This is a genomic window from Cypionkella sp., assembly GCF_034376685.1.
Taxonomy (GTDB): Bacteria; Pseudomonadota; Alphaproteobacteria; order Rhodobacterales; family Rhodobacteraceae; genus Cypionkella.
Genome location: NZ_JAXMJJ010000019.1, coordinates 1 through 47670, shown reverse-complemented (window position 1 = coordinate 47670; position 47670 = coordinate 1). Strand labels below are relative to the sequence as shown.

Genomic DNA, 47670 nt, shown 5'->3' with positions numbered 1-47670 from the left:
GGCCGGCGAGGTCGGAGGCTGTCATGTCCTCGTGCGCCGCGACGGTGACCAGCGGGCGGCCGAGCCGCCAGGCCATGTGCTCGACGAAGCGCGTCTTGCCGCAGCCGGTCGGCCCCTTCAGAAGAAGGGGCAGACCGCGTGCATGGGCGGCTTCGAACAGGGCAACTTCCTGCGCCACGGGGCGGTAGTAGGGGACAGTGCGTTCGGGAGTCAGGGCGTTCACAGGACCTCTCCTTCCGGCAGCACCACCGGACCGGGGGCGATAACTTCGCGCCGGACCACGACTTGGGCGTAGATGAACAGGATCGCGCCCAGCACCACGGCAATCCCGGCCCCGAAGCGCATCATGTAGAAGAGGGAAAGCTGGTCCTGCACATCCATGTAGTAGTCGCCGACGATGCGCTGCATGTGGGTCTGGATCGTGCCGGCGAAGGTCAGGACGAAGGTCATGAACGCCATGCCCCCGGTCATCAGCCAGAAGGACACCATGTTCAGCACCTGATTATAGGGTGCGCGGCCGCGCAGCAGCGGCATGGCATAGCTGATGATCGCCAGGTTCATCGCGACATAGGCGCCGTAGAAGGCCAGGTGGCCGTGGGCCGCGGTGATCTGCGTGCCGTGGGTGTAGAAGTTCACGCCGTGGAAAGTGTGCAGAAAGCCCCAGACGCCCGCACCGAAGAAGGCCACGGTGGCCGAGCCCAGCGCCCAGAGAAGGGCCGCCTTGTTCGGATGGTTGCGACGACCCTTCCACACCATGATGAAGGCAAAGGACATCATCGCGAAGAACGGCACCACCTCGAAGGCCGAGAAGATGGAGCCGGTCCACTGCCAGTACTCCGGCAGACCGATCCAGTAGAAGTGGTGCCCCGTGCCAAGGATGCCAGAGAACAGTGCGGTGGCGACGATGACGTACAGCCATTTCTCCACCACCTCGCGGTCGACACCTGTAAGCTTCAGCATCAGGAAGGCCAGGATCGCGGCCATCACCAGCTCCCACGTGCCCTCGACCCAGAGGTGGACGACGAACCACCAGTACATCTTGTCGAGGCTGAGGTTGTCGGGGTTGATGAAGGCAAAGATCCACAGCAGTGACAACAGCCACAGCCCGGTCAACAACACGCCGGTGATTGCGGTCTTGCGGCCAGCGAGCACAGTCATCGAGATGTTGATCAGAAAGATCACCGCCGCGACAAGGATGCCGAATTTCACCCAGAGCGGCTGTTCGAGAAATTCTCGCCCGCCGTGGATGCCGACCAGATAGCTGCCAACTGCCCCCAAGGTGCCGACGACGAGGATGATCAGTTGCAGATAGGCCAGTTTCACCGACCAGATTTCGCGCTCGGATTCTTCTGGCACAAGGAAATAGGCCGCGCCAAAGAACCCCAGCAGCAGCCAGACGATCAGCGCATTGGTGTGGATCATGCGGATGATGTTGAACGGCAGGATTTCTGACAATGTGTTGGGCGAGACATAGATCCACCCCGCCAGCAGCCCGCCTGCGACCTGAATTCCGAACAGCCCCATTGCCACAATAAAATAGGCAAGGGCGACCCTTTGTGATTGATATTTCATGTCTTTCTCCTATCCCGCATCCGTTGGCGGCCAGCCTTGGGTGTCTGTCTGATCAGCCCAGCGGAGAAACTCTGCCAGAGCGCGCATTTCTTCGGGGGTGATCTTGAACAAAGGCATCTGGCGACGCCCTTCGATGCCGCTGGGTTGGGCGGCCATCCAGCCGTCCAGCGTCTCAAACGCGGCCTGCGGATCGTCCTGCACGCCCCAACGGGTCATCACATTGCCGAGTTCGGGGGCAAAATACGCGCCTTCGCCGTGCAACGTATGACAGTTGATGCAGCTGTGACGCTCCCAGACATGCTTGCCAAGGATCACCTCGGGCGACAGCGGCATGCCTGCGGTGGAGACATTCACCAGATAGCGGTGGGAATGGATGGTCATGGCAATGAACACGATGATGAAAAACAGCGATCCACCGTAAAATATGTTCCTGGCGCGTGACTTCGTGAGGATCTCTGACATGGGGTCGGTCCTGGCGATTGTTGCGGATCAGCCCGGTCTACGCGCTGCGCCGCCGCCAGACGTTGTTCCAGCACAACGACGCAGGGCAATGGCGGACACAGGGTGGCAGGACGGCCATTCGGTCGAGACGGAGGCAGGATGCGCGGCCCCAGACTGGACGATCCCGATATGCCGCTGCGCCTGCTGTTCGACCTTTGGCCCGACACGGCGCGGGTGTTCTTGTCCCATCGCATGATGTGCTTCGGTTGCCCGATCGCACCATTTCACACCGTGATTGATGCCTGTGCCGAATACGGGCTGGATGAAGCCATCTTTCGCGCCAATTTGCGTATGGCGGTGACTGGCTGACTGGGCAGGCCTAGTGGATCGCCGCTGCGATCTCTGCGAAACCGGGGTGATCGGTGGGGCTGCGGCCGGTGGCCAAGCTGATCATGACCAAGCGGTGCGGGTCAATCACCACGATGTGGCACCGGGTGCTTTCGATCAGCCGCAGCCTTTCCCAACTGCTCAGCACGCGGCTGACGGTGTGTAGCGTGGTGCCCGTCATGTCGGCGATGTTGCCGCGTGTCAGTGGAAAGCCGATCTCGACCCCGCCCCCAACTTTGCGCCCGGATTGGCCAATCATTCGCAGCAACGCACAGGCGATCCGCTGTTCCACCAACTTGGTGGATAATTCGACAATCCGGTTGCTCATTTCATCGGCGCGGGCACCAACTGCTCGAAACGTCGCGGCCGCAAACGCGGGATAGGCGGCGCAAAATACCGACCAGAGCGCATTCGGCCAAGACAGAAGCAAACAATCATTTGCGGCTATCGCCGTGGTCTGATGGGTGATCTGTCCAAGCGCCACCCCGATGCCAAACATTTGCCCGACCTGAATGTGGAGCACAATGATCTGGTCACCTTCGGCTGTCAGCCTCACAAATCGGATGTCGCCCGTCATTAGCAGCGAGAAACGGCGCACCGGCTGCCCCTCGTCAAAAATCACCGTCCCGCCAAGCAAACGTCGCGGCTCGGCCAGGGCCATAACATCTCGAAGCTGCTGCATGTGAAGACCGAGAAAGGGCGGCGTTTGGCCAAGCCTGGCAGCTTCATAGGTTTTCATGGAGTTTCCTGAGATTGTGCCAGCGCAACGTCAATCGCCCACCAGCTGTGGCAACGTCCGCTTGCTGTGTCAACGTCCGAAACCGCAAATCGTTGCGTGGCATTCGGCTTGGCCACCGATTGCAAATTGGCCCGATCGCCCGCGCGCTCTGATCAGGCCCGCCCAACCATGCTGAAAGGTATCAAACATGCAAAAATCCATCCGCGCGGCCTATGGCGGCCCCAGCCTGTTCAGTTATGGCTTCCGCCCGCTGTTTCTGGCAGCGGGCCTGTTCGCCGCATTGATCGTGCCGCTTTGGATGCTGGTCTGGTCGGGGGATATCACGCTGAGCGGGCCGTTTTCGCCGCTGGACTGGCATATCCACGAAATGCTGTTCGGTTATACCTCGGCGGTGATTGCCGGTTTCCTGTTCACCGCGATTCCAAACTGGACCGGGCGCATGCCAACCCGCGGCTGGCCGCTGATGGTGTTGACGGCACTGTGGCTGGCCGGGCGGTTGGCGGTGGCTGGTATGCTGGGGTTGGAGCCAGTGGCGGTGATGGCGGTGGATTGCGGCTTCATGCTGGCAATCGGTGCAATGGTTACTACCGAGATCGTGGCGGGGCGCAACTGGAGCAACCTGAAGGTGGTCGCCCCGGTTCTGCTGTATCTGGTTGCCAACATCACGTTTCATCTGGAGTCGATCGCGACGGGCGGCGCCGACATTGGGCGGCGGTTGGGGTTTGCGATGGTGGTGATCCTGATCCTGCTGATCGGCGGGCGGATCATCCCCAGCTTTACCCGCAACTGGCTGGTCAAGCGCAGCCCCGAACCGGGGCCACTGCCGGTGCCGTTCGGGCGGTTTGATGTGGCAAGCCTTGTGGTGATGTTGACGGCGCTGTTGGCGTGGGTCGTCTGGCCAGAGTCCCGCTATTCCGGGGTGGCGCTGATGCTGGCCGCAGCGGTGCAGGGCTTGCGCCTTCTGCGGTGGCGCGGGTGGCGCGTCTGGTCATCACCCTTGCTGCTGATGCTGCATCTTGCGTTTGGATTCATCCCGGTGGGATTGGCGGCGCTGAGCCTCGCGTCGCTTGGCCACCTGCCTGCCGCGATTGGGCTTCATCTGTTGGGAGTGGGCGGGTTTGGCGGCATGACTCTGGCCGTCATGATGCGGGCGTCGCTTGGCCACACCGGGCGCGCGTTGCAGGCGGGGCCTGCGCTGACATTGGCCTTTGTCAGTGTGGCCCTTGCGGCGGTTGTGCGGGTCGCAGCACCAACAATGATGGGGCTGTGGATCGCGGCGGTGCTCTGGGCGCTGGGCTTTGGCATCTTTGTCTGGCGCATGGCCCCGGTGCTCAGCTTGCCCAATCCGGCGCGGCGTCAGCCCAATGGTCGATGACAGGCCCGGCACGGCCCATCGGAGGGCAGGTCAGGCGGTTGCACCGCTGAGGATGACCAGCCGATGTGGGGCGGTCACGGTGATCTTGCGACGTTCTGACAGCACAATTCCGTCCCGCTCCCATCCGCTGAGCAGGCGGCTGACGGTGTGCAGCGTGGTGCCGGTCATGTCCGATATGTTCTGCCGGGTGATTGGCAAGGCGATCTCGATGCCGCCTTCGACCTTGCGGCCGGTCTGGGTGATCAGGCGCAGGATGGCGCAGGCCACGCGCTGTTCGACCTGCTGCGTGGCCATTTCGACGATACGGTTGTTCATCTCGCCCACACGTTCGCCAACGGTCTTGTAAGTCTCGGTGGCAAAGCCGTCATAACGCTCGACGAAGCCCGCCCACAGCCGGTTGGGCCAGGCCAGCGCCAGACATTCATCAGCCGTCATCGCCGTCGCCGGATAGGTGGTGCGCCCCAATGCAGCGCCGATGCCGAACAACTGTCCCGGTGCGATATGCAAGGCGATGATCTGGTCGCCGCCCGGTGTGGTGCGTATCACCCGGATATGTCCGTCCATCAGCAGAAAGAACCGCTCGACCGGCTGACCTTCGCTGAACACCGCAACCCCAGGATCAAAACGCATAGACGTAGCGGCATCAAGGATCTCGCGGATCTGCGGGCGAGCGAGTTTGCGAAACGGCGGCAGGTCGATCAGCAGGCTTTCATCAAGTTTTTTCAACCACAGCCTCCGATGTTGTCGCAGCACAACGAGCCGCGTGTGACCTTAGCCTAGAACCAAGGGAAGACCAATCGCTCCCGTTCCTCGAAAGGACGCCTCATGTTCCCGAAACTGATCGCCGCCAGCCTTGCTGCTTTTCTGCTGGCCCCTGCCGCCTTTGCCGAAAACTTTGAGGTGAAGATGCTGAACAAAGGCACCGAGGGTGCCATGGTGTTCGAACCTGCTTTCGTGAAAGCGGCTGTTGGTGACACTGTCACGTTCATCTCGACTGACAAGGGCCACAATGCCGAAGGCATCGCCGACATGCTGCCGGAAGGTGTCGAGGCGTTCAAAAGCAAAATGGGCGAAGACTATGTGCTGACCCTGACCGCAGAGGGGCTCTATGGCGTGAAATGCACGCCGCATTACACGATGGGCATGGTCGCGTTGATCCAGGCGGGTGCGCCGGTCAATCAAGAGGCCGTTGCGGCTGTGCTGCTGAAGGGTAAGGCGAAAACCCGGTTCGAGCCACTGGTCGCGCAGATCGTCCAGTAAGGTCGTGACACACATACAAAGGGCGGCCCCGGCAGCGGGGCCGCCCTTTGGTCATTGAGTGGTGTCATGCCGCCCCGTCCCGCACCAGCCGGAACCCCAGATAATCTGGCGGCACCCCGGCGGCGCATCCGCCAGAGCGCGCATCGCGGATGAAACCGATCACGAAGGCCCGGTGCTTGCCCTGCACCGCCCGCACGCCGCAATAGTCTGATTGTGTCGCGATGGTTGCCCCGTCTGGGCTGAGCGTGCCGTTTTGAAAGCAGGTTTCCGTCCATTCCCAGACGTTGCCAGCCATATCGGCCACCCCCAGAGTGTTCTCACCAAAATATCCGGACGGATGCGCCACCAGATCGGCCGCGCCGCGCAAAGCGACCTCGCGCTGATAACTTGCGATCCAGCGCCGCGATGGGTCCGCACCGTTGGCATCGTCAGCAAAACTGTCATCACTGCCGCGCTCGGCTGCCGCGCGCAGCCATTCGGCATCGGTCGGCAAGCGCCAGTGCTGTCCGGTGCGTACTGAGAACCATTCGGCATAGGCGGTCGCATCCGCGTGGTTGATGTTGGTCTGGGCAAAGCCTGCCTGTCCGCTGGACGCCACGAGCGGGCAGGCGTTCTCGGTCATGCAGCGGGCATAGTCTGCCGCGCTCACCTGGTATTTCATGATCTCCAGTGCACCCGCATCCAATGGATGTTTCGGGGCATCGACGACTTTGGTGCCCTGACGGAACTCGCCCGCCGGGCGATAGTGCTGTAGACCAGCGGCAATCTGCACGGTTTTGGGTAGCGCCACCGACGGGGGCGGATCGGGCCAGAGCAGGATCGCCGCTGCCAAAGCCGATCCTGCCAGCAACACAAGACCTGAACGATGTTTCATGATTGCCCCCATAGTCAAGAAAAGGCGGCCCCAAGGCTGGAGCCGCCCGTTGATCAATGCCGACCAGCTTTACGGGAGCGCGGTCCGCCCCTCATGCGCGACATCGTATTCGACCGGGGCCACCACCTGTTCCATCAGATCGTTGTTCCAGTCGCCGCCGACGATCACATGTGCCGTCGCCCCCAGATTGACCGCCTCGATCAGGTTGTGGTTGACGTAGGCATAGACGCCCGGTTGCAGGAAGGTATAGAGCGCCGCCCCCGCCGATCCGCCGCGGATGAACCAGGTCTCAAGATCGCGCTCGGGCAGGTTGTTGAACTTGCCACTTTCCCAGACCAGATCGCCATGCCCGCCGATCAGATGCGGACGGCTGTCACGGTTGGCCTGACTGTGCACGAACAGCACGGTTTCGCCCTGTTCCGCTGCCAGAGCCGTGTCGCCTGTAAGGGCACCCACCCGGCCATTGAACACCACATGCGAGGGGATCAGGCGATTCATCACCTCAAGCGTGTCGGCATAGCTTTCGCCAGCATCGGCGAAGCGCAGATAGGCACCATCCGGGCCGCGCGGAATGTAGAAGTCATTCTCGCCGATGTAGTAAACACGGTCATAGGCAACCGGAGCGCCCAGATGATCCTTCAGCCCGTCGCGCGGCAGGACCATGATACACCCCGACATGCCCGAAACCACATGCCAAGGGATCATGGGGCCGCCCGGCGCGCAGTGGTAGACAAACACGCCCGGACGCGTGGCCTTGAACCGCAGCACGGCCTTTTCGCCGGGATTGACCAGCGTCAGCGATCCGCCGCCCAAAGCGCCCGTCGCCGCGTGAAAGTCGATATTGTGCTGCATCATGTTTTCTGGCGGGTTGAACAGGGTCAGTTCCACATAATCGCCCTCATGCACCACCATCATCGGGCCGGGAACCGAGCCGTTGAAGGTCATTGCCTGCAACCAGGCGCCCTCATCGACCTGAATTTCCTTCTCGATGATCTTCATCTCGAATTCGACAATTTGCGGGCCGGTGGTTGCAATCTGCTCATGCGGATGCACGAAGGGCGGAGCCACCAGCTTCACCTTGCGGCGTGTCAGTGTCGACAGATCGACAGGGGCTGCCGCCGAAGTGTCCATCACCTCTTCCGCCGCCACGGAGGTCTTCGTCACATAGGGTGAGGCCGCAACCAATGCGGCGCCCAAGAGTGCAGATCGTCTGGTCAGCATCTGGTTTTCCTTTCGGGAATGGAGCGTTTTCCGAAATCTACCTTTCCTCCATGCTTCGTTCGTTGTGATGCAGCAATGTTCGCGGCAGTAGCTCGATGGCGTATCACCAAGCGCTCCACGACCAAGTGAGTGCAATCGGGTGATTTGTGCAGACCACATCTGCGCTGCCTGCGGCAAATCCTAACGAGGTAAGTTCGCACTCACTGCATTCATCACGAGTGCCCACTTTCGAAAGACCATATAGCGACACGGAACTTCCGTTATTGGCCGAGCGCAGCCCTGACAGGCATGAACTGCGCAATAAGCGGAGAGCCGTCTGACGGCAGCGCAGTTGCAGAGACCTTAAAAGAGCCGCCATTCGCGCGGTTAGCAGCGAAAAGGTCAACGGATCAGGCGTGAGGCTGGAGAGCAGACCATCGCGGCATCTTTGCACCAGTTTCGGCTAAGCGCAGCAACCCGACCTCATATCTGGCTCGTTGATGAGTTCTTCAATGACCACAACAAGTACCGGCCGCACTGCGCGATCGGTAACAAGGTCCCGATCCTGCTGACGAAACTAAGCGCATCACCAGCCCGTCACCCTGAGCATCGGGCCGGAAAACTCCACCATCCGGCGGTCCAAGGTTGGGGAGCAGAGCATCTGGGAAACTTTGACTTCGGGCCGTCCAACGTTGGGGTCGCATCACTTACTCAGCATTGGCCACAATACAAAAAACACCGCAAATCTTTCTGAATGAAACCTCCGCCTGTCTTACCGCAGGCGGCCGATCAGTAGCCGAAACAACAGTGGCCCGACCAAGATCACCAGCAGAATACGCGTCAGGTGATGTGCTATGACAAAGCCAAGATCGGCCCCTGCGACAATGGCCAGCATCGACATTTCTGCCTGCCCCCCGGGCGCAAAAGCAAGAAAACCCTCAACCGGCGGAGCAAGCCCCGACAGCGTGACAATTTCGGTAACGATCCCCGCCAGTATCGCAAGAATGGCCACAAACGCTGCACCACCTGCCACAGTGTTGCGCAGCTCTCTTAGCGTGACACCAACATAGCTGACACCGATACCCGTGCCGATCAAAAGCTGCGCTATCAAAAGCGCTTCTCGCGGCGGACGCTGGTGCAACAGACCGCCAAGCGACAATGCGGCGCTGACGATCAGGGGCCCAAGGATGGCTGCGCCGAAAAGCCCGATCCGCGCGCCGCCCTTCCAACCCACAAGCGCGGCTGCCACCATCAGCACTAGCTGAGTCGTGGGCAGGTCAGCCGCAGGCAAGCCGATGGGTTGCCCCAGACTCACCCCGTAGACATTGACCAGAACCACCGGAGCCACGACCATAATGACTAAAAGCCGGGTTACATGCACCAGGGACAACTGTCGTACATTTGCCCCTGCCTCCTGGCCAAAAATCGTCATATCTGCTGCGCCACCCGGCATCGCGGCATAGAACGCCGTCACCGTGTCAAAGCCGCAGACCTTGCGAAAGAACGGCACCCCAATCAGGCCGATCACTGCGATATACACCGGAATGATTGCCAACGAGGCCAGCATGGAAGGTAGTTTTGCCACCAATGCCGGTGTGACCGACGCGCCAATGGCGACACCCAGCACGGATCTGGCCGCAATCGAGACCTGACCAAACCCTTGCAGGGGCGCCCCTAGTAATGCCGCCATGAGGCAGGCAACCATCGGCCCGAACAAGAAAGGCAGCGGCAGCGCAAGCAGCACAAACAGGCCAACGCCAGAAAGTGCGATAGCGGCTGTCAGTGCTTGCTTTGGGAAGGCGGCGCGCCACATACATGTCAATCCAGATTAATGGTGGTTGTATGTGTCACCACAGGCGGATGGGCAAAGAAGGGTGCCGCCAGCGTGCGCCAGGCCTGAAAACCTTCCGAGCCGCGAAAGGTCACGGTGTGATACTCAAGGCTGCGCCATATGACCACCAGTCGATAGACTTGAGGTGTCTCAATCAGTCGGTGCAGCGACAGCCCCAAACAGCCCGCAGCGGCCAGAAAATGCGGTCGAGCCAGTGCCACTGCGGCTTCAAACCCGACAGTGTCGGTCACGGTGATCTCGGCCGTTTCAACGAGAGATGTAGACATGAAAGCTCTTTCTCTACTTTGGCGCATGACCGTGTTCGGCGTCGATTGTGCGCGTCTCGCCGCTGGCAAGCATGGTGCGGGTTGCGTCAATGGTTGCGTAGGTCCAGAAAATCCGCATCGGTTTGTCCGTGGCGTTGATGAAGCGGTGCGGGACGTTTGGCGGAATCCATGTGGTGTCAAAGGTGTCGAGATTGTGCTGCACACCATCAATCTCGGCAATCGCCTGACCTTCAATCACCATAACGCTTTCCTCGCAGTTGTGGAAATGCAGACCGATGGCCGCACCCGGATCGAAGGCGGTGATGCCGTTTATCAAGCTGGTCGAACCGCAACGCCGGGTCACCAGCGGCGTGGTGCGCGCACCACCACCCCGGTCGTTGGCTTTCAACTGGGCGGGGCGAAGAATTGCGGGTTCAGATCGGATAATGCTCATTTTGCGGGGCCGATCCAAATGGTTTTGATGTTGACGAATTCGCGGATGCCATAGACGCCCAACTCCCGCCCATAGCCCGAGCGCTTGATGCCGCCGAAAGGATAGCGCGGGTCCGAAGCTGTCATGCCGTTGATGAAGACCGCCCCGGCCTCAATTTGGCTGGCCAGTCGCCGCGCCCGAACGGCGTCACCTGTCCACAAGGCAGCACCAAGACCGTATTCGCTGTCATTGGCCATGGCCACAGCCTCATCGGCATCTCGCGCGCGGATAATGGCCGCAACAGGGCCGAAGGTTTCCTCGACAAAGGCCACCATGCCGGGCCTTACATGATCGAGCACGGTGGGGGGATAATAACAGCCCTCACGCTTCAGCGGCTGCCCGCCGAGCTTTAGCACCGCCCCTTGCGCGACTGATCGTTCGACCTGCCCATGCAGCGTCGCCAGGAGATTGGCCCGCGCCATCGGGCCAATTTTGGTGTCACGCTGCATCGGATCGCCGACCTTCAGAGCCGCAGCTTTTTGCACAAACAGTTGGACAAAACGGTCAGCCACGGCGTCTTCGACGATGAAGCGTTTCGCGTTTACACAAGACTGCCCGACATTGACGTAGCGCGCCTTTATAGCGGTTTCCGCCGCAGCCTCCAGATCGGCATCCGCCAGCACAAGGAACGGATCGGACCCACCCAGTTCCAGCACCTGCTTTTTCAGCGCCTTCCCGGCTTGGGCCGCCACAATCGACCCCACCTCGGTCGAGCCGGTCAGAGTGATCGCGGCGATCCGGTTATCTGCGATGATGCCTGCGACTTTGGCATTGTCGATCAGCAAGGTCGCGGTCAAGCCTGCCGGGGCTCCGGCTTTGTCCATTACCTCTTGCACAGCCAGCGCCGATTCCGGCACGTTGTTGGCGTGTTTCAGGATAGCACCATTGCCCGCGACCAGCGCAGGGGCGGCAAAGCGGAAATACTGCCAGAACGGATAGTTCCACGGCATGATCGCCAGCACCACGCCCAACGGTTCAAATGCAATCACGCTTTCAGTGGCGTTTGAGGCCACAGGCTCGTCCGCCAGATAGATCGGGCCATGTTCAGCGTAGAAATCGCAGTTGAACGCACATTTCTCAATCTCGGCTTCGGCCTCGACGATCGGTTTGCCCATTTCGCGGGTGATTATTTCGGCATAGCGGGCCTTATCCTGCCGCAAAACGACGGCGATCCGCATCAGCAGTTTCACCCGTTCTGCGATCGGCACGTTGCGCCATGATTTCTGCGCTGTCGCTGCTGCCGCCAGGGCCGTCTCAATGGCCGCGTCGTCTTGCAAGACAAAGCTGCGGATCGGTTCGCCCGTGGTCGGGTTGATCGAGGTGATTGTGGTCATGGCTCAGGCTCCGGTTGATCGGCGAAAAACGCTTGGGAGATGTGGCTTCCAACCGGACAGAAACTGTGCGCTGTGCGATGTGGACGCCGTTGAGGGGATGTATTCAAAGCCGATGGCACCCGCATAACCGGCCGCAGCGAGGGCAGACAGGATGCGGTCGAACGGCAAATTCCCCGTGCCCGGCTCGTGGCGGCCGGGATGGTCGGCGATGTGAACGTGGCCAAGGCGGGTCGGGTTGGCTGTTATCCAGCGCACCGGATCTTCGCCAAGCGTTGCGGCATGAAACGTGTCGAACAACAGGGAAAACGCATCTGCAAACTGGTCTTGCAGCTGTGATGCAAAGGCCAGCGAGCCAACGTGATATCCGGGAATGGTGATCGCTTCGACCAGAACGCGCGCACCTGTGCCTTGGCAATGCCTGATCGCCCACAACAGATTTCTGCGATAGGTCTCATCTGCCTGCTGCAAGCCGTCTTTTGGCACCCCCGCCATCGGATGCACGAAGGGGCAACCCACGCCAACGGCATAATCCAACGCCCGCTCAAACCCCCGGCGGAAGTCGTCCTCGCGTCCGTGCAGCGCTGCCAAGCCTTTTTCGCTTCGTGCAGGTTCGCCCATGCCGGACGTGACTTGCGAGAATGTCAGACCCAGATCGCCAAGCCGCGTCCGCATCTCTGCGGTAGGGATCGCCCAAGGCTCTGGGTGTTCAACGGCGGTAAAGCCGTCGCGTGCTGCAGCCGTCAGCCGGTCGGCAAACGGCAGATCGGTGTAGAGGTAGCCGATATGGGCGGACAGCCGGTTCATCAAGCCGCCTTGAACGGTGCGGCGGCTCCGGCGGGAAACACCACGCCCGCAGCTTTGCCTTCGGTAATAAGATCATCGACAACGTTTGCGGTCACCGGCACACCGTCGCGCCGCCGCTGCATTTCGCGGCGTTGTTCCGGCTCACCGGGCAGCATAATCTCGTCCACCCCGGCGGCCCGCGGCAGGTCTTTGATCCTTTCATAAAACGTATCCATCCGCGCGCCGAAATCGGTCAGCGACATGAACAAGTCTGGCTTGATGGCAAAAAACAGATGCCCGACATTCTGCGGTTCGGAATGGTCGAAGTAGAGGCTTTTGACATCGCCGCCAAAATTCGCCCCGGTCAGCACGCCTGACATCAGATCCATAAGCGTCCCAAGAACCGAGCCTTTCACCCCGCCGAATGGCAGGCAAACGCCCTCAAATGCCTTGGCAGCATCAGTGGTGGGGTTGCCCTCAAGGTCCAGCGCAAGTCCCTCGGGGATCGGGTCGCCCTTCATCGCCGCCAACCGGATCTTGCCGCGCGCGATGACGGTCATCGCCATGTCCATGACATAGGGCGGATGTTTACCACCGGGGATACCCGCGGCGATTGGACTGGCGCCAAGGAACGCCGTCCGTCCCCCCCACATCGCGATTGCAGGCGACGAGTTGGTGAAGATCATCGAGATAAAGCCGCGCTCGATCGCCCGCAGCGCATAGGAGGCCCCCATGCCAAAATGGGTCGACCGGTGCACACCGACCAAGCCGATCCCCATCTCGGCAGCAATGTCGCATGCCGCGTTCATTGCGACATGCGAGGGCACAAAGCCCATGCCGTTGTCACCATCAACATGCGCCACCGCCCCGGCAACCTTTGTCACCTTCACATCCGGCCTCGGGTTTACCAGCCCCTGCCGCAGCCGTTCCAGATACATCGGGATGCGGCTGATGCCGTGGCTGTCGACGCCGCGCAGGTTCGCTTTGACCAGATCGCCCGCAATGAGCTTGGCATCCTCATCGCTCATCCCGACGGTGCGGAACATTGCCACTGCATAATCGGTCAGATCCTGTGCGTGGAAGTAGCTCGTTTTGGCCATCTTTGGGCTCCAGCAGGTTGCATTGTCCAACCCGGCCACCACAGCGGCCGGCTACATCATCATTCACGGCTTCATCCGTGGAACGTCTGTCAGTGGCCCGAGGGCGCATCGTCAAACTTGATCTTCCGGGTGCGACGCCAATGTAGCACGGCTGGAACCACGACAATCAGCACGGACACGGTTATCAGCACCGCCGACAAGGGGGTTGAGACGAAGACCATCGGATCGCCTTGTCCTATCGCCAGCGCCCGACGCAGCTGCAGTTCGGCCATCGGTCCCAAGATCAGTCCGATCAGCACAGGCGCAATCGGAAAGTCATAGACCCGCATTGTGTAGCCCATCAGCCCGACACCAAACATCATCGCAAGATCAACCCAGGAATTCGACACCCCCCAAATACCCACCAGCGAGAAAATGAGGATGCCCGCGTATAGATAGGGCCGTGGGATGAACAGCAGCCGCACCCAAAGCCCCGCCAACGGCAAGTTCAGGATCAGCAGCATGAGGTTGCCGACGTACAGCGAGGCGATCAGCGACCAGACAAGATCACCCGAGTTGATGAACAGCATTGGTCCCGGCTGCAGACCGTAGTTCTGGAATGCTGCCAACAAGATAGCGGCGGTCGCAGAGGTTGGCAGACCCAATGTCAGCAGCGGCACCAGCACCCCGGCTGCGGCGGCATTATTTGCAGCCTCTGGTCCTGCCACGCCTTCAATCGCGCCATGACCGAATTCTTGGGGATGTTTGGTCAGCTTGCGCTCCAGGGTGTAGGATAGAAACGTCGGAATCTCGGCCCCGCCCGCAGGCAATGCGCCGATGGGGAATCCCAGGAATGTGCCACGCAGCCAAGGCTTCCACGACCGTTTCCAGTCGTCCTTGGTCATCCACATGCCGCCCGCCAAAGGGTTGAGGTTTGGCTTGTGCAGGCCAAAGCGGCTGGCAACATAAAGCGTCTCGCCGATGGCAAACAGTGACACCAGCACCACCGTCATCTCTACCCCGTCCATCAGATCGGGCACACCGAAGGTCAGGCGTTGCAGGCCCGACTGTTTGTCGATGCCTACCAGTCCCAATGACAGGCCAATGAACAGCGCGATAAAGCCGCGCACTTTCGAGGTTCCCATCACCACCGACACCGACAGGAACGACAGCAGCATCAAGCCGAAATAGTCTTGCGGTTTGAAGATAAAGGCCAGTTCGGCAATCGGCGGGGCCAGAAAGGTGATCCCAAGCGTGCCGATTGTGCCAGCCACGAATGATCCTATTGCCGCCGTGCAAAGCGCTGCTGCACCCCGGCCATTGCGCGCCATCTGGTTGCCCTCAAGCGCCGTCATCATCGACCCGCTTTCGCCGGGCGTGTTCAGCAAGATCGAAGTCGTTGATCCACCATACATCGCGCCATAGAAAATGCCCGCGAACATGATGAAGGCGGCAGTCGGCTCTATATATACCGTCACCGGCAGCAACAGCGCGATGGTCAGCGCTGGGCCAATGCCGGGCAGCACGCCGATGGCGGTGCCCATAAACGTGCCAATGAAGGCCCACATTAAGTTCTGCGGCTGCAACGCGATGCTGAAGCCGTTCATCAATCCTGTGATGGAATCCATTGTCACATCCCCACGGCAGGCAATAGCCCGCCCAATTGCACGCCAAGTTTTCCAAACAGCCACCAGCACAGGACTGAAAAGCCCAAGCCCAGGATCAGGTTCAACATCCAGCGGCTTGATTTGAAGGCCGCGGCGATCAGAACGAAGCAGCCGGTGCAGGTCGCGACGAAGCCCAGGGTGGGCATCGTCACCATCGGTAAAGCGCAGGCCAAGGCGACGAGCCCCAGCGCCTTGTAGGACACGACGTGCGCGTCATTTATGTCCTCTGCACCTTGTTCCTCGAACGGAACGCCCTGCCAGATTTGCAAGGCGAGCATCATACCCAGCAAGATCAGGCCCAAACCAACGGCTGAAGGCACAAAACCCGGCCCGACATGGGCATACTGATCGAACTGCGGCAGCTCGGCAGCTTTGGCAAGCACGATAGCGCCCCAAGCCACAACACCACCCGCAATCCAGTAAGGGCGTTCCGTCATATCATTCATCCTTTTGAAGTGAGGTTGATCTTACTTGACCAAACCGGATTCCTTCAGGATCTCGCCAATCCGCACCTTTTCAGTTTCAAGGAAAGCCACGAATTCGTCGCCGGACAGATAAGCGTCTTCCCAGCCTTGCTTGGCCAATGTGTCTTTCCAGGCGGCCGAGTCGTGCATTTTGGCAAAACGATCCAGCCAGACCTGACGTCCTTCGGGTGACATATCTTTGGCACCCACGATGCCGCGCCAGTTGCCGACAACGACATTCAGTCCGGCTTCTTTCAGGCTGGGCGCATCGATACCGTCAACCCGGCCTTCGGAGGTCACCGCAATAATGCGGATGCGGCCTGCATCAGCCATCGCCTTGAATTCAGACACACCCGAAACCGCGACCGTCAAAGCGCCGCCACCGAGCGCCGTCACCACTTCCGCACCGCTGTCATAGGGGATGTAGTTGAGTTTGGCCGGTTCCAGCCCATTTTCCTTGGCGATCAGCGCCATCACGATATGATCGACGCCCCCAGCCGAGCCGCCGCCAATCGCCACCGCGCCCAGATCGGCTTTCATCGCCGCAACCAGATCTTCCACCGTTTTGATCGGCGAGTCCGTTGCAACCGCCACCACGCCTGTGTCGTTGGTCAGCCGCACCAGCGGCGTCACATCGTCCAGCGTGACCGGCGAATTGTTCATCAGAATGCCGCCAACTATGATGACGCCCATCGACATCACCGCGTTGTCATTGCCGGTGTTAGAGCTGACAAACTCTGCAAGGCCGATCGTGCCGCCGGCACCGCCCTTGTTGGTAAAGCTTGCACCATCCGTGAAGATGCCTTCTTTGTTCATGGCATCAAACGGCAGGCGCGCCATCGCGTCATAACCGCCGCCAGCACCGCCCGGCGCCATGACCACCGCCGGTTCTGCATAAACCGGAGCAAGACCTGCCAGCGAAAGCGCGACTGTCGCCGCAAAAATTGTTCTGATCATTTTCATCCTCCCGATGATTTCAAGCCAGAGGGTTATTCCGCCCCCAGCCACTAAGACAACCGCCTCCTTGCGTTTGTCTCATGACTATACTTACGACAATTAAGCAAAGCAATCAATCGCTTTGGCGCGGCAGGTTAATCGTCATTTATTGTTGTATTACAGATAGATAATTCAATCTGTCTGAATATGCGCCAAGCGAAGCCAAGCCTTGCAAGGCGCACAATCCAGACAAGCCGAATCGCCCGTCAGGCGATCTGCATTTCTTCCAGCAAACACGCCCAGCCCGCGCCGTGCATGTCGCGGTCAGCGCGCGTGCCCTGCACCACCGGGCGCGGCACCGAGAACTTGACGACATTCAGCGACGGGATGTCAAACCGCTTTAGCAGTTGCTGTTCGACCCCGAACAAGCGCGCCACCTCGGCATCCTTCAGCCCATCGCAAACCCGGGCAAAAGTGGCGGCATCGTCGCAAAACACATCGACGGTCAACCAGAAGGGCCCTGCGTTTTTCGAGCGTACCTTGCTGACCAAGGATCCCAGCTCAGCCATGACCGACCTCATGCAGTTCCAGAACAAAGGCCGACATCGGATCATCAAGTTCCATCACGTGATTGAGGCAAAATTCATACAAGGCGCCTCGCTGCATTTCTGCGGGCGAGAACGGAAAGGCAAACGTTGGCATCGGTTCATCCTCGGTCAGCGGATGGTGCAGCAGATAGGGGTTCAGGATCTTGCCCGCTTCGGCAGCCTGTTCGGCGGTGGGGCAGGTCAGGATGCCCATGATGCCGACCTCGACCGGCAATTCAGTGCGGTTTTCCAGCGCGCCAAGTGTGGCATCCATCCCGATCAGTCGCATCTCCAGATGAAAGCTTTCGGGCGCAAGACCCATCCGCGTGACAATCTTTTCCGTCACCCGCGCCTGCACATCCGCCGCCCATTCGCGGGCGTGGCGCACATAGCGGCGCTCGCGGATCACCGCCAGACCGACGGTCTGATAGCCGACCACCCGGGCCCCTTCGAGTTTGACCGTATAGCGCCCCGGCACCCAGTCCGAGCCTTCCACCCGCACGCGGCGCGGGTCGATGGCATGATATTCGGATCGCGTCACGTCCAGATGCCCGCCGGGTTCGTGCAGAATGAACGGATCAGAATTCTCGTAAAGCATATGCGCGGACACGGTATAGGGCGTCGCCGCCGCCTCTAGCGCCATCGGTTCAACCGTGAAACCCGTGGCGTCAAAATCTATCTGGATGACGCCGGAATTCGGATGCGTTGTCGCCAGCGCCCCACATTCGCCGACCTTGGCCCCATGCCACGCCGCCCCCGCGTGGTCGCCGCGTTCAATCGGCAGCGCCGCAATGATCGCCGTGTCGGTGGTGCGCCCGGCAATGACGATATCGGCGCCAGTGGCCAGTGCCGCCGTGATCTGCTCTGCCCCAGCGAGCGCGACGATGTTGGTGCAACTGTCAATCACCGCTTCGGAAATATCGGGCGCAGCGGGAAGCGGATGCAACTTGCCTTCGGCCATCGCCGCCTTGACCCGTGCCTTTGGCTGGGCGGATTTCAACGTGGCCACGCGCACATGCAACCCATCCTCGGTCGCAATCTCGCGGGTGATTTCCAGCAACCAATCCACCGTGCTGTCGGCGCCGCAGGTGCCCGCGGTGCCAATCACCAATGGAACCCCCGCTGCCAGCCGTGCCTGCATCAACTCGCGCCATTCCGCTTTGGTAGAGGCCCGCGAGTATTTGGACATACCGCGTCCCAGATAGGACGGTCCGCTGTCGGTGGACCCGCCATCCACCGCGATGATGTCGGGGTGGTTCGCAACCCCCCGCTCCAGCGCCTTGCGATCATAGCCCAGACCCAAAGCGCCCGCGGGCACCAATACGCGTGTCATCTGACGTATCCTCCGTTGCAGTTGCCCCACGCCCAAGACGCGGGGATCAGAACATTTCTGCCCGCGCCTTGCGGTCTTTCGCACGGCCCAGATGCTCAAACATCAAATCCGCCGCGCGGGCGGTGTCGCCTGCATCCAGCGCATCCAGAATCCCCAGATGCTCGGCATTTTGCCCAAGCACCTGAGTGATATTCAAAGTTTGGCGGTACTCCACCAAGCGGCGCAGATGATTCAGCTTTTGCACGGTGTTTTGCAGAAACCGGTTGCCGGAAAGCGCAGCCAGCCCTTCATGGAATTCCGAGTTTGTTTCGAACAGTTCCATCTGGCTCAACCGTTGCCAACCGCCTTCGGCCACCATTTCCTGCCGCCGCCGCAGGTCAGCCAGCACAGTGCGATCCAACCGGAAACCGGGGCAGCGCAGGCCATGCACCTCAATCACCTGACGCAATTCATAGCACTCGCGATAAGCATCGACCGAGTCGATCAGCGCGGCAAACGTCCAGCCCCGACCCTCATTCCGTTCGATCCAGCCTTCCGCCGAAATCCGCGTCAGGGTGCGGCGCAACCCGGGCCGTGACACGCCGTAACGCCGCATCAGGTCGTTCTCACTGACCCTATCCGGCAAACGGCGCGACAACCTGTCATCCGCGATGCGCAGATAGACCCCCTCCTCGGACGTTTCGTCCGAAGGCACCACAGAATCCGCACGCGTCACGAGGTTGCGCAGGAAGTATCCCTTATTTGGCACCCGTTCTAAGATGCCCTGTTCGGCCAGCATTGCCAAGGCAGACCGGATCGGCTGGCGCGAAATGCCCAGCAGGTCCTGTAGGCTGGCTTCGGTCAGGTGTTGCCCTTCAGCCATGTCGGACGTGCGGATATGGCGCACGATCCTGTCGGCGAGATTGCGATGAAGTTCATTCATGATCGGTCCCAAAAACGTCTTATGCTGCAATATAGGACAGTTCATCATGGATCAATCACTCCACCGCAACCAATGCGGCGACAACCTGGTCGGTGAACGCCACCGTGCCCAGTTGCCCGCCCAGATCGGCAGTGCGCGTAGCCCTGTTGTCGAGCGACACCTCAATTGCGGCCTCAATAGTGCGGGCGGCCTTTGCAAGCTGTGGGCTGTCGTTGCGCAGCGCCAACCAGTCCAGCAGCATCGCCGCCGACAAGATCAGCGAGGTGGGGTTCGCCCTGTTCTGCCCGGCGATGTCGGGGGCCGATCCATGCTGTGCCTGCGCCACGCAAATCGACTCGCCCTGATTGATCGACCCGCCAAGACCAAGGCTGCCACACAGCTCAGACGCCTCATCCGACAGAATGTCGCCAAACATGTTGGTGGTCACGATCACATCGAACTGGTCGGGCTTGCGGATCAGAAGTGCCGCAGTGGCATCGACGATCAGCTCTTCCAACACCACATCCGGGTACTCAACAGCGACTTTGCGCACCTCGCGCAGAAACAGCCCGTCAGACAATTTCAGCACATTCGCCTTGTGCACTGCGGTTACCTTCTTCCGCCGCCCGCGCGCCAATTCAAAGGCGGCACGCGCCACCCTTTCAGAAGCCCGTGCGGTGATCTTGCGCACCGACAGCGCCATATTCTCGTCCGGCATGAATTCACCCGTGCCCGCGAACATATTGCGGTCGGAATAAAAGCCTTCGGTATTCTCGCGCACGATGATCAGATCCATCGGCTTGCGCAGCACCGTCAGATCGGGGCGCGAGCGGCAGGGCCGAACGTTGGCAAACAGCTCAAACTGCACGCGCAATGCACCCGAAGGATTGATGCCGCCACGATCGCGCGGCGGGTAATCGTAATGCGAAACCGGCCCAAGGATCACCCCATCCACCTGCGGGATGCGCGCCATCACGGCATCGGGCAGCGTCGTGCCCTGTTCGGCCAGCGATTTCAGCCCGATATCCGCCGTCTCGATCTGCAACCCCAGCCCGAACCGGGCATCAACTGCAGCAAGCACACGCAAGGTGGCTGCGGTAATCTCAGGACCAATCCCGTCACCCGGCAGGGCAAGTAAGCGCATGAAGGGTGTCCTTCCATCAAAGCAGGGCGCGTGGATTTTTGACGCGACAAAAGACCAGTATCTTGCGATGTGGTGTTTTGCAACCTTAAAAAACCATGCCTTGGAAATTTCCCGGCCCCATGCGATAACAAGCAACCCTCGCTTTGCAGGACAGACAGTGACGCAGCTTGCCAGCACCCTAGCCCTTCAGATCGCCCGCTTTGTGCTTGCCGAAGCCCTCACCGAAGGCACCCCGCTGACCGAACGGATGCTGGCCAAGCGTTTTGACGTCTCGCGCTCGCCGATCCGTGTGGCCCTGCGCGAGCTAGAACAAGCCGGTCTGCTACGTGTGAGCGCGCGTGGCGGATATCAACTGGCCGATCCGCAAGCGGCAGCAGATCTTTCCGACGAAACCGCCTCGGACAATGCCGAGGATATTTATCTGGCCATCGCCCGCGACAGATTGGCGGGTGAGATTCCCGACCGGATCAGCGAGAATGAACTTTTGCGGCGCTACCCTGTCACCCGGCCACGCCTTCTTGCACTGTTGCGGCAGATGTCCGAAGAAGGTTGGGTCGAACGTCTGCCAGGCAACGGCTGGCGGTTTCTACCCGTGCTGACGTCGATGCAAACCTACCGTCAAAGCTACAGTTTCCGGCAAGCCATCGAACCGGCAGCTTTGCTGGAACCCGGATTTCAGCTGAACACGGCCGAGCTTGAACGCCATCTCTGTCAACAACGCGGTCTGGTCAGCGGGGCCATTCATACGATCTCCAGCGTGCAGCTTTTCGTACAGAACAGCGCGATGCACCAAGCGATCATCGACTGTAGCGGCAACACATTTTTCATCGATAGCCTGCGTCGCGTCGACCGGTTGCGGCGGCTGATTGAATATCGCCAGATCGTTGACCGCGCACAGGCTCGCCTGCGCTGCGCCGAACATGTCCGAATTCTTGAACTGGTCCTTGATGGCCGGAACGCCGAAGCGGCCGGGGAGATGCGCATGCATCTGGCAGCCTTGGGCCCGATTAAAGCCTACACGGCTGGAGCGTCGCTGGATCATCCGCACGCGCATAGATAACTGAACGCAGGGCTGGCGATAGTGCGTTAGCTGATCGCATAACCCTCAACGGTCCAACCGGTAGAACTTGGGGCATGATTGTTTTAGGCGCGTCCTCCGATACTGGTCGTCGTACAGGTGAATGGCTCGGCTGACTCGAGACAAGTACACATCTGCGCTGCACACGCTTGGTGCAAAGAAATTCTGCGATATTGTCAAAAGACCGCTTCTGCGAGTACTGCCGCGCAGCATCTTGACGACGCGAGTGTCTGCTTTGGGCCGAAAGCGCCAGTCGCTGCCCTCAGTGGTCCGGGCATCGGAGCATCCTATCCCGAACCTTCATCTTGAATTCTAGGAGCATGAGAAGTCGGACAAACATTTCGTTATCTCCGTCACCCTTCGAGAAATTGGTAAACTGGGGTCAGGACCCATTGATCTTGCTTCTGCGGCATGATTCAGACTCCGCAAGGAGAGCGGTCAATGAGCAACCTGTTCTGGCTGACCGACGTGCAGATGGCCCATCTTGAACCGTTCTTTCCCAAAAGCCATGTCAAGCCTCGCGTCGATGATCGACATGTTTTTAGCGGCATAATATTCATCAATCGTAATGGGTTGCGCTGGCGCGATGCGCCCAGAGAATGTGGTCCTGCAAAGACCCTCTACAACCGCTGGAAGCGTTGGGTGGACATGGGTGTCTTTGCCCGGATGATGGAAGGTCTGACCTTAGAGGCGGCCATTCCGAAGACGGTGATGATCGACGCGACTTGTCAATCGGCACGCAAAGCTGACCCCCTATCGGCGCTCAATATTGACCCCTTGACTGGCGGAGATCAGGGCCTGAGCCGACCGAACTGATGATGTTGTGCAGGCGGGTCAGGCCCTGATCGTCAGGCGCGATTTTTGAATCGCCAAGACCCGATCCCCGTTTCAGCGGCATTGCCGCAATCAGGGTTTGGATGAGCCGCGAAAACTCGACGTCGTCTTCCCACAACGGCAAGAAATGTTCGTCCAATCGCCGAGCGAGTTGCTCGTCGCCGCGAATGGCATCGACAACTTCATTGACGCCGAACACGACGAGGGACGCGCAAAGATCATTGGCCAGGAATCGGAACATATTGAGAAAGCGTCGCTGTTCACGGTAACTGCCAGCCAACAGATTGTGCACCTCGTCGATCATGATCATCCTGAGATCCATGTCGCGCAAATGGTTGAGAGCACGTACCTCCAGTTCGGATTCCGCCCTCGGAAACATCACGCCGACAGAGCTTGCCATGCAAATGAGACTGAAAAAAAGCCCCGCATAGTTTCAGAAATTAACCCATGGACTCTCCGAAAAATCGGGGGGGGACGTGGCTCAGGTCACGGCCCCAAGACTTCCCTTGCAGAGTCTTGTTATTACTAAGATTTTACTGAAGAGACGGGTTTCGAACACTGTTTCGCACTTTCATAGTCAGTCTTCTATCCCAACAAACGTCGAGAACGCGCCCCGCCAGCCATCGATGCACCGGGCATAGGTATCAATGACTAATGCGACATAAACGAACCCGTCCCAGATGACGACATAGGCAAAATAGGAAACCCACAGCATGTTTGGCGCAGGCACCCGGAATCGGCGGTTCACCTTGTCCAACGGGCATGGAAGATTCTTGTTAACGATCGTTACCTTTTGCGGTTTACTCTGGATAATCCCTTGAATATCCATGTCCTTCATCGATCTGGACACAGTGCATCGGGCGAGTCAAAATCTTCGCGGCGCAACTGCCGACAGATCTTGCGCACACTATATACCTGTTAGTTCGTTTCGAAAACGCACTGTATCTGTGGACGAAACTCCTCGTCCCGCCTAGCACGATCCGACAGTTGCGAGGGGTCCGCCCGCTTCGTCAGATGTCCGTCGTAGGTGGCAGGGGCGATCGACAGAGTGTTGCAGATCGGCTCCTGACCTCAGGAAACCAAGCGTTACTCAGGTCTGATAATATAGCAGGACTAGGTCAATCTGACGATGCGTCCGCGTCTTGGCGAATATCTGTTTCAGATAGCTGCGGATCGTCGACAGCGACAGGCCGGTACTCGCAGAAATCTCGTTGAGTTGTTTGCCCAATAGCACCTCACGCGCAACCAGCCGTTCCGATGGCGTCATTTCGTAAGAGTCAAAGAAACGCTCGTGCTGCAGGCTATGTCTGATCTGCTTTTCGCCAAATAGCACTATCGCCATCCGCAGACTTGACTGCGGCATCGGTGCCACCAGCGCCAGCCGCGAATCTTGGCCCAGAGATGTCAACGACAACAGAGAAGACCGTCCATCTTCCTTTGTAGCAGCGCGGATTGCTTCGCGCAGCGCCACACATTCGCGCTTGTTCACCAGTGTCAGCTTTTCCCCGGTTACGATGCGGTCGATCGCATTCACTGCACCCTGGCGCGGCGATTGATGGTAAACTACCAGTCCCGCGCTGTTGACGACAAAAACCCGCAGTGCAAGCAGCGAGATCACCGATTGTAACGAGGCGAGGTGCAAGTTGTTGCGGCAATCAAGCGACTCGGCCAATTGCTGAGTGACATAGGCCATGCCAATGCGCAGCAGCGGTTGCTTCTCAATAAGATCGACATGGCCCAGTCGCGGGAAGGCCATGACCGGAAAGCTTTGAGCGATCGGCGCACCGATGCCCACGACATTGCGACCATTGCTGATCCAGATGGGGTAAGTCTTGTCTGGCAAATCGCCCAAGCCAGGTTGGTTGTGGACAACGTCTGCACGGACGGTGTCGTTGGAATGTGCAATCAGCCTACTTTCAGCCATCTTGACCAATGTGCGCACGGTTTCTTGCGAACAATCCGCCATCTTGGAGATCCAAGCATCGGTAAAGATTTTGCCGCTTCCATCGAAGAAGCCCATGAAAACGCCTTGAAGTTCCGCGCTCGTGCAAAAATACTGCGCGAAATTCGCACGGTGATTATTGCTGTAATCGCTAAGTTGCATGTTCATTCTCGTACCATTTAAAATGGCGGCGCCATCATCGGGAAAACTGCGGCTGGATCTTGCATTTGCCGGTTACCAGCAATGCCAGCGCTACGACCGGGTTGATGTCATCGGACTGGATGAAAACAATAATCGACACAAGGCAACGGTTCTTCACGGCGCCGCAATCAACGCAGGTTATGGTACGCCTTAGCGCATTGAAGTTTGGGTGCCCTAAAACAAAGTCAGAAATCATCGAGGACAGGATCAGGTCTAAATGTAGAAACCGTATCGAAACTATGAACAAATGTCAATTTTACGACATGATACAGCTTGCATAGTCGCACCTGATAGACGGAGCCGAAGTGCAAACCACAGCCCACCAAACGAAGACGATCCAACTTTCCCCTCCCATCAAGGGTGGACGCCCCCCAACGAAGGGGGCGCCCGCTCTTTAAATTGAAATCACGAGTACAAATTACTTACTCTGCCAGCAGGTCGATGGTCAGCGTGCTGCCATTGACCTTAACATTGACATCGTCTTCGACGAACAGGTCGGCAATCTGCTGTTCGTTGGTGAAGATGGTGGTGTTGCCGACATGATCTTTGGACAGATCAATCACGCAGGGCATCGGCTCGCAATATGGCACTTCGCACGTGACCGATGCATCATCCGGCTCACAGTTCGGCAGGGTAATGCACTTGTCATCAAAGCTGATGATGCCCTTGCCGTCGCCGTCGATGCCGGGTTTCAGCAAGAAGTCCATCAGCGCCGCCGGGCTGAAGAACGGATCAAGCGGGTTGATGCCTTCCAACTCGCCCACCAAGTTCTCGATCAGCACCGAGCCACCCAAGCTAGAGGTGATCAGGACGTCATTGCCCACAATAGAGGCCGACAACGTGCCTTCAAAGTCAGAATGGAAGATCACGCGATCTTCCTGATCGTCATCGAAGTCCTTAATCACATCATTGCCGATGTTCAGAACGGTGGTGTCGCAAACCCCGTCACCATCTCTGTCCAGATCATAGCCGAAGTAGAAGTTGTCTCCATCGCCTTCACCATAGAGCACATCATTGCCTTCGTCACCCACCAGACAGTCGGTCTCTTTGCCGCCCTGAAGCGTGTCGTCACCCAGACCACCCAGCAGCAGGTCGTTGCCACCATTGGTTACACCGGTGTCTCCGACCAGCAGGTCATTGCCAGCACCACCATGCAGGAAGTCGTTGCCCAGACCACCATCCAAACGGTCGTTCTGCGCGCCGCCATCCAGCGTGTCACGGCCCGTACCACCAAAGAGGACGTCTGCGCCGGCCCCACCAGTGATGCAGTCATCGCCAGCGTCACCATAGAGCTTGTCAGCGCCAGCATCGCCTGCGATCTTGTCGTTACCTGTGCCGCCGCTGATGCAGTCAGCGCCAGCGTCGCCGTTCAAATGGTCATCGCCCGCATCGCCATACAGCTTATCGTTGCCAAGGTTGCCATTCATCGTGTCATTGCCGACACCACCATAGAGCAGGTCATTGGCATCGTCGCCGGTGACCGCGTCGTCGTCTTGGCCACCATAGATCGTATCGCAGCCTGCGCCGCCGGTGATCGAATCGCTGGCTTCGCCCGCAGCCACCTGGCCATCGGCGTTATCACCGTAGATCAGATCATTTCCAGTGCCGCCTGAAATGCAGTCGGCATTGTCATTGCCTTCGATAACATCATCCCCGGCATCGCCGGCAATGTGGTCATCGTCGGCACCGCCTTGGATGTTATCATTGCCATCGCCGCCAGAGATGGCATCCATGCCGCGCTGACCCATAAGAGCATCGTCGCCGGTGCCGCCATAAATCTTGTCGTGGCCGTCAAAGCCGTGAATGGTATCTTCACCGCTGCCACCAAAGGCAACATCGTTGCCTTTACCGGCATTGATGTAATCGGCGCCTGCATTGCCCGCGACCACGTCGTCGCCGTCGTCGCCATAAAGCGTGTCGTCACCGGCTCCGCCGGTCATCATGTCGTTGCCAGCGCCACCAAAAAGCGTGTCGTTGCCCTCTTGGCCCGCCATGCAATCATTGCCATCGCCACCATAGAGCAGATCATCACCTGTGCCGCCCAACACAGCATCATCGCCCGTGTTGCCCCAAGCAACATCATTGCCAGAGCCACTGATCACCACGTCGTTGCCTGAGCCGCCGTCGAGCAGATCGTCGCCACCACCGCCAGCCAGCATGTCATCGCCATTGCCACCGCTCAGCTCGTCATTGCCCTGATCGCCGCTGGTTTCGTCACCCATCAGGATGTCGTTGCCCTCGCCGCCGAACAGGTAGTCGCCGCCGCCGCCGCCGCGGATAAAGTCACTTCCACCGTCGCCGGTGATCGCATTGGCATTGCCATTGCCAAGGATGTGGTCATCACCGCCCAGACCACTGCCCTTGTTGACACCGGGTAAGCTGTTAAAATTCCCATTGTCAGAATTAGGTGTGCCGCCAAGCCAAGGCGCGCCGCTAATAAGCGCCCACGCCTGGTCCTTCGTTTTCATCGTAGCCATGATCGAGTCCTCCCAAAGGTTTAAAATCTTTCAACATTACCGAATACGGACAATAAACTGCCCGTCCGCTCCACACGTTTGCGGATACCGTTCAGAAGTAGCCGCTGATGCAGTGCCTCAAAAAAGCCACCATTGAGATTTCGCGGATACCCTCAATTAGGGGTAACGCTCGCTTTACGCCTATATTTTCGTAACTTGACAGGGTGAACGATGAACGAGAATCTTAGAGGAACAGATCTATATCATATTAAATACAATAGGTTACATTACTTATATGGCAAAATTGAAGATTATCTTAATTGCAATTCTAGGTTGTGCCGTAGATTAACATACATCAAATTTATATCGATTCGATGCGAATCAGTCTGTTCAGACCGACCCCATCTCCGATAAGTTTCCACCACAATCCCCAAACCTACAGCCTGCATCAAAATTCTCTACTTTCTAAAAGAAACTAATATGGAGTGACAAATTTATAATGTTGCGCTACGCTCAGATGGCGATCCTATCGTAGATTTCCGATACGGTCGAGCGCGCCACAATACTTAAGTATATCGATTATATCATTTTAGATGTGAGGCGAAGATGTCAGATGACATTCTTATTGGCCACTCCGAATTGCGCGAAACTTGGCGTGAATTTCGTGGGCTGGTTTGGACCGCTGGTTTTTTTAGTGTTTTCGTCAATATTTTGATGCTGACCAGTCCGCTATTTATGCTGCAAACCTATGACCGGGTGCTGGGTGCGCGGTCGGAATCGACGCTTGTGGCGCTGTTCATCATGGTGGCCTTCCTGTTTATCATCATGGGTGTGCTGGACTGGGCGCGCACCCGATTGACCACACGGATGGGCGCGCGGTTTCAGGCCCGCTTGGACCGTCGCGTCTTCAACGCGATGCTGAAGAAGGCCGTGACCGATCACCGCGTTGATGAGACGACCGGCAGTGGTCAGCAGTTGAAGGATCTAGAGGCAATCAACCGTTTCTACGCCTCGCCGGTGTTCCTTGCGTTGTTTGACGCGCCCTTCGCACCGTTTTTCTTGCTTGGGCTCGGGCTGTTTCACCCTTGGCTTGGCTTTCTCGCAGTTTCGGGTGGCGGGCTGTTGTTGGTGATCGCGGCGCTGAATCAATACAGCACCAAACTGCCTAACGTGAAATCTTCGGTCGCAAGCTTTGTGTCGGACCGCTATTCTCAGCAGCTTCAGAATGAGGCCGAGACGATCCGCAGCCTTGGGATGCAAACCCATGCTTTTGAGAAATGGCTACGCTCACGCCAACGCGCTTTGCAGCAAAACCTGCGCGGCACCGATTTGGGTGGCAGCTTTTCAACCCTGTCGCGCACCTTCCGGCAATTTCTGCAATCGTGCATGTTGGCGCTGGGAGCCTATCTGGTGTTGAAAGGCGAGGTCACGCCAGGCGTCATGGTGGCTTCGTCGATCCTGCTTGGCCGGGCGCTTTCCCCAATAGAAACCATCGTCAACCAATGGGGAACCGTACAACGATCCCGCCGTGCTTGGGACAATATCGCGCGCTTGTTCGCCGAGGTGCCGGAGGACCGCCCGATCATGGACCTGCCGCGCCCGCAGGCAAAACTGACCGTGCAGCAGATCACCGTCATCCCACCCGGCGGTGCGATGCCGACGTTGAAACAGATCAGCTTTACCATCATGCCGGGCGAGGCAGTCGGTGTGATTGGCGCCAGTGGTGCGGGCAAATCGACGCTTGCCCGTGCGCTGACTGGCATGTGGCCCGCAAGCAGTGGCAAGATCAGGCTGGATGGAGCGCCGCTGGATCAATATGGTGCCGAGAAGTTGGCCGAATACATCGGCTATCTGCCGCAAAGAGTAACACTGTTCGACGGCACAGTAGCCGAAAACATCGCCCGGCTGGCGCAGGAATTCGACTCTGCCCGCGTGGTCGAGGCCGCGCAGCGAGCGGCGGCGCATGAGATGATCCTGCGACTTCCGATGGGCTACAACACCCCAGTGCAGACCATCGGCACCCAGTTGTCTGGCGGTCAGATCCAGCGGATCGGGCTGGCACGGGCGCTTTACGGCGATCCGGTCATTCTGGTGTTGGACGAGCCGAACTCCAGCCTCGACAATGAAGGCTCGATTGCGCTGAATCAGGCGGTGATTGCGATGAAGGCCGAAGGCAAGGCGGTGCTGATCATGGCGCACCGCCCCGCTGCCATCAAGGAATGCGATCAGCTTCTGGTGCTGGAAGACGGTGCACGCAAGGCTTGGGGACCGCGCGAGCAGATCATGTCCAGCATGATGAGCAATGTCGAGAATATCCGCAGGGCGACAGCCACCGGTGGGGGGCTGTCATGACGAAGACATCCTCTAATCCCAGCCGCGATCTGGGCCGCGATATTGGAATCGGCCTGGGCTCGCCCCGGCTGGCTCTGGTGATAGGCTTTAGCGCGGTGCTTTTACTGGTCGGTGGCTTTGGCACTTGGGCTGTTGCCACCCGCATCGACGGCGCAGTGATCGCTCAGGGTCGGATCGTGTTGGATCGCAATCGACAGGCGGTGCAACATCCCGATGGCGGTGTGCTCGCTGAGGTGCTGGTGGCCGAGGGCGATACCGTTGCCGCAGATGAAGTATTGATGCGGCTTGACCCGACGCTGGCATTGTCTCAGTTGACGATCACCGAAAGCAGGCTGTTTGAGGTCATCGCGCGTCGGGGCCGCTTAGAGGCCGAGCGCGACGATGACGCAACAATCAGTTTCGATCCGCTGCTGACCGAGGCTGCCGCCGCTGATCCTGCGGTGAGCCGATTGATGATCGGTCAGCGTAAACTGTTTGAAGCGCGGCTTGACTCGCTACGCCAGAACAAGGTGCAGTTGGAAAATCAGGAACGTCAGTTGCACCAGCAGATCGCCGGGATTGACGCCCAGACCGCTGCTGCGGCGCGTCAGGCAGAACTGACAGCGCAGGAAAGCAAGGCGCAATCCTCGCTGTTGGAACGCGGGCTGGCGGTCAGCGCCCGCCTTCTTGGTCTGCAACGCGAAGAGGCCCGCTTGGCCGGACTGTCGGGCGAGCTGACCGCGAAGCGCGCGCAGGGCGCGGAACGCATTTCAGAAATCCGCATGCAGATCATCATGTTGCGCACCATGCGCCGCGAACAGGCAATTACCACGCTGCGCGACCTTGAAATCACCGAAATGGAGCTGACCGAGAACCGTGCCAGCCTGCGTACCCGACTGGACCGGATGGAAATTCGCGCGCCTGTAGCCGGAGTAGTCTACGATCTTAAGGTCTATGGCGCTCAATCAGTGATCCGCCCGGCTGAACCGCTGCTGTTTCTTGTGCCGCAGGATCGTCCGTTGGTGATCGAGGCGCAAATCGCCCCGATCAACGTCAACGAAGTGCATGCGCCGCTAGAGGTGGTGCTGCGGTTTCCCGCCTTCGACATGCGGGAGACCCCGGATCTGATCGGCACCGTGACGCGCGTTTCGCCTGACGCATTCACCAATCCACAGACAGGCAATTCATATTATCGGGCCGAGATTGAACTGCCGAAATCAGAGCTGGCAAAACTGCCCAAAGGCGAGGTTCTGGTACCAGGGATGCCCGTGGACAGCTTCATCCGCACCGGCGAGCACACGCCGTTGCGGTATCTGATCGAGCCGCTGACCCGCTACTTCCGCACCGCCTTGCGCGACGATACCTAACATCACCTAACATCGTGCCGCCAGAAGGATGCATGCTGCAGCTATGCCCACAGCCGAAGGCCGCGCAAAACGTTCATCTGGTCTAAAGCATTTTGTCATGCTTGGCAAAGGCGCTGGACACGGCCAAGGATCAGCGGGCGGCGGCATCATCCGACTGTGCATGCTGACCGGAGCGAGGTCGGGCGAGATATGGCAGGCAAGGCTCGAACAGTTCAACCTCGACCTCGGCAGCTGATCAAAACCGCCGGTTCTGGATCGGGATTCAGACCGAGGCCAAGCTGCCTGATGTCCGACTCCACGACCTGCGCCACACCTTGGCATCGCTCTTGGTGAGCGGCGGGGCCTCACTGGAAATGATCGGCAAACTGCCAGGCAACACGCAGATGCAGACGACCCAGCCCTATGCCCATCTGATGGACTCGCCGCTGCGCGACAGGGTCAATGCTGTCGCCAGCATCTTCCAGCCCCGGCTGCAGCTGGTGCATGATGCCGAACAGGAACAAAAGAGTGCTGATGGCGGCGGGACTCGCCCCTCACTCCCATTTGCGCAGCGCCCACCAGATCGGCGCGAGCTTCTTGCGCGTGGTGCTTTCCTCCGGAATCTCCCCCGTTGGCGAGTTCTGGGCAAACCAATCCTGCACCTCGGCGATCAGCTCGGCCTGCGTCGCGGGCACGCCCTGCTCGACCGCCTCATCCGCCGCTGCCACATCCTTGAAAACGGCAACGACAGCTTCCGCTTCAATGCAAGCTCAGCAGTAGCCAAAACGAAAAGGGAGATCACCCATGCCTTGACCCAAGCATAACCCTCAGAACATAACCGTCAGGCGGGTCAATTCTCGATGAAAAACCCGGCTCACTTCTGGGTGGAAATCAACATTCCGCCATATGGCCGCGCAGCGCAGTCACCAGTCGGGTGCGTTGTACCACCAGAAGTTCGCGCTTACGAAACAGCATTCCCGGGATTGTTGCTCGGCGGTCTTAACCGGCACAGTACGCATTGCCGGCCGCAGGGTCGCTTCGGCAATTGCCATCGCGACGGCCAAGTCGTTCTTCTGCCGCTTCATGAACCGCCCTCAAATGCCGGGACAAAACACCTGGAGCGGATGCCGGCTCGCCTCGACCAGGTTTCCTCCGCCTCCGCCATCAAAGAAAGCTGGTTTCCCTTGGGACTGTGGTTAATCGGCGACAGAAAAATGGCGGGGAAAGACCTGGCTGAGCAACGTGAGCGCTGTCTTGCGCATCGCGCCGGCGTGGATACCTTCGGGATTGAGATTGTCCCAGTACCAGGCACCCTGCACCAGATAGTTTAGGCCCTCGGCCAGGGTGTCGGTATCGACACTCGGGTATCCGCCCGTGCGCGCGATCTCGTCGATAATCGCCCGCGACTGCGCATTGTAGGCAATATCGTTCGGCAGACTGATAAGGCGGTCCAACTGCCTGGTATTCCGGTCACTGCTGAACGCCACCCAAACCGAGACCCAGTGCGGATACAGCCGGGCGAAGTATTGCCCACAATCAATCGCGGCCAGCAGACGCTCGGCGGGAGTGAGGCCAGGTTTGTGCACCATGCTCTGCCAAGTCTGCTCGTACTGATCGCTGAGATACTGCAGCACCGCACGGAACAGGTTTTCCTTAGACTGGAAATGGAACACCACCAATGCGTTGGACGAGCCGATCTCGGCGGCGATACGCTGCATGGTCACCTTGGCGATGCCTTCTTGGGCGATCAGCAGGATGGTTGCGTCGATGATCCGCTGCGCGCTGGCTTCGCCACGCAGACGACGCAGGTCCGGTGCGCCGGCGCAAGTCATTGGCGCCGACGCGGAGGGCGCACGACTCTTCGTCGGCTCATTTTCTGTTGGCTGGTTTACCGTCATGCTGCTTGCCCTCGGCCGCGGAAACGCCCTCGAATGTCGTTATTGATCATTGCCGGACTGAGGTCAACGGACCCTCCTCACATCCGCTGTGCCCGGTACAGCGGCAAATCACAGGGCCCAAGCAGCACCGTCGACCGTCCCGCCATCACAGCGACGGCCGGTTCCGAGCATCGTTGTACCATGCGCCCTGCGCCGTTTCATAGGCCAGTGCAGCGCGAAAGACATCGGCGTCACAATAGCTGCGGCCAACAATCTGGATACCGGTGGGAATCCCATTGTGCGCCCTGCCCGATGGCACCGACAGCACCGGACAGCGGCTGAGCATATTGAACGGCGTAGTCATCACCCAACCAAGTGAGGGATTGACCTGTTTGCCATTGATCTCGACAGTGCCGGTGGAATGATCGAAATCCGCCGCCACCGCTGGCAACGCATTGGTTGGGCAGATCAGCACGTCATATTTTTCCAACATCGGTCCAAACGTCGCATACATCTCATTGATAGTCCCCAGGCTGGCGACAAAATCCACCGCCTTGGATTTGCGGCCAAATTCCGCGAACTGCCGCGCGTAGGTCGTCATCTCATCGCCGTGTTCTTCAAGCAACCCGGACAGATAGGCCCCGAACAAATGCTCAAGGTAATTCATCCCCGAAACTAGAACGTCCGGTTTCCAGCCAAGATCCACCTCCACGACCGTCGCCCCAAGCGAGCGGAACACGTCAAGCGCCGCCAGCGTGTTCTTTTGCACCTCGGGATCCACCTCGAAGCAGCCAAGGTCCATCGAGAACGCGATTTTCCAGCCCTTGATCGGCTTGTAATCCAGCGGCAGTCGCAGTTTCGGGCGCAGGGTCGCAATATCGCGCGGGCTGGGTCCGCTCATGACATTCTGCAACAGGATCGCATCAGTAACCGTTCGCGCCAATGGCCCGGTATGGCAGAAGAAATCCAGATTGAACGGCGGATCGTCGGGATTGCGGCCGTAGGGCGGCTTGTAGCCCACGACGCCGCAGGCCGCAGCCGGTATGCGGATCGAGCCGCCGATGTCTGATCCGGTCGCGATGGAGGATGTGCCCGATGCCAGCGATGCTGCCGCCCCGCCCGACGAGCCGCCGGGGGTGAAGGCCGCGTTCCACGGGTTGCGGGTCACCCCCCAAAGCCGCGACCAAGTGACCCCTGCACAGGAAAACTCCGGCGTTGCGGTGCGGGCGTGCACAATCCCACCCGCCCGCATGACCCGCGCGTTCATCGTCGAGGTTTCGGTAGCAACGAAGTCCTTCAGGATCAGCGAGCCGGACGAGGTCGGCTTGCCCTTGATCTCGCTTTCGTCCTTGATGCCGATCGGCAGGCCCTCAAGCGCCCCGGTCCGCACGCCCTTGGCATATTTGGCCTCGGCCTTGCGCGCGCGCTCCATCGCCTCGTCGAAATGGGTGTAGGTCAACGCGTTCACCGATCCCTTGACGGCTTCGGCGCGGCGGATCGTGGCTTCCATCAGCTCGACAGGCGACAATTCCTTGGCCTTGAACCGGCGCAGGGCTTCATGGGCAGGCAGGTAGCACAGATCGAGATCACTCATTTGGCGGCTCCGGCAATTGAACTGTTTTTGAGATGTATAGATTTTGAGGTTCGGCAACTGTCATGCCGCCGAACATTTCCAGTCGGGATGTAGGGCGTGCGAGTTACTTTAGGATGTCGGTCCAGATTTTCGTGTACATCTCGTTCACCTCGGGCGGGCAGGCTTGGGTAAACTCGCCCCGTTCAAGGAACTCGACCGGTACGACGATCTCGGGGGCGGTCTTCATGTCTTCGGACATGAAGGCTTCCGATCCCATGATGCCGTTTCCATAGCGGGCATAGGCCGAGATCAGCGCGGCGTTTTCAGGATCCATGATGAAGTTCTGGAACAGCTTGGCATTCTCGACGTTCGGTGCCGATTTCAGGACCGCGACATTGTCCATCCAGATCGGATAGCCTTCCTTTGGGTAGCCATAGACAAACCTCGGATCCGCGAGACGCACCCGGAACACCGCGCCGCTCCAGTTCGTGCCCGCCGCATAGTCATCTGCCGTGTATTTCTCGATGCTGGTGTAATCCATCGCTACCCATTTCGGCTTGGCCTCGACCAGCTTGTCGCGGACCTTGCGCAGGATGTCCTTGTCATCGGTGCAGGCCGTGCCACCCATGTATTTGACGGTCAGATACATCACGTCCTGCATTTCGGGAATGACGTTGATCTTGCCCACCAGTTCTTCCGGTGGGTCCAGGAAGATCGCGGACGTATTAGGATCACCTGCATAGACAGCCTTGTTGACGATGACGCCCGTGGTTCCCCACTGCCACGGCACCGTGTAGTGACGACCGGGGTCGAATGGCACGTCGATCCAGCGCTGATCCATGTTCTTGAAGTTCTCCATCTGGTCGGGGCGGGTCTCCAGCAGCAGACCCTCGTCGATCCAGATCTGGACGAAGGTCGATGTCGGCACGACAATATCGAAATCATTGCCGCCCTGGCGTGCCTTGGCCAAGGCGGTGTCGTTGGAATCGAAGTCGGTGATGGTGACCTTGACGTCATAAGTCTGCTCGAACTTCACGATCAGATCGGGGTTGGTGTATTCGCCCCAGTTAAAGATGTTCAGCACGCCTTCGGCATTGGCGACCCCCAGCGAGGCCAGAAGGGCAAGGCTTGATGCGGCGGCAGTCTGGGAGGATCGCATGATTACTTCCTTTTGGGTTGCGGTGAGGGAGATCAGTCTTTCTTGCGGCTGATGACGAAGAACAGGGTCACGATTGCGATTGATAGCCCGAGGAAAACCGTCGAGATCGCGTTCATTTCGGGGGTAACGGTTCGGCGCAATTGGCCAAGCATGTAGGTCGGCAGCGTGTCCTGCCCGGCGGATTTGACGAATTCGGTAATGACCACGTCATCAAGCGAAACGACGAAGGCCAGCATGAAACCGGCAAGAATGGCCGGCCACAGCAGCGGAAAGGTCACGCGGCGGAACACCATCCACGGTCGGGCATAAAGATCGGCTGCAGCACGCTCCAGCGTCAGGTCCATTGTTTCCAGCCGCGCCCGAATTGGCAAATAGGCGAAGGGTATGCAGAAGGCGGTATGGGCGGCGATCAGATAGCCAAGGCCGGAATAGCCGGTCCACACCTTGATCTGCGAAAACACCACCAACAGCGCCACTGCGGTGACAATCTCGGGCACCATCAGCGGCTGGTTGATGAAGGCATATTTGAAGGTGAGGCCGGGATATGGTGCGGTGCGTGTGGTGGCAAGCGCCGCCATGGTTGCCGCTGCGGTGGCGATCACGGCGGCAATCGGCGCGATGGTCAGGGATCGCAGCGTCGCGTCGATGATCCGTTCATTCGCCGCCGCTGCCGCGAACCAGCGTAGCGAAAACCCCTCCCAGGTGCCGACCGTTGTTCCGGCGTTGAAGGCATAGACCACCAGCGTCGCAATCGGCAGATAGAGCAGGAAAAAGCAGAACAAGGCAGTCGACGTGAAGCCGCGCTGGTGCCTGACCGAAAACGGCTTAGCCATGCTGCACCTCCGATTTCGAGGCCGCGCGCACATAAACCAAGAGCGACAGCATCACGATGGCGGTCAGGCTGATCGACAATGCCGACCCGAGCGGCCAGTTGCGACCCTGACCAAACTGCAGCTCGATCAGATTGCCCAGCATCAGATTCTTGCCACCACCCAACAGGCGCGGCGTCACGTAGGCGCCAAGCGACGGGATGAACACCAGAATCGATCCGGCGATGACACCCGGCATCACCATGGGAACGATGATCCGCCACAGCACTTTTGATCCCTTGGCGTAGAGGTCGGATGCGGCCTCGGCCAAACGAAAATCAAACTTCTCAAGGCTGGCATAAAGCGGCAGCACCATCAGCGGCAGATAGACATAGGCCATGCCCAGCAGGATGGCGATTTCGGTGAACATGATCTGGATCGGCGCAGTGATCAGGCCGGACTTCATCAGCACAGTGTTCAGCACGCCTTCGTTGCGAAACACTTCCTGAATGGCAAAGGTGCGGATCAGCAGATTGGTCCAGAACGGAATGGTGATCAGAAGTAGCCACAGATCGCGGCGGCTCTTCTCGCGGGTGGCGATGAAATAGGCGGTCGGAAAGCCCAGGATCAACGTGACAATCGTGGTGATGATCGACAGCTTTACCGACCGCCAAAGAATGCTCATATGCGCATCGGCGAGTGTGACGGTGTCGTCAAACATGTCGCGCTCGAAAAGCACGCCGAACCAGCCCTCGCCGGAGAACTGCCAGTATTTTACATCACCGTAGTCGCCCTTCACCATGAAGGAATAAAGCACCACGACGACCAGTGGCCCGATGGCGGCAAGCAGGATGATCCCCAGCGCGGGGGCCGATAGCCACCAGCGGTTCCGCACATCCTTGCGTTGGGCGGCTTTGATGATTTCTTGCGCTCTGGACATCATCAATCCCTCAGAACCTGTGCCGCGACATCCTTGAACAGCACACCCACTTCTGTGCCGGGCATAAAGCCCAGGCCTTGCGAACGGCAGTTCTGGCGGCGCACGATGAAGGGCGAGCCATCCGCGAGCCTCACGTTGAAATGGGTGTCGGTGCCGAAGTAGACGATGTTTTCCAAGGTTCCGCTCAGAGTGGCGTGTTTCGCATCAGCGACGATCTCGGCATGTTCCGGTCGCACCATCACGGTTACCTTGCCGACCGGCCTGGCCCCTTCCGGCAATCCCGCGACGATTTCGGCACCTGCCGCCAGCGTGACTTTTGCCTGATCTGCCGTCGCTGCACTCACCTCACCCTGCAGAAAATTTGCCTCACCAATGAAGTCGGCAACAAAACGCTGGTCGGGCCGGTCATAGATATCGCGCGGCGTGCCCACCTGCAGGATGCTGCCGCGTGACATCACCGCGATGCGGTCTGACATGGTCAACGCCTCTTCCTGATCATGGGTGACAAAAATGAAGGTGATGCCGGTCTCAAGCTGCAGGCGCTTCAGCTCGATCTGCATTTCCTTGCGCAGCTTAAAGTCGAGCGCCGAGAGCGGCTCATCCAGCAGCAGGACTTTGGGCTGCGGGGCGAGGGCGCGGGCCAGCGCCACGCGCTGTTGCTGGCCGCCGGAGATCTGACTGGTCGTGCGATGCTTCAATTCTTCCATGCGGACCAGGCGCAGCATCTCGTCAACGCGCGCCGCGATCTCGCGCCGGGGCCTGCCCTGCATCTCAAGGCCAAAGCCAATGTTCTGGCAAACGGTCATGTGTGGGAACAAAGCATAGCTCTGGAACACCGTGTTGACCGGGCGCAGGAACGGCGGTAGCGGCGCGATGTCGTCGCCATAGAGCAAGATCTCGCCTTCGGTCGGGAATTCGAAGCCCGCGACCAGCCGCAGGAGCGTGGTCTTGCCGCAACCGGAGGGCCCGAGCAGCGTGAAGAACTCGTTTTCCCGGATCGCCACCGAAACATTGTCCAGAGCCTTGACCGCGAACTGACCAGCTCCGAAGGCCTTGGTGACGCCCCGTGCCTCAATGGCGAGATTGCTTGTTGCCAAGATAGGTTTTCCCTCCGCGTTTCGTTGAAGTGCTTGAACAAACAGTTGCGCCGACCCCCATCGCATGAGGATCGACTATAATTAGACTAAACGTTTAGTCAATATTATTTCTTGGGCTATGGGATGAGCAGCTTTCCCGCCTGCGCGGTAAAACAACGCCGCCCGCAACGGCGGCGAGATGGATAACAACCCCTCTCCCGGCAACAAGCGTAGCGGGCTGGCGACCATTCTGGAGAAATCACTGGGTGCCGTCTTCAAGGGTGGCACCGCGTCGATGGTGGGATTTTATGAATATGCCCAACCGATCACCACGCCCGGCTTCACCTATATGGACAGCCCCGGCTATGATCCGGCCTCGGTCACCGGGCAGATTTCCCGCGACGCGAACCTGATCGCCTTCACCACCGGGCGCGGATCGGTTTCAGGATTCAAGCCTGCTACGAGGCTGAAACTGGCGACCAACACCGAGATATACACTCATATGGCAGAGGATATGGACATCAACTGCGGCGATATCACCACCGGCGGCGTCAGCATTGCCGACAAGGGCCGCGAGATCTTTGAGGAGCTGGTGGCAGTAGTCTCGGGGAAGCAGACTAAATCCGAAGAGCTGGGTTTTGGCGGCGCGGAATTTGTGCCGTGGCAAATTGGCGCGGTGATGTAAACACCTGCACTTTCAAGCAAATGCACGGGTCGGCATTTGCTTGATGCTGGCCGGAATGCTGATGCTTCCGTTGAACGATGTCATGGGCAAGTGGCTGATGGGCAGCTGTTCGGTGGCGCAGCTGATGGCGGTGCGCAGCCTATCGGCGTTGGTGGTGCTGGTGCCGTTTCTGCTGCGCGATGGAGTAGCCCGCATCTGGCGAGTGGACCGCCCCGCCCTGCAAGCGCTGCGCGTCGGGCTGTTGGCCGCGGAAGGGCTTGGGTTCTATGCTGCCGCCGCCTACCAGCCGCTGCCCGATGTGGTTACCTATTGGCTGGCAGCGCCGATCTATGGGGCGGCGCTGGCCCCGCTAGTGTTGGGCGAGCGGGTCAGCGGTGCGGCTTGGGCAACGATCGGTTTGGGCTTTGTCGGAGGAATGATCGCCTTGGGCCCGTGGCGGGCCAGCCTGACGCCTGCATCCGGGATCGCCCTGCTCGGAAGTGCGACCCTCGTCGCTGCAATGCTGTTGGGGCGCTAGCTGTGCGGCGCGCCTGATACTGTGCTGGTGGCCTGGCAGATTGTCGGGGCGTTGATTGCCTCGGGCGCGATCTTTGCTTTGGTGCCGGGCGCTTGGGTTGCGACGCCGCCACGCGATGTGGCGGCGCTTTGCCTGCTCGGCGTGGTGGTAATGGTCGCGCATATTCTGGTCAATCGCGCCTTCAAACATGCCGAGGCAGCGGTGGTAATGCCCTATCAGTATTCGCTGCGGATCTGGGCCATCGTGTTAGGCGCGGTACTTTCGCGGATACCCCGCGCGCGACGATGCTGCAGGGAGCGGGGTTGATCATGGTAGCTGGGGTGCTTACTTGGCAACTTGGTAGGACTGAAACCTGTCAGGGTTGCTGTGCGCCGGTGGTGGTCACATAGATCGCGTAAAGCGACGTCGTGGCGGTTAGAAACAGCCGGTTGCGGCGCGGTCCGCCGAAGGTCAGGTTGGCGACGACCTCTGGCACCAGAATTTTACCCAATCGGCGGCCGTCAGGTGCAAAGCAATGCACGCCATCCGCCGCCGACGACCACAGATTGCCGGCAAGATCGATGCGGATGCCATCAGGGATGCCCACATCAATCACGGCGAACACCCGGTCACCGGTCAGCTTGCCGTTCTGCACATCAAAGGCGCGGATGTGGCGGGGTTTGCTGCCATCATGGCTGGCACCGGAGTCTGCGATATACATCCTTCGCTCATCTGGCGAAAACGCCAGCCCGTTGGGTTGGCAAAAATCATCGGCCACAAGACTGATCTCACCGCTGATGCCATCAACACGGTAGACGCCATGTACCGTCTGCTCGGGCGCTGCGCGATAGCCTTCATAGTCAGACAGAATACCGTAGGTCGGATCGGTGAACCAGATGCTGCCATCCGACCGCACCACCACGTCATTGGGTGAATTCAACCGCTTGCCTTGAAAACTGTCGGCCAGCACCGTGACGCTGCCACAGGCCTCAGTGCGGATGACCCGGCGCAGCCCATGTTCACAGGTGACAAGGCGGCCTTGCCGGTCACGCGTCTGGCCGTTCGAGAAATTTGATGGCTGCCGAAAGGTGGTCACGCTGCCGCCCCCCGCCGTATCCGCCGCCCAGCGCAGGATGCGTTGATTGGGAATATCGCTCCACAGCAGGCATTGCATATCATCAAACCATACCGGACCCTCGGCCCAACGGCACCCCGTGTACAGCACATCCAGTGCCGCAGACCCCACGATCAGCTGCAAAAAGGCCGGGTCGTCGATCTGATACAGCGGGGGAGTCATGGCAGTACCTTGTCCTAGCGTGCGCGAGCTTTGCGGCCACTGGCCAGCAGGATCACGGTGATGATAATAACTCCGGTCATGATCAGCCGCACTCCGGCCCCAAGGCCGTAGGTGTTCAGCATCGACACGACCAGAAACATGAACAGCGAGGCCCCCCAAATGCCCGGCACGTTGCTGTCGCCCCCAGCGACGGCGGTCCCGCCGATCACCACAACGGTAATCGACATCAGCAGGTACTCGGTGCCCATGTTCAGCGCCGCGCCGCCCGAGAAACAGGCGAGCAAGTAACCGCAGATGGCGGCGAGCACGGCGCAGAGCAGGTAGGTGACAAACCGGCTGCCATCAACCGCGATGCCCGCCATGCGAGCGGCGGGCAGGCTTTGGCCAATGGCGGCGATCCAGCGCCCATAGGGTGTGCGGTGCAGCAGAACCCATGCGACAACCGAAATCAGCAGCGCAATCAGGGCGATATTGGGCATACCGAAGCTGGTCGAGGTAGTGAAATCGGCCAGTACTTGCGGCGGCTTGATCCGCAGCCCCCGGTTGGTCCAGATCGCGGCGGATTGCACGATAAAGCTCATCGACAGGGTGGCGATGATTGGCGGGATGCGCAGCGCCTTGATCAGCGCGTAGTTCAGCACCCCAACTGCAGCACCGACCGCGATGGCGATGACCAAGCCCTGCAAGATGAGGCCGTTCTGGCCATCCATGTATTTCAGCGTCACGGTTCCGGCCAATGTCATGGTGGCTGGCACCGACAGGTCGATGTTGCCGGGTCCAAGGGTGATCACGAACATCTGGCCAATGCCAACCAGCACCGAGAACGCAGCAAAGGTCAAAGCAGCCTGCGACAGGCCCACCGTGGAGGCTCCGCGTGTGACAGCAATGGTTGCCAGCCATACCGACAGCGCGGCGACGAAAGACCATATCCACGGCTTTGCAAGCAGCGTTTTCATATCACACCGCCTTTGCTTTCCAGCCGGTTCAGCAACAGCCGCAGGGCCAGCACGAAGATCAGGATCGCGCCTTGCGCGCCGATCTGCCAATCCGGCGAGATGCGCAAGAAGGACAGGAATGACCCTGCCAGTGTCAGCGTCAGCGCACCGATCACTGCCCCAATGGGCGAGACGCGGCCACCGGTGAATTCGCCCCCGCCAAGGATAACCCCGGCAATCGACAACAGCGTATAGCGCAAGGCGATGTTCGCGTCGGCACTGGTGGTCAGCCCGACAAGGCAAATGCCCGCAGCGACGGCAAAAGTGGCGGCAAGCGCATAGGCCCCAGCCCGCGCCACAACAATCGACCATCCCGCGCGCCGCACCGAACGCTGGTTGCCGCCGACACCTCGGATCAGCACCCCTACAGAGGATCGCATGATCAACAGATGTGCAAACACCGCAAGCAACGCACTGGCGACAATCGCCATGGGCACCAGCGGCGGTTTTGAGGTCATAACGGCGCGTGCCCATTCAGGCGCTGTGCCACCAGGCGCGGGCAGGATTAGCACGGCAAGACCAGCCCAAACAAAGCTCATCCCCAGCGTCACCACGATAGAAGGCAAATCACGCAGATAGATGATGACCCCCATCGCCGCATAGACCGCGATGACAGCCAACAAGATCGCGGCCCCCAGCAACGGCGTGTCATGCAGATATGTCGCGGCGACGCAGGCGACAAAGCTGACAAAAGTCCCCATCGAAAGGTCCAGATCATTCACCGCCATGATCAGCATCTGTGCGATTGTGGCCAGCGCAATCGGCACCGCAAGGTTGAACAACAGGTTCAGCCCGGTGTAGCTCATCGCGCGAGGTTGCAGATAGAACACGCCCGCCAGCAACAGCAAAAGCGACGCCACCGGGACGGCAAGTCGCAGGGTGTCGGTCGAAATCCTCATGCCGCCGCACCTTCGAACGAGGCGCGCAGAATATTTTGCTCGCTGATCGCTTCGCCCACAAGTTCCGCGACGATGGTCCCGTTGCGAAAGACATAGACGCGGTCACAAAGCTGCATTTCTTCCATCTCGGTCGAATACCATACAAAAGTGCGGCCTTCTTCGGCCTCGGCGCGGATCATGCCATAAACCTCGTGCTTGGTGCCCACATCAACGCCGCGCATCGGATCATCCATCAGTACGACAGGGGCACGCGTCGACAGGGCGCGGGCGAACAGTACCTTTTGCTGATTGCCCCCCGACAGTGACAGAATCGGGTTGTTCATGTCAGGCGTGCGGATTTCAATTCGTTCTTTCCATTCTGCGCCGCGCGTGGCCTCGGCGGCATCTTGCAGCAGACCCCGACGTGACAGGTCACCCAGCGATGCCACCGTCATATTCTTCAAAATGCTCCACAAGTCGAAAATGCCGTTCTCGCGCCGGTCTCCGGCGACGAAGGTGACGGCAGCGTCGCGGCGTGGCCACCATTGCGGGCTGTAGTGATCAAACAGTGCCAGCAACATCCGAGTCTGGCCGTGGCCACCGAGACCTGCCATGCCTACGACCTCGCCCTTGAAGGCGCGGAACGGCTGACCTTTTGGCGGACTCAGTTCCAGTACCATATCAGTGGCCGCTGTGCTGCGGCGGGCGACCGCCTCATGCGAGGCAACACTGCCCATCGCCTCAACCAAACCGGCGTGATCGAAGCCACCCGCACCACGTTCGGCAACGATCTTGCCGTCTTTCATGACCACAATGCGACTGGCGGTTTCGAGAATTTCGTTCAGCATGTGTGAAATCAAGATCACCGCGCCGCCAGTTGCCACAAAGCGGCGGACATGCGCCAAAAGCTGCGCAGCAAGCCCCGCATCCAACGATGAGGTCGGCTCGTCCAAGATCACAAGTCGCGGCCGCTGGCCCGCATCGGAAAACGCCATGGCTATTTCCACCATCTGGCGCTGAGCAATCGACAGCGCTCCGACGTGGCCGCCGACGTCGATGCCATGGTTGGGAAACACCGCATCGAGGCTGGCGTTAATGATCGCCCGGGCACGGGCACGCCAGCCGAAACCGCCCAAGTTGCGGTGCATGATGCGGGTGTTTTCGGTAATGGAAAGGTTCGGGCAAAGTGACAGTTCCTGAAACACGCAGCGCACGCCGCAACTGCGCGCCACGCCAATGCCATAGGGGACCAACCGGGAGCCGTCGCTGAAAATCTCGCCCTGCTGCGGGGTAAGGTCGCCATTGATCACCGCGACGATGGTGGATTTTCCGGCTCCGTTATGCCCGACAAGCCCGATACACTCCCCCGGCAGGATCGCCAGTGACACACCGTCCAGTGCGCGCACTTCGCCAAAACGCACTGCGGCATTGGCGACTTCCAATACGGCGGGGGACAGTGACAAGGGCATGGCAGTATTCCGGTTAGGGCAGGATGCGGGCGACCTGCCCCAAGGGAGAACAAGGGGCAGGTCTGGTTGCCAGCGCCACAGCGGCGCTGACCGGATAGGCATTACTTGGTGGCTTCGATTACTGCGATCGCGTCGGCTTGGCTGTATTCGACGTTTGCAACGCCTCCGGCTTGGGTATTCGCCAGATTGGCTTCAAGGTTATCCTGATCGATGCGCAGGAACGGCACGGTCAGGTCTTTCGGCACGTCCTTGCCATCCAGAATTTGCTGAGCCACCCAGAAAGCCAGCGTCGAGACACCGGGGGCAATAGACACCGACATGGTGGTATAGCCGTTGGCATCCTTCTGCTCTTTCCACCATTTCAACTCGTCCTCGCGGTTGCCCATGACGATGGTCGGCATTTTACGGTCGGTGGCGGCAATCGCCTGCGCCGCGCCATAGCCGTCACCGCCCTGCGTTACGACTGCGACAATTTCGGGCAACGACGGCAAGATACCGGCAACGGCTTTTTGCGCCACGTCTTGCGCCCAGTCGCCATGCACCGAACCTACTATTTTGAACTGCGGGAATTGCGCGACGCCCTCGGCAATACCAGCCGAGATCTCGTCATCTACGAACACCCCGGCAAGGCCGCGAATTTCCAGCAGGTTGCCACCGGCTGGTATGACACCTGCCAGATACTCAACCTGGCTGCGGCCCATTTCTTTGAAGTTCACCGCGATGCGCCAGGCGCAGGGTTCAGTCACAATGCCGTCAAACGACACGACGGTAATGCCCGCATCACAAGCCTCCTTCACCGCCCCATTCAACGCGGTGGGCGAAGCTGCGTTGATGACGATGGCGTCATAACCTTGCAGAATCATGTTCTGGATTTGGGCGGCCTGCTCGGTGGCCTGATTTTCAGCGGTGGTAAAGGTGTCGGCGGCAGCGACGGTGCCATCGGCCACGGCCGGGCCAGTGATCTTTTCCCAGCTGGTCAGCATGGCCTGTCGCCACGAGTTGCCAGCATAGTTGTTTGAAAGGGCAATTTTTTTCGTTGAGGTCTCTGCCAAGGCAGGTACAGCAACGGCAAGGATCGTGGCCGAGGCCAGCAACATCGTTCTGGTATTCATGTCTCTCTCCCTAAGTGTGCTGCACGCATGGCAGCCTTGTTGGCGCCCACGCGGGCAACCGAATTCCGCTTGTATTCCTGCTGAGGTTCCTCCACTCAACAAGGTCAGGATGGGTGAGAAGCCCAACTCTGTATAGGGTTTTTCAGGCAGCACGTTTGCGGGTTTTCACCAAAAGCCTGCGGGTTCCCGCAAGCGCTTTGCGCGGGATGCTGTAGGTCTGACGCGGCTTCTCTGCCATGCTGGCCGTGCGGCGGTAGCCGCCTTGGCGGAGGGTCGGAAGATGGTCGAAACGTCTCCAGGAGCTTTGTTAAACCATCTGTTTAGCATATCGCGCCTATTGGCAGGGCAACTCGACTTTCAATCTGCCATAAAGGCGATTGCGGCTGAAATCGGGCAGATTTTGCCGCATGATCATCTGGACGTCTGCATCCTGCGCCCTGATGGGCAGTTTCACACCGCCTATGAAAGCGGGATCGAAACAGATTGGGGCAAGCAACCGCAGGCACCTATTGCCAACAGCCCAATCCGGGCGCTGCTGCAAGGTGCGGTCGATCATATCCTGACAGAAGATGCCTGCACCGACCCGCGCTTTCAATTCGCAGGCGGGTTTTACAAACCGATCCACGACCATGGCCTGCGCGCACGCATCCATGTGCCGATGATGGTGCATGGCGAGGTGATTGGGGCGTTCAGCGCCTCGTTGCAGCGCGCCGGGGCCTATGGAGCGGAGGATGTGCGCAATGCCCGTTATATTGCCGACCTGCTGTCGCCCTACTTCTTTGCTCTGCGCGCAGCCGAACAGGCCCAACGATCCGCGATCATCGAAGCCGAGGCGCGGGCGCGCGAGGAAGGCTTGCGGCTCGGGGCGCTGAAGCTGACGGAGGCGTTGGAATGCGAGCGCCAACGTATCGGCATGGATCTGCACGATCAGACCCTTGCCGATCTGACCCGGCTGACCCGACATCTGGAGCGGCTACCGCATGAAGGCCCCGCGCCTGCCGAAGCGCTGGAGCCGATCACCCGGGGTCTGCACCTTTGTATGCAAGATTTGCGGCAAATCATCGAACAGGCCAAGCCGTCGCTTCTCCAACTGTTCGGCTTTTCACATGCAATCGAACATCATCTGGACCGGGCCATCCGCGACTCGGGGCAAGGCATAAACTGGACCCTGCATGACGACTCAGCCGGAGCGTTTGACGCACTGGAGCCGACGGTTAGCATCGCTCTCTACCGCATCGCCCAAGAGGCGATCAACAACGCCGTCAGCCATGCCGAAGCCGGACGGATTTCGGTGCAGTTGGCGGCGATGCTGGGGCAAATTTCACTTGCGGTAAGCGACGATGGCAAAGGGATTGCCAAAAAGCGAACCCGGTTAGGCAGCGGCATTGATAACATGAAGACTCGCGCGCGACTTATCTCGGCGCGCTGTACTCTGGCGACGGGGATCGGCGGCAGCGGCACCAGCGTCGGCATTGTGCTGCCGCTGTCGCCAAGCCTGCGGGCGGTCGCAGAATGAAGGGGGCAAAAATGGAAGTGCTGATCGTCGAGGACGACCCGCTGCATCGGTCTTTCCTGCAGGAACAGGTCAGTGCAGCATTGCCAGAATGCTGCACCATCTATGAAGCCGAAAATGGCCAGCAAGGCGAGACAATGGCACGAGCGCATGGCACGGCGCATATCGTCATGGATTTGCAGATGAACGCCCGCAACGGCATCGAGGCCGCGCGCACGATCTGGCGAGAGCGGCCCGACACGCGCATCCTGTTCTGGTCGAACTACGCCGACGAGGCCTACGTTCGTGGCGTCAGCCGGATCGTGCCAAATGGCGCGGCCTATGGCTATGTGCTGAAATCCACCTCGGAAGAGCGTTTGAAACTGGCGCTGCGCAGCATATTCATAGAGAATCAATGCGTTATCGACAATGAGGTGCGTGGCATGCAGCAACGCAGCTTCGCGCAGACCTCGGGGTTCAGCGATTCGGAATACGAAATCCTGATGGACATCGCACTTGGCATGACCGACCGCGTGATTTCCGAACGGCGCCACTTGTCGCTGAGGTCTGTGCAGAACCGATTGCAACAGATTTACGGCAAACTTGACGTCCATCAATCAGTCGGCAGCCAGCGCGAGGACAGTCCGTTCAACCTTCGGGCAAGGGCAGTGACTGTGGCAATGCTGCGCAAACTGCTGAACTACGGCGCATTGGAAAAGGCGGAAGCAGAGTTGCAGCACTGGATGCGCGGGCGCTTGTAATGTAATCGATCCGGCGAGACACCTTGCCGATTGGTTATCGCTTTTCCCTAAGCGCTGGCTCTGTTGCGCAATCCTGTGATGGATTCATCTTGTGAAACCAGCGTGATAGCTGGAGGTCATGAGCAGACCGAACACACCGACTTACAAGACGCTGAACTGGCCCGCGTATAACAAGGCGCTCAAGCGTCGCGGGTCGC

The 47670-nt window shown here is 59.3% G+C and carries 47 protein-coding genes and 4 pseudogenes; 15 read left to right on the top strand and 36 right to left on the bottom strand.

Features of this window, described 5'->3' with window-relative positions; genetic code table 11:
* From U1A24_RS04590 to U1A24_RS04580, 3 genes are all read right to left on the bottom strand, one after another.
* On the bottom strand, positions 1–223 hold a 223-nt coding region (locus U1A24_RS04590; RefSeq protein WP_322320797.1), incomplete at its 3' end, for an AAA family ATPase.
* Complete coding sequence (locus U1A24_RS04585) at positions 220–1572, bottom strand: cbb3-type cytochrome c oxidase subunit I (protein ID WP_322320796.1); 1353 nt, start codon at positions 1570–1572, stop codon at positions 220–222. The genes U1A24_RS04585 and U1A24_RS04590, both read right to left, overlap by 4 nt.
* Before the next feature lie 9 nt (positions 1573–1581).
* Positions 1582–2034, bottom strand: coding sequence for a cytochrome c (locus tag U1A24_RS04580; protein ID WP_322320795.1), 453 nt, complete (start codon positions 2032–2034; stop codon positions 1582–1584).
* A gap of 138 nt (positions 2035–2172) precedes the next feature.
* Between U1A24_RS04580 and U1A24_RS04575 the strand changes: the two genes are divergently transcribed.
* Complete coding sequence (locus U1A24_RS04575; RefSeq protein WP_322320794.1) at positions 2173–2382, top strand: DUF1858 domain-containing protein; 210 nt, start codon at positions 2173–2175, stop codon at positions 2380–2382.
* A 10-nt stretch (positions 2383–2392) separates the two neighbouring features.
* Here the strand turns inward: U1A24_RS04575 and U1A24_RS04570 are convergent, their stop codons facing one another.
* A complete protein-coding gene (locus U1A24_RS04570; protein WP_322320793.1) occupies positions 2393–3082 on the bottom strand; it encodes a Crp/Fnr family transcriptional regulator in 690 nt (229 codons plus the stop codon).
* A gap of 244 nt (positions 3083–3326) precedes the next feature.
* On the opposite strand from U1A24_RS04570, the gene U1A24_RS04565 reads away from it, so the two are divergent.
* Positions 3327–4514, top strand: coding sequence for an NnrS family protein (locus U1A24_RS04565; RefSeq protein ID WP_322320792.1), 1188 nt, complete (start codon positions 3327–3329; stop codon positions 4512–4514).
* A gap of 30 nt (positions 4515–4544) precedes the next feature.
* Here U1A24_RS04565 and U1A24_RS04560 read toward each other — a convergent pair whose 3' ends face one another.
* Positions 4545–5240, bottom strand: a complete 696-nt coding sequence (locus tag U1A24_RS04560) for a Crp/Fnr family transcriptional regulator (RefSeq protein ID WP_322320791.1) — start codon at positions 5238–5240, stop codon at positions 4545–4547.
* Positions 5241–5339: 99 nt separating this feature from the next.
* Here U1A24_RS04560 and U1A24_RS04555 point away from each other — a divergent pair, with 99 nt between their 5' ends.
* Entirely contained in the window at positions 5340–5774 is a 435-nt protein-coding gene (locus U1A24_RS04555; RefSeq protein WP_322320790.1) for a pseudoazurin, read from the top strand.
* Between the two features lie 64 nt (positions 5775–5838).
* On the opposite strand, the gene U1A24_RS04550 is transcribed toward U1A24_RS04555, so the two are convergent.
* From U1A24_RS04550 to U1A24_RS04480, 15 genes are all read right to left on the bottom strand, one after another.
* On the bottom strand, positions 5839–6648 hold the full coding sequence (locus U1A24_RS04550; protein ID WP_322320789.1) for an SUMF1/EgtB/PvdO family nonheme iron enzyme: 810 nt from the start codon (positions 6646–6648) through the stop codon (positions 5839–5841).
* 69 nt (positions 6649–6717) lie between these two features.
* Positions 6718–7869: a copper-containing nitrite reductase gene (gene nirK / locus U1A24_RS04545; RefSeq protein ID WP_322320788.1), complete on the bottom strand. Its 1152-nt coding sequence runs from the start codon at positions 7867–7869 to the stop codon at positions 6718–6720.
* Between the two features lie 751 nt (positions 7870–8620).
* Positions 8621–9661 carry an AbrB family transcriptional regulator gene (locus U1A24_RS04540; RefSeq protein ID WP_322320787.1) on the bottom strand — a complete coding sequence of 347 codons (1041 nt, stop codon included), beginning with the start codon at positions 9659–9661 and terminating at the stop codon, positions 8621–8623.
* Positions 9662–9666: 5 nt separating this feature from the next.
* Entirely contained in the window at positions 9667–9966 is a 300-nt protein-coding gene (locus U1A24_RS04535) for an antibiotic biosynthesis monooxygenase family protein (protein ID WP_322320786.1), read from the bottom strand.
* A 13-nt stretch (positions 9967–9979) separates the two neighbouring features.
* A complete protein-coding gene (locus tag U1A24_RS04530; protein WP_322320785.1) occupies positions 9980–10399 on the bottom strand; it encodes a cupin domain-containing protein in 420 nt (139 codons plus the stop codon).
* On the bottom strand, positions 10396–11772 hold the full coding sequence (locus U1A24_RS04525; RefSeq protein WP_322320784.1) for an NAD-dependent succinate-semialdehyde dehydrogenase: 1377 nt from the start codon (positions 11770–11772) through the stop codon (positions 10396–10398). The genes U1A24_RS04530 and U1A24_RS04525 overlap by 4 nt, the downstream gene beginning before the upstream one ends.
* A gap of 3 nt (positions 11773–11775) precedes the next feature.
* The gene (locus U1A24_RS04520) at positions 11776–12576 is read right to left on the bottom strand and encodes a hydroxypyruvate isomerase family protein (RefSeq protein WP_322320783.1); all 801 of its coding nucleotides are present in this window, start codon (positions 12574–12576) and stop codon (positions 11776–11778) included.
* Entirely contained in the window at positions 12576–13655 is a 1080-nt protein-coding gene (locus tag U1A24_RS04515) for an Ldh family oxidoreductase (protein ID WP_322320782.1), read from the bottom strand. Before U1A24_RS04515 ends, U1A24_RS04520 begins: the two co-directional genes overlap by 1 nt.
* 89 nt (positions 13656–13744) lie before the next feature.
* Positions 13745–15262: a tripartite tricarboxylate transporter permease gene (locus U1A24_RS04510; RefSeq protein ID WP_322320781.1), complete on the bottom strand. Its 1518-nt coding sequence runs from the start codon at positions 15260–15262 to the stop codon at positions 13745–13747.
* Positions 15263–15264: 2 nt separating this feature from the next.
* Complete coding sequence (locus tag U1A24_RS04505) at positions 15265–15738, bottom strand: tripartite tricarboxylate transporter TctB family protein (protein ID WP_322320780.1); 474 nt, start codon at positions 15736–15738, stop codon at positions 15265–15267.
* Between the two features lie 30 nt (positions 15739–15768).
* The gene (locus tag U1A24_RS04500) at positions 15769–16722 is read right to left on the bottom strand and encodes a tripartite tricarboxylate transporter substrate binding protein (protein WP_322320779.1); all 954 of its coding nucleotides are present in this window, start codon (positions 16720–16722) and stop codon (positions 15769–15771) included.
* A 245-nt stretch (positions 16723–16967) separates the two neighbouring features.
* On the bottom strand, positions 16968–17270 hold the full coding sequence (locus tag U1A24_RS04495) for a DUF4387 family protein (protein WP_322320778.1): 303 nt from the start codon (positions 17268–17270) through the stop codon (positions 16968–16970).
* Entirely contained in the window at positions 17263–18621 is a 1359-nt protein-coding gene (locus U1A24_RS04490) for an acyclic terpene utilization AtuA family protein (RefSeq protein ID WP_322320777.1), read from the bottom strand. The genes U1A24_RS04495 and U1A24_RS04490 overlap by 8 nt, the downstream gene beginning before the upstream one ends.
* A gap of 46 nt (positions 18622–18667) precedes the next feature.
* Positions 18668–19543, bottom strand: a complete 876-nt coding sequence (locus U1A24_RS04485) for a GntR family transcriptional regulator (RefSeq protein ID WP_322320776.1) — start codon at positions 19541–19543, stop codon at positions 18668–18670.
* Positions 19544–19598: 55 nt separating this feature from the next.
* On the bottom strand, positions 19599–20666 hold the full coding sequence (locus U1A24_RS04480) for an isocitrate/isopropylmalate dehydrogenase family protein (RefSeq protein ID WP_322320775.1): 1068 nt from the start codon (positions 20664–20666) through the stop codon (positions 19599–19601).
* On the opposite strand from U1A24_RS04480, the gene U1A24_RS04475 reads away from it, so the two are divergent.
* Positions 20611–21726, top strand: a complete 1116-nt coding sequence (locus tag U1A24_RS04475; protein WP_322320774.1) for a GntR family transcriptional regulator — start codon at positions 20611–20613, stop codon at positions 21724–21726. The two genes, U1A24_RS04480 and U1A24_RS04475, sit on opposite strands and share 56 nt — an antisense overlap.
* A 459-nt stretch (positions 21727–22185) precedes the next feature.
* Positions 22186–22488 (top strand): annotated as a pseudogene (locus U1A24_RS04470) (transposase); the annotation flags it as partial.
* A 19-nt stretch (positions 22489–22507) separates the two neighbouring features.
* Here U1A24_RS04470 and U1A24_RS04465 read toward each other — a convergent pair.
* The 3 genes from U1A24_RS04465 to U1A24_RS04455 form a co-directional block, all read right to left on the bottom strand.
* Positions 22508–22978: a TniB family NTP-binding protein gene (locus U1A24_RS04465; protein WP_322320773.1), complete on the bottom strand. Its 471-nt coding sequence runs from the start codon at positions 22976–22978 to the stop codon at positions 22508–22510.
* Positions 22979–23155: 177 nt separating this feature from the next.
* Positions 23156–23428 carry a hypothetical protein gene (locus U1A24_RS04460; RefSeq protein WP_322320772.1) on the bottom strand — a complete coding sequence of 91 codons (273 nt, stop codon included), beginning with the start codon at positions 23426–23428 and terminating at the stop codon, positions 23156–23158.
* A gap of 240 nt (positions 23429–23668) precedes the next feature.
* The gene (locus tag U1A24_RS04455; RefSeq protein ID WP_322320771.1) at positions 23669–24688 is read right to left on the bottom strand and encodes a helix-turn-helix transcriptional regulator; all 1020 of its coding nucleotides are present in this window, start codon (positions 24686–24688) and stop codon (positions 23669–23671) included.
* Here U1A24_RS04455 and U1A24_RS04450 point away from each other — a divergent pair.
* A complete protein-coding gene (locus U1A24_RS04450) occupies positions 24681–24875 on the top strand; it encodes a hypothetical protein (RefSeq protein WP_322320770.1) in 195 nt (64 codons plus the stop codon). The two genes, U1A24_RS04455 and U1A24_RS04450, sit on opposite strands and share 8 nt — an antisense overlap.
* Positions 24876–25143: 268 nt before the next feature.
* Here U1A24_RS04450 and U1A24_RS04445 read toward each other — a convergent pair whose 3' ends face one another.
* The gene (locus U1A24_RS04445; RefSeq protein ID WP_322320769.1) at positions 25144–27189 is read right to left on the bottom strand and encodes a calcium-binding protein; all 2046 of its coding nucleotides are present in this window, start codon (positions 27187–27189) and stop codon (positions 25144–25146) included.
* A gap of 594 nt (positions 27190–27783) precedes the next feature.
* Here U1A24_RS04445 and U1A24_RS04440 point away from each other — a divergent pair.
* The 4 genes and pseudogenes from U1A24_RS04440 to U1A24_RS04425 all read left to right on the top strand — a co-directional run.
* The gene (locus U1A24_RS04440) at positions 27784–29529 is read left to right on the top strand and encodes a type I secretion system permease/ATPase (protein WP_322320768.1); all 1746 of its coding nucleotides are present in this window, start codon (positions 27784–27786) and stop codon (positions 29527–29529) included.
* Positions 29526–30875, top strand: coding sequence for an HlyD family type I secretion periplasmic adaptor subunit (locus tag U1A24_RS04435; protein WP_322320767.1), 1350 nt, complete (start codon positions 29526–29528; stop codon positions 30873–30875). Before U1A24_RS04440 ends, U1A24_RS04435 begins: the two co-directional genes overlap by 4 nt.
* Positions 30876–30976: 101 nt before the next feature.
* Positions 30977–31378 (top strand): annotated as a pseudogene (locus tag U1A24_RS04430) (tyrosine-type recombinase/integrase); the annotation flags it as partial.
* A gap of 171 nt (positions 31379–31549) precedes the next feature.
* Positions 31550–31678, top strand: a pseudogene (locus tag U1A24_RS04425) (ATP-binding protein); the annotation flags it as partial.
* A gap of 99 nt (positions 31679–31777) precedes the next feature.
* Here U1A24_RS04425 and U1A24_RS04420 read toward each other — a convergent pair.
* The 7 genes from U1A24_RS04420 to U1A24_RS04390 form a co-directional block, all read right to left on the bottom strand.
* The gene (locus tag U1A24_RS04420) at positions 31778–31939 is read right to left on the bottom strand and encodes a hypothetical protein (RefSeq protein ID WP_416173456.1); all 162 of its coding nucleotides are present in this window, start codon (positions 31937–31939) and stop codon (positions 31778–31780) included.
* Positions 31940–32050: 111 nt separating this feature from the next.
* Positions 32051–32752 carry a TetR/AcrR family transcriptional regulator gene (locus tag U1A24_RS04415; protein ID WP_322320766.1) on the bottom strand — a complete coding sequence of 234 codons (702 nt, stop codon included), beginning with the start codon at positions 32750–32752 and terminating at the stop codon, positions 32051–32053.
* A gap of 145 nt (positions 32753–32897) precedes the next feature.
* Entirely contained in the window at positions 32898–34325 is a 1428-nt protein-coding gene (locus U1A24_RS04410) for an amidase (RefSeq protein WP_322320765.1), read from the bottom strand.
* A 103-nt stretch (positions 34326–34428) separates the two neighbouring features.
* Positions 34429–35463, bottom strand: a complete 1035-nt coding sequence (locus tag U1A24_RS04405) for an extracellular solute-binding protein (protein WP_322320764.1) — start codon at positions 35461–35463, stop codon at positions 34429–34431.
* A 32-nt stretch (positions 35464–35495) separates the two neighbouring features.
* On the bottom strand, positions 35496–36296 hold the full coding sequence (locus U1A24_RS04400; RefSeq protein WP_322320763.1) for an ABC transporter permease: 801 nt from the start codon (positions 36294–36296) through the stop codon (positions 35496–35498).
* Positions 36289–37212 carry an ABC transporter permease gene (locus tag U1A24_RS04395; protein ID WP_322320762.1) on the bottom strand — a complete coding sequence of 308 codons (924 nt, stop codon included), beginning with the start codon at positions 37210–37212 and terminating at the stop codon, positions 36289–36291. Before U1A24_RS04395 ends, U1A24_RS04400 begins: the two co-directional genes overlap by 8 nt.
* 2 nt (positions 37213–37214) lie before the next feature.
* Positions 37215–38309, bottom strand: coding sequence for an ABC transporter ATP-binding protein (locus tag U1A24_RS04390; protein ID WP_322320761.1), 1095 nt, complete (start codon positions 38307–38309; stop codon positions 37215–37217).
* A gap of 169 nt (positions 38310–38478) precedes the next feature.
* On the opposite strand from U1A24_RS04390, the pseudogene U1A24_RS04385 reads away from it, so the two are divergent.
* From U1A24_RS04385 to U1A24_RS04375, 3 genes and pseudogenes are all read left to right on the top strand, one after another.
* A pseudogene (locus tag U1A24_RS04385) lies at positions 38479–38973 on the top strand (altronate dehydratase); the annotation flags it as partial.
* Positions 38974–39013: 40 nt separating this feature from the next.
* Entirely contained in the window at positions 39014–39490 is a 477-nt protein-coding gene (locus tag U1A24_RS04380; protein ID WP_322320760.1) for an EamA family transporter, read from the top strand.
* Between the two features lie 27 nt (positions 39491–39517).
* The gene (locus tag U1A24_RS04375; RefSeq protein WP_322320759.1) at positions 39518–39796 is read left to right on the top strand and encodes a hypothetical protein; all 279 of its coding nucleotides are present in this window, start codon (positions 39518–39520) and stop codon (positions 39794–39796) included.
* Between the two features lie 49 nt (positions 39797–39845).
* Here the strand turns inward: U1A24_RS04375 and U1A24_RS04370 are convergent, their stop codons facing one another.
* The 5 genes from U1A24_RS04370 to U1A24_RS04350 all read right to left on the bottom strand — a co-directional run bounded on the left by U1A24_RS04370 (position 39846) and on the right by U1A24_RS04350 (position 45220).
* Entirely contained in the window at positions 39846–40766 is a 921-nt protein-coding gene (locus U1A24_RS04370) for an SMP-30/gluconolactonase/LRE family protein (protein ID WP_322320758.1), read from the bottom strand.
* Positions 40767–40780: 14 nt separating this feature from the next.
* Positions 40781–41722, bottom strand: a complete 942-nt coding sequence (locus U1A24_RS04365) for an ABC transporter permease (RefSeq protein ID WP_322320757.1) — start codon at positions 41720–41722, stop codon at positions 40781–40783.
* Complete coding sequence (locus U1A24_RS04360; protein WP_322320756.1) at positions 41719–42660, bottom strand: ABC transporter permease; 942 nt, start codon at positions 42658–42660, stop codon at positions 41719–41721. Before U1A24_RS04360 ends, U1A24_RS04365 begins: the two co-directional genes overlap by 4 nt.
* Entirely contained in the window at positions 42657–44108 is a 1452-nt protein-coding gene (locus U1A24_RS04355; RefSeq protein WP_322320755.1) for a sugar ABC transporter ATP-binding protein, read from the bottom strand. Before U1A24_RS04355 ends, U1A24_RS04360 begins: the two co-directional genes overlap by 4 nt.
* A gap of 101 nt (positions 44109–44209) precedes the next feature.
* A complete protein-coding gene (locus U1A24_RS04350) occupies positions 44210–45220 on the bottom strand; it encodes an ABC transporter substrate-binding protein (protein WP_322320754.1) in 1011 nt (336 codons plus the stop codon).
* Positions 45221–45557: 337 nt separating this feature from the next.
* Here U1A24_RS04350 and U1A24_RS04345 point away from each other — a divergent pair, with 337 nt between their 5' ends.
* Positions 45558–46736, top strand: a complete 1179-nt coding sequence (locus tag U1A24_RS04345) for a GAF domain-containing sensor histidine kinase (RefSeq protein WP_322320753.1) — start codon at positions 45558–45560, stop codon at positions 46734–46736.
* Between the two features lie 11 nt (positions 46737–46747).
* Positions 46748–47473 (top strand): response regulator transcription factor, encoded by a 726-nt coding sequence (locus U1A24_RS04340; RefSeq protein ID WP_322320752.1) that lies wholly within the window; start codon positions 46748–46750, stop codon positions 47471–47473.
* The last annotated feature ends 197 nt before the right edge of the window (positions 47474–47670 follow it).

Coding starts and splice junctions, on each gene's coding strand:
- U1A24_RS04585 (WP_322320796.1), bottom strand. CDS start 1,572: ATGAAATATCAATCACAAAGGGTCGCCCTTGCCTATTTTATTGTGGCA.
- U1A24_RS04580 (WP_322320795.1), bottom strand. CDS start 2,034: ATGTCAGAGATCCTCACGAAGTCACGCGCCAGGAACATATTTTACGGT.
- U1A24_RS04575 (WP_322320794.1), top strand. CDS start 2,173: ATGCGCGGCCCCAGACTGGACGATCCCGATATGCCGCTGCGCCTGCTG.
- U1A24_RS04570 (WP_322320793.1), bottom strand. CDS start 3,082: ATGCAGCAGCTTCGAGATGTTATGGCCCTGGCCGAGCCGCGACGTTTG.
- U1A24_RS04565 (WP_322320792.1), top strand. CDS start 3,327: ATGCAAAAATCCATCCGCGCGGCCTATGGCGGCCCCAGCCTGTTCAGT.
- U1A24_RS04555 (WP_322320790.1), top strand. CDS start 5,340: ATGTTCCCGAAACTGATCGCCGCCAGCCTTGCTGCTTTTCTGCTGGCC.
- U1A24_RS04550 (WP_322320789.1), bottom strand. CDS start 6,648: ATGAAACATCGTTCAGGTCTTGTGTTGCTGGCAGGATCGGCTTTGGCA.
- nirK (WP_322320788.1), bottom strand. CDS start 7,869: ATGCTGACCAGACGATCTGCACTCTTGGGCGCCGCATTGGTTGCGGCC.
- U1A24_RS04540 (WP_322320787.1), bottom strand. CDS start 9,661: ATGTGGCGCGCCGCCTTCCCAAAGCAAGCACTGACAGCCGCTATCGCA.
- U1A24_RS04535 (WP_322320786.1), bottom strand. CDS start 9,966: ATGTCTACATCTCTCGTTGAAACGGCCGAGATCACCGTGACCGACACT.
- U1A24_RS04530 (WP_322320785.1), bottom strand. CDS start 10,399: ATGAGCATTATCCGATCTGAACCCGCAATTCTTCGCCCCGCCCAGTTG.
- U1A24_RS04525 (WP_322320784.1), bottom strand. CDS start 11,772: ATGACCACAATCACCTCGATCAACCCGACCACGGGCGAACCGATCCGC.
- U1A24_RS04520 (WP_322320783.1), bottom strand. CDS start 12,576: ATGAACCGGCTGTCCGCCCATATCGGCTACCTCTACACCGATCTGCCG.
- U1A24_RS04515 (WP_322320782.1), bottom strand. CDS start 13,655: ATGGCCAAAACGAGCTACTTCCACGCACAGGATCTGACCGATTATGCA.
- U1A24_RS04510 (WP_322320781.1), bottom strand. CDS start 15,262: ATGGATTCCATCACAGGATTGATGAACGGCTTCAGCATCGCGTTGCAG.
- U1A24_RS04505 (WP_322320780.1), bottom strand. CDS start 15,738: ATGACGGAACGCCCTTACTGGATTGCGGGTGGTGTTGTGGCTTGGGGC.
- U1A24_RS04500 (WP_322320779.1), bottom strand. CDS start 16,722: ATGATCAGAACAATTTTTGCGGCGACAGTCGCGCTTTCGCTGGCAGGT.
- U1A24_RS04495 (WP_322320778.1), bottom strand. CDS start 17,270: ATGGCTGAGCTGGGATCCTTGGTCAGCAAGGTACGCTCGAAAAACGCA.
- U1A24_RS04490 (WP_322320777.1), bottom strand. CDS start 18,621: ATGACACGCGTATTGGTGCCCGCGGGCGCTTTGGGTCTGGGCTATGAT.
- U1A24_RS04485 (WP_322320776.1), bottom strand. CDS start 19,543: ATGAATGAACTTCATCGCAATCTCGCCGACAGGATCGTGCGCCATATC.
- U1A24_RS04480 (WP_322320775.1), bottom strand. CDS start 20,666: ATGCGCTTACTTGCCCTGCCGGGTGACGGGATTGGTCCTGAGATTACC.
- U1A24_RS04465 (WP_322320773.1), bottom strand. CDS start 22,978: ATGGCAAGCTCTGTCGGCGTGATGTTTCCGAGGGCGGAATCCGAACTG.
- U1A24_RS04450 (WP_322320770.1), top strand. CDS start 24,681: ATGTTCATTCTCGTACCATTTAAAATGGCGGCGCCATCATCGGGAAAA.
- U1A24_RS04455 (WP_322320771.1), bottom strand. CDS start 24,688: ATGAACATGCAACTTAGCGATTACAGCAATAATCACCGTGCGAATTTC.
- U1A24_RS04445 (WP_322320769.1), bottom strand. CDS start 27,189: ATGAAAACGAAGGACCAGGCGTGGGCGCTTATTAGCGGCGCGCCTTGG.
- U1A24_RS04440 (WP_322320768.1), top strand. CDS start 27,784: ATGTCAGATGACATTCTTATTGGCCACTCCGAATTGCGCGAAACTTGG.
- U1A24_RS04435 (WP_322320767.1), top strand. CDS start 29,526: ATGACGAAGACATCCTCTAATCCCAGCCGCGATCTGGGCCGCGATATT.
- U1A24_RS04420 (WP_416173456.1), bottom strand. CDS start 31,939: ATGAAGCGGCAGAAGAACGACTTGGCCGTCGCGATGGCAATTGCCGAA.
- U1A24_RS04415 (WP_322320766.1), bottom strand. CDS start 32,752: ATGACGGTAAACCAGCCAACAGAAAATGAGCCGACGAAGAGTCGTGCG.
- U1A24_RS04410 (WP_322320765.1), bottom strand. CDS start 34,325: ATGAGTGATCTCGATCTGTGCTACCTGCCTGCCCATGAAGCCCTGCGC.
- U1A24_RS04405 (WP_322320764.1), bottom strand. CDS start 35,463: ATGCGATCCTCCCAGACTGCCGCCGCATCAAGCCTTGCCCTTCTGGCC.
- U1A24_RS04400 (WP_322320763.1), bottom strand. CDS start 36,296: ATGGCTAAGCCGTTTTCGGTCAGGCACCAGCGCGGCTTCACGTCGACT.
- U1A24_RS04395 (WP_322320762.1), bottom strand. CDS start 37,212: ATGTCCAGAGCGCAAGAAATCATCAAAGCCGCCCAACGCAAGGATGTG.
- U1A24_RS04370 (WP_322320758.1), bottom strand. CDS start 40,766: ATGACTCCCCCGCTGTATCAGATCGACGACCCGGCCTTTTTGCAGCTG.
- U1A24_RS04365 (WP_322320757.1), bottom strand. CDS start 41,722: ATGAAAACGCTGCTTGCAAAGCCGTGGATATGGTCTTTCGTCGCCGCG.
- U1A24_RS04360 (WP_322320756.1), bottom strand. CDS start 42,660: ATGAGGATTTCGACCGACACCCTGCGACTTGCCGTCCCGGTGGCGTCG.
- U1A24_RS04355 (WP_322320755.1), bottom strand. CDS start 44,108: ATGCCCTTGTCACTGTCCCCCGCCGTATTGGAAGTCGCCAATGCCGCA.
- U1A24_RS04350 (WP_322320754.1), bottom strand. CDS start 45,220: ATGAATACCAGAACGATGTTGCTGGCCTCGGCCACGATCCTTGCCGTT.
- U1A24_RS04340 (WP_322320752.1), top strand. CDS start 46,748: ATGGAAGTGCTGATCGTCGAGGACGACCCGCTGCATCGGTCTTTCCTG.